This window comes from Methyloceanibacter sp., from assembly GCF_041573655.1.
Classification (GTDB): domain Bacteria; phylum Pseudomonadota; class Alphaproteobacteria; order Rhizobiales; family Methyloligellaceae; genus Methyloceanibacter.
On sequence record NZ_JBFFQD010000002.1, the window covers coordinates 54,989 to 102,700 of the forward strand.

General features: G+C 63.0%; 46 protein-coding genes (1 of these 46 running past the window's edge). 22 read left to right on the plus strand and 24 right to left on the minus strand.

Going from position 1 to position 47,712, the window contains the following annotated elements:
* Both ABY454_RS00960 and ABY454_RS00965 read right to left on the minus strand, forming a co-directional pair.
* A protein-coding gene (locus tag ABY454_RS00960) for a M15 family metallopeptidase (RefSeq protein WP_372928294.1) crosses the window boundary here: on the minus strand, positions 1–111 show its beginning. 591 nt of this gene lie to the left of the window's left edge; only the first 111 of its 702 coding nucleotides appear in the window; the start codon lies at positions 109–111; its stop codon lies beyond the left edge, outside the window.
* Positions 112–491: 380 nt separating this feature from the next.
* Entirely contained in the window at positions 492–854 is a 363-nt protein-coding gene (locus tag ABY454_RS00965) for a hypothetical protein (protein WP_372928295.1), read from the minus strand.
* 164 nt (positions 855–1,018) lie between these two features.
* Between ABY454_RS00965 and cckA the strand changes: the two genes are divergently transcribed.
* From cckA to ABY454_RS00980, 3 genes are all read left to right on the plus strand, one after another.
* Positions 1,019–3,565 (plus strand): cell cycle histidine kinase CckA, encoded by a 2,547-nt coding sequence (gene cckA / locus ABY454_RS00970; RefSeq protein WP_372928296.1) that lies wholly within the window; start codon positions 1,019–1,021, stop codon positions 3,563–3,565.
* Between the two features lie 101 nt (positions 3,566–3,666).
* A complete protein-coding gene (locus ABY454_RS00975; protein WP_372928297.1) occupies positions 3,667–4,920 on the plus strand; it encodes a sulfotransferase in 1,254 nt (417 codons plus the stop codon).
* A gap of 21 nt (positions 4,921–4,941) precedes the next feature.
* A complete protein-coding gene (locus ABY454_RS00980; protein ID WP_372928298.1) occupies positions 4,942–5,646 on the plus strand; it encodes a transporter substrate-binding domain-containing protein in 705 nt (234 codons plus the stop codon).
* 27 nt (positions 5,647–5,673) lie between these two features.
* Here ABY454_RS00980 and ABY454_RS00985 read toward each other — a convergent pair whose 3' ends face one another.
* Positions 5,674–6,753, minus strand: coding sequence for an AI-2E family transporter (locus ABY454_RS00985; protein WP_372928299.1), 1,080 nt, complete (start codon positions 6,751–6,753; stop codon positions 5,674–5,676).
* Positions 6,754–6,937: 184 nt separating this feature from the next.
* Between ABY454_RS00985 and ABY454_RS00990 the strand changes: the two genes are divergently transcribed.
* The 4 genes from ABY454_RS00990 to ABY454_RS01005 all read left to right on the plus strand — a co-directional run bounded on the left by ABY454_RS00990 (position 6,938) and on the right by ABY454_RS01005 (position 12,859).
* On the plus strand, positions 6,938–7,168 hold the full coding sequence (locus tag ABY454_RS00990) for a hypothetical protein (RefSeq protein ID WP_372928300.1): 231 nt from the start codon (positions 6,938–6,940) through the stop codon (positions 7,166–7,168).
* 237 nt (positions 7,169–7,405) lie between these two features.
* Positions 7,406–8,548 carry a recombinase RecA gene (gene recA / locus ABY454_RS00995; protein ID WP_372928301.1) on the plus strand — a complete coding sequence of 381 codons (1,143 nt, stop codon included), beginning with the start codon at positions 7,406–7,408 and terminating at the stop codon, positions 8,546–8,548.
* Between the two features lie 285 nt (positions 8,549–8,833).
* Entirely contained in the window at positions 8,834–11,632 is a 2,799-nt protein-coding gene (alaS, locus tag ABY454_RS01000) for an alanine--tRNA ligase (RefSeq protein ID WP_372928302.1), read from the plus strand.
* A gap of 3 nt (positions 11,633–11,635) precedes the next feature.
* Positions 11,636–12,859 carry a cyclic nucleotide-gated ion channel gene (locus ABY454_RS01005; protein ID WP_372928303.1) on the plus strand — a complete coding sequence of 408 codons (1,224 nt, stop codon included), beginning with the start codon at positions 11,636–11,638 and terminating at the stop codon, positions 12,857–12,859.
* A gap of 14 nt (positions 12,860–12,873) precedes the next feature.
* On the opposite strand, the gene ABY454_RS01010 is transcribed toward ABY454_RS01005, so the two are convergent.
* Complete coding sequence (locus ABY454_RS01010) at positions 12,874–14,103, minus strand: NADP-dependent isocitrate dehydrogenase (protein WP_372928304.1); 1,230 nt, start codon at positions 14,101–14,103, stop codon at positions 12,874–12,876.
* A gap of 101 nt (positions 14,104–14,204) precedes the next feature.
* Here ABY454_RS01010 and ABY454_RS01015 point away from each other — a divergent pair, with 101 nt between their 5' ends.
* The 3 genes from ABY454_RS01015 to rpsD all read left to right on the plus strand — a co-directional run bounded on the left by ABY454_RS01015 (position 14,205) and on the right by rpsD (position 16,595).
* The gene (locus ABY454_RS01015) at positions 14,205–15,029 is read left to right on the plus strand and encodes an RNA methyltransferase (protein WP_372928305.1); all 825 of its coding nucleotides are present in this window, start codon (positions 14,205–14,207) and stop codon (positions 15,027–15,029) included.
* Between the two features lie 189 nt (positions 15,030–15,218).
* Positions 15,219–15,758 (plus strand): hypothetical protein, encoded by a 540-nt coding sequence (locus ABY454_RS01020; RefSeq protein WP_372928306.1) that lies wholly within the window; start codon positions 15,219–15,221, stop codon positions 15,756–15,758.
* Between the two features lie 219 nt (positions 15,759–15,977).
* Positions 15,978–16,595 carry a 30S ribosomal protein S4 gene (gene rpsD / locus ABY454_RS01025; protein WP_372928307.1) on the plus strand — a complete coding sequence of 206 codons (618 nt, stop codon included), beginning with the start codon at positions 15,978–15,980 and terminating at the stop codon, positions 16,593–16,595.
* Between the two features lie 94 nt (positions 16,596–16,689).
* Here the strand turns inward: rpsD and grxD are convergent, their stop codons facing one another.
* The 6 genes from grxD to purC all read right to left on the minus strand — a co-directional run bounded on the left by grxD (position 16,690) and on the right by purC (position 21,383).
* Positions 16,690–17,049 (minus strand): Grx4 family monothiol glutaredoxin, encoded by a 360-nt coding sequence (gene grxD, locus ABY454_RS01030; RefSeq protein WP_372928308.1) that lies wholly within the window; start codon positions 17,047–17,049, stop codon positions 16,690–16,692.
* Between the two features lie 20 nt (positions 17,050–17,069).
* A complete protein-coding gene (locus ABY454_RS01035; RefSeq protein ID WP_372928309.1) occupies positions 17,070–17,303 on the minus strand; it encodes a BolA family protein in 234 nt (77 codons plus the stop codon).
* Between the two features lie 32 nt (positions 17,304–17,335).
* A complete protein-coding gene (gene purL, locus ABY454_RS01040; RefSeq protein ID WP_372928310.1) occupies positions 17,336–19,555 on the minus strand; it encodes a phosphoribosylformylglycinamidine synthase subunit PurL in 2,220 nt (739 codons plus the stop codon).
* Complete coding sequence (gene purQ, locus ABY454_RS01045) at positions 19,552–20,241, minus strand: phosphoribosylformylglycinamidine synthase subunit PurQ (protein WP_372928311.1); 690 nt, start codon at positions 20,239–20,241, stop codon at positions 19,552–19,554. The genes purL and purQ overlap by 4 nt, the downstream gene beginning before the upstream one ends.
* 108 nt (positions 20,242–20,349) lie before the next feature.
* Positions 20,350–20,595 (minus strand): phosphoribosylformylglycinamidine synthase subunit PurS, encoded by a 246-nt coding sequence (gene purS / locus ABY454_RS01050; protein WP_372928312.1) that lies wholly within the window; start codon positions 20,593–20,595, stop codon positions 20,350–20,352.
* A 17-nt stretch (positions 20,596–20,612) separates the two neighbouring features.
* On the minus strand, positions 20,613–21,383 hold the full coding sequence (gene purC / locus ABY454_RS01055; protein WP_372928313.1) for a phosphoribosylaminoimidazolesuccinocarboxamide synthase: 771 nt from the start codon (positions 21,381–21,383) through the stop codon (positions 20,613–20,615).
* 314 nt (positions 21,384–21,697) lie between these two features.
* On the opposite strand from purC, the gene ABY454_RS01060 reads away from it, so the two are divergent.
* From ABY454_RS01060 to ABY454_RS01075, 4 genes are all read left to right on the plus strand, one after another.
* Positions 21,698–22,027 (plus strand): DUF1476 domain-containing protein, encoded by a 330-nt coding sequence (locus ABY454_RS01060; RefSeq protein ID WP_372928314.1) that lies wholly within the window; start codon positions 21,698–21,700, stop codon positions 22,025–22,027.
* Between the two features lie 7 nt (positions 22,028–22,034).
* Positions 22,035–22,793, plus strand: a complete 759-nt coding sequence (locus ABY454_RS01065) for an HpcH/HpaI aldolase/citrate lyase family protein (RefSeq protein WP_372928315.1) — start codon at positions 22,035–22,037, stop codon at positions 22,791–22,793.
* Positions 22,794–22,949: 156 nt separating this feature from the next.
* A complete protein-coding gene (locus ABY454_RS01070; RefSeq protein WP_372928316.1) occupies positions 22,950–23,480 on the plus strand; it encodes an SH3 domain-containing protein in 531 nt (176 codons plus the stop codon).
* A 16-nt stretch (positions 23,481–23,496) separates the two neighbouring features.
* Entirely contained in the window at positions 23,497–23,961 is a 465-nt protein-coding gene (locus ABY454_RS01075; protein ID WP_372928317.1) for a hypothetical protein, read from the plus strand.
* A gap of 6 nt (positions 23,962–23,967) precedes the next feature.
* On the opposite strand, the gene purB is transcribed toward ABY454_RS01075, so the two are convergent.
* Together purB and ABY454_RS01085 are read right to left on the minus strand one after the other, a co-directional pair.
* A complete protein-coding gene (purB, locus tag ABY454_RS01080; RefSeq protein ID WP_372928318.1) occupies positions 23,968–25,260 on the minus strand; it encodes an adenylosuccinate lyase in 1,293 nt (430 codons plus the stop codon).
* A gap of 95 nt (positions 25,261–25,355) precedes the next feature.
* Positions 25,356–25,844 (minus strand): hypothetical protein, encoded by a 489-nt coding sequence (locus tag ABY454_RS01085; protein ID WP_372928319.1) that lies wholly within the window; start codon positions 25,842–25,844, stop codon positions 25,356–25,358.
* A gap of 145 nt (positions 25,845–25,989) precedes the next feature.
* On the opposite strand from ABY454_RS01085, the gene ABY454_RS01090 reads away from it, so the two are divergent.
* On the plus strand, positions 25,990–26,202 hold the full coding sequence (locus ABY454_RS01090; protein ID WP_372928320.1) for a hypothetical protein: 213 nt from the start codon (positions 25,990–25,992) through the stop codon (positions 26,200–26,202).
* A 5-nt stretch (positions 26,203–26,207) separates the two neighbouring features.
* Here ABY454_RS01090 and ABY454_RS01095 read toward each other — a convergent pair whose 3' ends face one another.
* The 7 genes from ABY454_RS01095 to ABY454_RS01125 all read right to left on the minus strand — a co-directional run bounded on the left by ABY454_RS01095 (position 26,208) and on the right by ABY454_RS01125 (position 32,163).
* Positions 26,208–27,341, minus strand: coding sequence for a branched-chain amino acid ABC transporter substrate-binding protein (locus ABY454_RS01095; protein WP_372928321.1), 1,134 nt, complete (start codon positions 27,339–27,341; stop codon positions 26,208–26,210).
* Between the two features lie 29 nt (positions 27,342–27,370).
* Complete coding sequence (locus ABY454_RS01100) at positions 27,371–27,748, minus strand: DUF6867 family protein (RefSeq protein WP_372928322.1); 378 nt, start codon at positions 27,746–27,748, stop codon at positions 27,371–27,373.
* Positions 27,745–28,494, minus strand: a complete 750-nt coding sequence (locus ABY454_RS01105) for an ABC transporter ATP-binding protein (RefSeq protein ID WP_372928323.1) — start codon at positions 28,492–28,494, stop codon at positions 27,745–27,747. Before ABY454_RS01105 ends, ABY454_RS01100 begins: the two co-directional genes overlap by 4 nt.
* A complete protein-coding gene (locus tag ABY454_RS01110; protein ID WP_372928324.1) occupies positions 28,491–29,342 on the minus strand; it encodes an ABC transporter ATP-binding protein in 852 nt (283 codons plus the stop codon). The genes ABY454_RS01105 and ABY454_RS01110 overlap by 4 nt, the downstream gene beginning before the upstream one ends.
* On the minus strand, positions 29,339–30,844 hold the full coding sequence (livM, locus tag ABY454_RS01115; RefSeq protein ID WP_372928338.1) for a high-affinity branched-chain amino acid ABC transporter permease LivM: 1,506 nt from the start codon (positions 30,842–30,844) through the stop codon (positions 29,339–29,341). The genes ABY454_RS01110 and livM overlap by 4 nt, the downstream gene beginning before the upstream one ends.
* 47 nt (positions 30,845–30,891) lie before the next feature.
* A complete protein-coding gene (locus ABY454_RS01120; protein ID WP_372928325.1) occupies positions 30,892–31,806 on the minus strand; it encodes a branched-chain amino acid ABC transporter permease LivH in 915 nt (304 codons plus the stop codon).
* Between the two features lie 114 nt (positions 31,807–31,920).
* Positions 31,921–32,163 (minus strand): CDGSH iron-sulfur domain-containing protein, encoded by a 243-nt coding sequence (locus ABY454_RS01125; RefSeq protein ID WP_372928326.1) that lies wholly within the window; start codon positions 32,161–32,163, stop codon positions 31,921–31,923.
* Positions 32,164–32,433: 270 nt separating this feature from the next.
* On the opposite strand from ABY454_RS01125, the gene ABY454_RS01130 reads away from it, so the two are divergent.
* The 4 genes from ABY454_RS01130 to ABY454_RS01145 all read left to right on the plus strand — a co-directional run bounded on the left by ABY454_RS01130 (position 32,434) and on the right by ABY454_RS01145 (position 39,567).
* Positions 32,434–34,920 carry an acyl-CoA dehydrogenase gene (locus tag ABY454_RS01130; RefSeq protein ID WP_372928327.1) on the plus strand — a complete coding sequence of 829 codons (2,487 nt, stop codon included), beginning with the start codon at positions 32,434–32,436 and terminating at the stop codon, positions 34,918–34,920.
* A gap of 9 nt (positions 34,921–34,929) precedes the next feature.
* Positions 34,930–36,930, plus strand: a complete 2,001-nt coding sequence (locus ABY454_RS01135) for a 3-hydroxyacyl-CoA dehydrogenase NAD-binding domain-containing protein (protein WP_372928328.1) — start codon at positions 34,930–34,932, stop codon at positions 36,928–36,930.
* A gap of 25 nt (positions 36,931–36,955) precedes the next feature.
* Positions 36,956–38,275 carry an acetyl-CoA C-acetyltransferase gene (locus tag ABY454_RS01140; RefSeq protein WP_372928339.1) on the plus strand — a complete coding sequence of 440 codons (1,320 nt, stop codon included), beginning with the start codon at positions 36,956–36,958 and terminating at the stop codon, positions 38,273–38,275.
* A 119-nt stretch (positions 38,276–38,394) separates the two neighbouring features.
* A complete protein-coding gene (locus ABY454_RS01145; protein ID WP_372928329.1) occupies positions 38,395–39,567 on the plus strand; it encodes a DUF2147 domain-containing protein in 1,173 nt (390 codons plus the stop codon).
* Between the two features lie 4 nt (positions 39,568–39,571).
* Here ABY454_RS01145 and ABY454_RS01150 read toward each other — a convergent pair whose 3' ends face one another.
* Positions 39,572–41,278, minus strand: coding sequence for a long-chain fatty acid--CoA ligase (locus tag ABY454_RS01150; RefSeq protein ID WP_372928330.1), 1,707 nt, complete (start codon positions 41,276–41,278; stop codon positions 39,572–39,574).
* Positions 41,279–41,632: 354 nt separating this feature from the next.
* On the opposite strand from ABY454_RS01150, the gene ABY454_RS01155 reads away from it, so the two are divergent.
* Both ABY454_RS01155 and ABY454_RS01160 read left to right on the plus strand, forming a co-directional pair.
* Entirely contained in the window at positions 41,633–41,902 is a 270-nt protein-coding gene (locus ABY454_RS01155; RefSeq protein WP_372928331.1) for an acyl carrier protein, read from the plus strand.
* A gap of 65 nt (positions 41,903–41,967) precedes the next feature.
* Complete coding sequence (locus ABY454_RS01160) at positions 41,968–43,206, plus strand: beta-ketoacyl synthase (protein WP_372928332.1); 1,239 nt, start codon at positions 41,968–41,970, stop codon at positions 43,204–43,206.
* Between the two features lie 38 nt (positions 43,207–43,244).
* Here ABY454_RS01160 and ABY454_RS01165 read toward each other — a convergent pair whose 3' ends face one another.
* The 4 genes from ABY454_RS01165 to sfsA are packed head-to-tail and all read right to left on the minus strand — an operon-like array spanning position 43,245 to position 46,956.
* A complete protein-coding gene (locus ABY454_RS01165; protein ID WP_372928333.1) occupies positions 43,245–44,741 on the minus strand; it encodes a DUF1254 domain-containing protein in 1,497 nt (498 codons plus the stop codon).
* Entirely contained in the window at positions 44,626–45,327 is a 702-nt protein-coding gene (locus tag ABY454_RS01170; RefSeq protein WP_372928334.1) for a RadC family protein, read from the minus strand. The genes ABY454_RS01165 and ABY454_RS01170 overlap by 116 nt, the downstream gene beginning before the upstream one ends.
* Positions 45,328–45,342: 15 nt before the next feature.
* Positions 45,343–46,164, minus strand: a complete 822-nt coding sequence (map, locus tag ABY454_RS01175; protein WP_372928335.1) for a type I methionyl aminopeptidase — start codon at positions 46,162–46,164, stop codon at positions 45,343–45,345.
* Positions 46,165–46,221: 57 nt separating this feature from the next.
* Entirely contained in the window at positions 46,222–46,956 is a 735-nt protein-coding gene (gene sfsA / locus ABY454_RS01180) for a DNA/RNA nuclease SfsA (protein ID WP_372928336.1), read from the minus strand.
* Positions 46,957–47,108: 152 nt separating this feature from the next.
* Between sfsA and ABY454_RS01185 the strand changes: the two genes are divergently transcribed.
* Positions 47,109–47,712, plus strand: a 604-nt coding sequence (locus ABY454_RS01185) for a competence/damage-inducible protein A (RefSeq protein WP_372928337.1), incomplete at its 3' end; no start/stop codon positions are given.

Consider the following 47,712-nt stretch of genomic DNA (forward strand, 5'->3'; position numbering starts at 1 on the left):
CACGGGCTGCCGCGTGAAGTTATTGGGGCCTGCATAGCGCATGTCCTGCTCGATCGAAGGGTCGACGTCGTAGAGATAGACGAAGCCCTTGGGCATGGAACCAGCGCTCATGGGTGACGTCCCCGCAACAAAGAGAGCTGCAACCAGCACGGCGCAGCCGATAGCTCGACAACCAGACATGGGGTGACTGTTTGCGATGGGGTTTGCGCCGTCAACGCATGGCGCAAAAAAACTCCCCGCTGGAGGGCGGGGAGTGGAAGTGTTTGGGGGACTGACATGACTGGCAGGGCCAGTCGGTGTCGGACCATTAGCAGGGAACTGCCGGCGCTCTTACGATAAGGACGGTTGGCTCTACCGGCGTCGCTCCAGCCGCCTGCCCATCAGGGCTACCGTAAGATCGTTCCTATTATTTACCGCAATCGACGCCCTATCTCAAGCAAAACCGCCTGTGACATTTCCGCAACAGTCAACCGGAATCGCACTAAATTCTTCTAGGACTTGGGATATTCCGGCCTGCCGGGGGTCTCGGTCTTGGCGATAATGACGTCGTCATGGGGCGGACCCAGAGGCTGGGGCTGCGGCTGCGGGCGCCATCTGATTCCCGTCTCCACCACGACATCCACCGGACCGCCGATCATGACGAGATGCTCGACGTCGTCGCGGCGTAAGAGATAGAGCGTACGCTTGGAGTCGACCTCGGCCGTCTCGACGACGGTGAGGCGCTTTTCAGGCGCCCGGCGTGTCGAACCGCCCGACTTGCCGAAGAATGTCTTGAACGCCCAAACAAGAAGGGCGATGAGCGCGACGGCAAAGAGAAGCGTTGCGACGCCGAGAATGAGGGTGTTGATCTCCATGATGGATGGTCCCTACCCAGGCAGAGCTTAACAGTTCTTTAGCCGAGAGGCTCCCCCCTTGAAACGAGGCCCCGGAAACGGGGCTGAACCCGGACTAACCTTGCGGTCATCCGTCCATGACAATCTCCGGCCAAGACAAGTCGAATCGGGTATTTTCCCAAGCCATGACGGATATTAACGCGCCAATGCGCTACGCCGAGCCCGTTGCTGACCAGACCGAGCGCGACGGGAGCATTAGCCTGGTCGTACTCCTCGCGGTCGCGCTTGCGGTAGCCGCCGTGGGGCTGGCCATGGTGAGCCGGGAGATGGCCGAGCCGTTCGTGCTGGCGATCCTCGCCGGCCTTGCGGTTGTCGGCGTGTTCTGCCTGTTCGCGGGCGCGGTCGGCATTTTGTATTTCGGCCAGCGCCACGCGCGGAACGACCTGACCAAGGCTTTCGTCGACAACCTGCCGCAAGGCGCGCTGATCGCCGACGCGACAGGGCGGGTGCTTTACGCCAACCGGGCCTATCGCGACCTTCTGGGGCTCGACGGCGAGGCAAGCGTCTTGGCGCCGGACCGAGCCTTCGGTGGCAACCCGCATTTGGCCGAGCCGATTTTCCGCCTGGCCCGTGCGGCTCAACAAGGACGCCGCCTGAAGGAAGAGTTCCGCCTGCCGCCGCCGGGCGAAGTTCAAGACGAGGGCGGTATCACCCCGCGCTGGTTCCGCATCTCGGTGCAGCCAATGCCGCCAGATCCGAAGGCAGGCCGCAAAGGGGCGCTCGTTGTCTGGCAGGTAGACGAGATCACCCAAGACCGCGCCCGCGAGGAAACCAGCTTCGCCAAAGTGCAAGCGGCCATCGACTATCTCGACAACGCCCCGGCCGGGTTCTTCATTGCCGACGCGGACGGCCATATCGACTATCTGAACGCCACCTTGTCGCAATGGCTCGGCCTTGATCTGTCCGAGGTTTCCAACCGCCAGATCAAGCTCACGCAGATCATGTCCGAGGACAGCGCCGCGCTGATCGCCGGCGCCAGCCGCGGCGACACGCAAGGCGGCACCCGCCATTTCGATATCGACCTGCTCAAAGCCAACGGCACATCGCTGCCGGTGCGCCTTCTCTTACGCCTGCCGCGCGGCAGCGAACTGGCGCATGTGCTGATCCTCAATCGCGGGCCCGGTGAAGTGGAGGAGGCCGGCGCCGGCGAGCTCAGATTTGCGCGGCTGTTCCATTCCTCGCCCATTGCGATTGCAACGGTGGATACGACAGGCACGGTGAGCGCGACAAACGCGGCCTTCGTGCGCATGTTTGGCGCCGAGACCGGCGATGGCGAGACGAGCCTGGAGAGCTTTCTCGATCCGTCCAACCACGCCGATCTTCGAAAAGCTCTTGAATCCGCAATTGCCGGCCAGGTTTTGACCGAGCCCATGGATGTGACACTCGCCGGGCCCGGCGAGCGGAGCGGCCAGCTCTTTCTCAGTCCGATCGAGCATGCCGAAGGCGAAAGCGATGCTGCCATTGCGTATGTCATCGACGCCACCGAGCAACGCGCGCTCGAGATGCAGATCGCTCAAAGCCAGAAGATGCAGGCCGTAGGGCAACTCGCCGGCGGCATCGCACACGACTTCAACAACATGCTGACGGCGATCATCGGCTTCTCCGATTTCTTGCTGCTGAACCACAGGCCAACCGACCCTGCCTTCCAAGACATCATGAACATCAAGCAGAACGCCAACCGGGCCGCCGGCTTGGTGCGTCAGCTGCTTGCGTTCTCACGGCAGCAGACCTTGCGTCCGCAAGTGCTGCAGCTCGGCGATACAATTCCCGACCTTTCCATTCTGCTCGGCCGGCTGCTCGGTGAAAACATCAAATTGACGCTCGATCAGGCGAGCGATCTGTGGCCCGTCAAGGTGGACGTTCATCAGTTCGAGCAGGTCATCATCAACCTCGCCGTGAACGCGCGCGACGCCATGCCGGACGGCGGCAAGCTGTCGATCCGCACCGCCAATGTGAGCGAGCCTCAATCTCGCGAGCTTAGCCTGAGCCACATGCCGCCCGGCGAGTACGTGATGATCGAGGTGCGCGACACCGGCACGGGGATGAGCGAGGAGGTCAAGCAGAAGATCTTCGAGCCCTTCTTCTCCACCAAGGAGATTGGCCGCGGAACGGGGCTCGGCCTCTCCACCGTCTACGGCATCATCAAGCAGACCGGCGGTTACATCTTTGCTGACAGCGAGGAAGGTGACGGCACCGCGATGCGGGTCTACCTGCCGCGCCATGTGAAAGGCGCCGCGGAGATCGACCAGGAGCCGGCCAAGCTCGACCACAAGCCCGAGCCCGAGAAGCCGAAGGATCTGACGGGCCGCGGCACGGTGCTGTTGGTCGAGGACGAGGACGCGGTGAGAAGTTTCGCCGCCCGGGCGCTGGGCACGCGCGGCTATCGCGTACTCGAGGCCTCAACCGGCGCGGAGGCGCTGGAGGTCTTCGAGGAGCATCACGGCGAGGTCGATCTGGTGGTGAGCGACGTGGTGATGCCCGAGATGGACGGTCCCACCTTGATGAAGGAGCTGCGGGAGCAGAACCGGGACCTCAAGATCATCTTCATCTCCGGATACGCGGAGGACGCTTTCCGGCGAAATCTGGACGAGAAAGAAGACTTTATGTTCCTGCAGAAGCCCTTCGATCTGAAGGAGCTCGCCGCCACGGTCAAGGCCGCGCTTCAGGACTAAACCTCCCATAGATGCCAAGGTTGCGTCTCTTTAGGGACTTCCCTTGCGTGCCGATCGCGTCTAAGCGAGACGCGAGATTTCCACCCACCGGAGACCCACGCGTGCCCGATTACGAGGTCATGGCGCCCGCCGAGGACGGCAACAAGCGCCGCAAACGGCATAAGAAGAAAAAGCTGGGGCTTACCGTCGAGCGCTATGGCGGCCGGCTGGTCTATGTCTGGTTCGGCATGCGCTTCATGACGCTGATGCGGCTGTTCTGGCGCGGCCGGTTTTCCTTCACGCTGAACTGCATCCCGGACACGGCGGCGCTGTTCCTGTGGGTTCCGTGGAACACACCGCTCTTGTGGATCTCCGAGGCGCTGTACAAGCGGAAGGCCGAAAGCCTACCGCTCGATCAGCCCCCGGTCTTCGTCGTCGGCCATTGGCGCAGCGGCACCACGCTGATGCACGACCTCTTCTCCGAGGACCCGAACCTCGCTTACCCGACGACCTATGAGTGCTTCTTCCCGCACCATTTTCTGCTGACGGAAGGTACCCTCGATCCGCTCTTCAGTGTGCTTCTGCCCAAGCATCGGCCGCAAGACGACGTGCCGGTGGGTTTCGACCGCCCGCAAGAAGAAGAGTTCGCCATGCTCATGTTGGGCCAGGGCTCGCCCCTGAAGACGATGGCCTGGCCGCGGCGCGGCCCCGTCGACACCGACTATGTCGATTTCAAGGGCTTGCCGGAGAAGGAGGTGAACCGCTGGGCCAAGGCTTATATGTGGTTCTACCGCCGGCTGATGCTGAAGCATAAAAAGCCTCTCGTGATGAAGACGCCGCCCAACGCCGCGCGTCTTAAAGTGCTGACCAAGCTGTTCCCGGATGCGCGCTGGGTGTTCATCGCGCGCAATCCGCTCAAAGTGTTTCCGTCCACGATCAAGCTGTGGCGCGCACTCTATTCGGCGCAAGGCCTGCACAATCCGCCTTACATCGATGGCTGGCTCGACGACTATGTGCTCGATGTCTACGAGCGTTTTACCACAGCCTATGAGCGCGACCGGCATCTGGTCCCGGAAGAGAACCTGGTCGAAATCCGCTACGAGGATTTCGTCAAGGACCCGCTCGAGTCGATGCGAGACCTCTACGCGCAGCTTCGCATCGGCGAGTTCGATGAAGCGGAAGGGCGCATGCGCGCCTTCCTCGACGACCGCTCCGACCACAAAGTGTCTTCTTATAAGATGCCGAAAGCGCTCACCAAGCGTATCGCGGACCGCCTGAAGCCGTTCATCGACCGTTTCGGCTATAGCGAGGCGGTGGATGCGGCGCTTGCCGAGCCCCATACGGACAAACGTGCTCCGCAGAAGGCGGCGTCTTAGCTCTCAACAAGGGAGCCGGTAATGAAAGATCATCAAGCGCACGAACGCCTCATTGCCGGCGTCGCCTTCGACATTCCCGGCATGGGATACAAGAACCTCAAGACCCACAAGATCGAAGGCTTCGAGCCGGGCGTCGCAAGAGCCATTGCCGATATCTTGCTCGGCGCGGATGGCACGCTCGACTTCACCCAAGTCACCAACGAAGAGCGGATTCCGGCGGTTCTGTTAGGGCGCGCCGACATGGTGTTGTCCCAGCTCACCATCACGCCCGACCGGCTGGAACAGGTTGACTTCTCTGTTCCCTATTACGTGACGCGCGAGGGCATTCTCGTTCGAAAAGACAGCCCCATCCGCAGCCTTGACGACCTGCGCGGCAAGCGCATCGCCGTGACGGAATCCTCCATCTCCATACGCCGCATGCGCGAGGCCTTTCCAGGTGCGCCGCTCGCGGTGACCAAGCTGAACGCCGGCACGCTGAACGCCGTGGAAGAGGGCAACGCGGACGCCGCCTCCAACGACCTCGTAAACTTAAAGCTAATGCGCAAACACGCCGCGCATCCGGACCAATTGGAGGTGATCGATATCGGCGGTCATTTTCCCGACAAGCTCTATGGCGTCGCGGTGAAGAAGGGCCGGCCGGACTTCCTCGCCGCGCTCAACGCGGCCATCGAGCGCCTGAAGAGCGACGGCGAGATCGACCGCCTGCTGCGCACGAATATCGGTTGAGAATTTCGGCAAGTTGTCCGACTTCGCCTAGTCGTCTTCTGCGTCTCGCGCGGCGGTCGTGCGCGCGGAGATATCCCACACGGCGAGGAACATCGCAGCGATCAGCGGGCCGACGACGAAGCCGTTGAGCCCGAAGATCGCGATGCCGCCGAGCGTCGAGATCAACACGACATAGTCGGGTAGCGCGGTGTCCTTGCCCACGAGGTAAGGCCTGAGGACGTTGTCCACGAGCCCGATGACGCCCGCGCCAAAGGCCATCAGCGCGATGCCTTTCAGCAGCGCGCCGGTCGCCAGCAGATAGACCGCTACGGGGAACCAGACGATCGAGGCGCCGACGGCCGGCAGCAAAGACAGAAAGGCCATGACCACGCCCCACAGGACGGGCGCGTGAATGCCAAGCACCCAAAAGATGAAGCCGCCGAGAAAGCCCTGCACGATGGCCACCAGGATCGTGCCCTTGATCATGGCGCGGACCACAACGGCGAACTTCTCGAACAGCGCGCTTTTGTGTTCCTCCGCCAAGGGCACGACGTCCATTATTTTTTGCGCCACCGCCCCGCCGTCGCGCAGCAGGAAGAACAGCAGATAGAGCATGATGGTGACGCTGAGCAGGACGTTGGCCGTGCCCTGGCCCACGAGCACGGCCTGGGTGGCGAAGAACTGACTGCCTTCTTTGAGAAGCGCGATCAGCCGCTGCTCGATATCGTTGACATCGCTGACGCCGAGCTGGGCGAGCATGTTCGACGCCCAGCCGGGCAACGCATCGAGAAAGCGCTGCAGGAAGCGGCCGAGATTGAGCTCTCCCGACTGAAGCCGGTCGTAGAGCGATGTCGCCTCGCTCACGATCGAGGCGCCGGTGAACGCCAAGGGGATCAGCACGATGCCAACGATGATCAGAAGCGTGAGCAGCGCCGCGAGGTTCCGGCGTCCCGGGAGTATCGCGCCCAGCCAGCGCTGCACCGGCGCGAACACGAGGGCCAGGATCACGGCCCACAGGATCGCCCCGTAGAACGGCAACAGAATCCAGCCGAACGCCAACGACACCGCGACGAGCAGAACCAGAAAGGCTTTGTCTTGGAACGCGCTGCCGCGCGTCGGCTCGCTCATATTGACCAGAATCGCTCCCTCAAGGCCCCGATCATAGCGGCGGCGTCTCGAACGTCGCCTTGAAAGTTTGGCCGGTGAGGAGAAACGCAGCAGGGGCCAGGGGCGCGGTTTTGCGCTATGTTTTCCCCTTGGCGTCCCCGCGTTCCAGGGGGAGGGCGGTAGGGCGCCTTTCAGGGAGGGAACAATGCGGAAAATTGCTGTTTTGCTGACGGCCGCCTTTGCCCTGCTGCTGGTGACCACGCTCGGTTTCCAGGCCGACGCCACGATCGGATCGGGTACGCAAGGGCTTCCCATCGCAGCCAAGACCTTCTCGCCGCTGGACCGGGTCTCCTGCCGGACCAGGGGGCCGATGTGTCCGCTGGGCTATACGCGGCTCTGCCGGCCCTGGCGCTGCTGGTGTACGCCCTGCCGCTAGGTTGAAAGGCTGGGTAGAAGGAATGCTGGCCGCCCCGTATCCGGGCGGCCTTTATTCTTTGCGCGAAACTGCGCTTGCGGCGATGAGAACATATTGCGAACAGAGAACAAAGCGTGTACACTGGTTAAATGCTCGACCGACCCAGTCGCCTGCGTCATTTGCGGTGTGGACGGGACCGGCGGGACCGAGGGCCACCATTTACGAGCCCCGTGGGGCTGTGAAATAAGGAGATGACCGATGTCGAACGCCGCGTTGCGCCTTGTCGAAGCAGGAGGGGACATGGACAAAGAGAAGGCGCTGGAGGCTGCGATCTCCCAGATCGAGCGCTCGTGCGGCAAGGGGTCGATCATGCGGCTCGGCCAGAACGAGACCGTCGTGGAGACCGAGGCCATCCCCACCGGTTCGCTCGGCCTGGATATCGCGCTTGGTATTGGCGGCCTGCCGCGCGGCCGCGTCGTCGAGATTTACGGGCCTGAATCATCGGGCAAGACGACGCTGGCGCTGCATGTGGTCGCCGAGGCCCAGAAGAAGGGCGGCGTGTGCGCCTTCGTCGATGCAGAGCATGCGCTCGACACCATCTATGCGCAAAAACTCGGCGTCGATCTGGAGAACGTACTGATCTCCCAGCCCGACACGGGCGAGCAGGCGTTGGAAATCGCCGACACGCTGGTGCGCTCCGGCGCCGTCGACGTGCTGGTGGTCGATTCGGTTGCGGCCCTCACGCCGAAGGCCGAGCTCGAAGGCGAGATGGGCGATTTTCAGATGGGCGCCCAGGCGCGGTTGATGAGCCAGGCGCTGCGTAAGCTCACCGGCTCCATCGCCAAGTCCAAGTGCATGGTCATCTTCATCAATCAGATCCGCATGAAGATCGGCGTGATGTTCGGCTCACCCGAAACCACCAGTGGCGGCAACGCCTTGAAATTCTACGCCTCCGTCCGTCTCGACATAAGGCGCATCGGCGCCATCAAGGAGCGCGACGAGGTGGTTGGCAATCAGACCCGCGTCAAAGTGGTGAAGAACAAGGTCGCGCCGCCCTTCAAGCAGGTCGAGTTCGACATCATGTATGGCGAGGGCGTGTCCAAGATGGGCGAACTGATCGATCTCGGGGTCAAAGCCGGCATCGTCGAGAAGTCCGGCTCCTGGTTCTCCTACGATAGCGAGCGTATTGGCCAGGGCCGCGAGAACTCCAAGACGTTTCTCAAGGAGCATCCGGAGATGGCCACGAAAATCGAGCAGGCCATCCGCCAGAGCGCGGGACTCATCGGCGATCAGATGCTCGACGGCGAGATTGAGGCCGAGGCGGGCGATGACACGGCCGCTATTGCCGAGGAGAGCACCGTGACCGCCATTGCCGCGGGCGGCCGGAAGAAGAAAGCGTAACACCCCCGCCAAAGGCCCCCCGCTGGGGGCCAGGCCGCTGTGGGCCGGACGAGGACAGGACAAGGGCAGGACGAAGGCAGGCGCCGCGACATCAGCGGCGCCTTTGCCATTCTTGCCGCCGGGCTGGCCTTACCGGCTGGGCAGGCTCTGCCTGCTGGACAGGCCAAACTCCAGACCGTATGTCTCACGGCGAATGTAGCCGCGCGATGAGGCGGCCGCCGAATCGGCTAGGGTAGCGGTGGCGAGCGCCGTTTCGCGCGAGAACGAAGGTCCCAGCTGAACCTCATGAGCGCCGCGAAATCCCCGGGCGGGAAGTCCAGAACCAGCGGAAAATCCAACGCGGGCGCCAAGCAGGGCAAGGCGCATATTGTGCCGACGCGCGCGAACGACATCCGAACCGGTTTTCTCGATTTCTTCGCCAAGAACGACCACCTCGTCTTGCCGTCCGCGCCGCTGGTGCCCCGGCACGATCCGACCTTGATGTTCACCAATGCCGGCATGGTGCCGTTCAAGAACGTGTTCACCGGCCAGGAGAAGGCGAAGAGCCCGCGCGCGGCCTCGTCGCAAAAATGCGTGCGTGCCGGTGGCAAGCACAACGATCTCGACAATGTGGGCTTCACCGCGCGGCATCACACTTTCTTCGAGATGCTCGGCAATTTCTCGTTTGGCGACTATTTCAAGGAGCGCGCCATCGCGCTCGCCTGGGAGCTTCTGACCAAGAAGTTTGAGCTGCCGGCCGACAAGCTGCTGATCACCGTCTATGTCGACGACGAAGACGCGGCCTCGCTGTGGAAGAAGATCTCGGGCTTCTCCGACAACAAGATCTTGCGTATCGCGGGGTCGGATAATTTCTGGTCCATGGGCGATACCGGCCCGTGCGGGCCGTGTTCGGAGATCTTCTATGACCACGGCGCACATTTACCCGGCGGTCCGCCCGGCAGTCCCGATCAAGACGGCGACCGTTTCGTGGAGATCTGGAATCTCGTCTTCATGCAATATGAGCAGCGCGAGGACGGCTCGCGCGTGGACCTGCCGCATCCGTCCATCGACACCGGTATGGGGCTGGAGCGCATCGCAGCGGTGATGCAGGGCACGCACGACAATTACGCCATTGATCTTTTCAAAACGCTGATCGCCGCTTCTGTTGAGTTGACGGGCGTCGCGGCGGAGGGCGGCAACGCCCCAAGTCACCGCATCATCGCCGATCACTTGCGTGCATCTTCATTTCTCATCGCCGACGGCGTGCTGCCGTCCAATGAAGGCCGGGGTTATGTGCTCCGTCGCATCATGCGCCGCGCCATGCGTCACGCGCATCTGCTGGGCGCCAAGGAGCCGCTGCTGCACCGTTTGGCGCCGACGCTGATCGGTGAGATGGGTCGCGCCTTTCCCGAGCTGTCACGCGGCGAGGACCTCATCGAGGAAACGCTGAAGCTTGAGGAGAGCCGCTTCCGCGAGACCCTCGAACGCGGCTTGCGCCTACTGGATGAGGCGGTCGAAAGCCTCAAGCCGGGCGACACGCTGCCGGGCGAGGTCGCCTTCAAGCTCTACGACACCTACGGTTTTCCTTACGATCTCACCGAAGACGCGCTAAAGGCCAAGAACATTGGCGTGGACGCCGAAGGCTTCGGCGTGGCCATGGAGCACCAGCGTGCCGAGGCGCGGAAGTCTTGGGCCGGCTCGGGCGAAGCGGCCACCGAACAAGTCTGGTTCGAACTGAAGGAGGAACTCGGCGCCACCGAGTTTCTCGGCTACGAGACCGAGACGGCCTCCGGCGAGATCGTGGCGTTGGTCAAAGACGGTGCGCGTGTCGACAAGCTTATCGAAGGCGACCGTGGCATCGTCATCGTTAACCAGACGCCGTTCTATGCCCAGTCCGGCGGTCAGGTCGGCGATCAAGGGACGCTGTCGATCGGCGAAGACGTCGTCTTCGACGTTGAGGACACGCAGAAGAAGCTTCATGGCCTGTTCGTGCATCAGGGCGCCCTTCAGAAGGGCACGCTGCTGCGTGGACAAACCGTGACGCTCGATGTCGATCATACGCGACGCACCACGACCCGCGCGCACCATTCGGCCACGCATCTTCTGCACGAGGCCTTGCGCCAAGTGCTGGGTCAGCACGTGGCGCAGAAGGGCTCGCTGGTGGAACCGGGGCGCTTGCGCTTCGATTTCTCTCATCCCAAGCCCATGACGGCGGATGAGGTCGCCGCGGTCGAAGACATGGCGAACGCCATGATCTTGCAGAACGCGCCCGTCGAAACACATCTGATGACGCCCGACGAGGCGATCGAACAGGGCGCGCTGGCGCTGTTCGGCGAGAAATACGGCGAGGAGGTCCGCGTGGTCTCCATGGGCGTTGCGCCCGGAAGCCCCAAAGCGGGGGAGGCCTATTCCATCGAGCTGTGCGGCGGCACCCATGTGGCGCGCACAGGCGATATCGGGCTTCTCAAGATCACGGGCGAGGGCGCCGTGGCGGCTGGCGTCCGCCGCGTCGAAGCGCTGACCGGTGAGGCGGCGCGGAGTTTCCTCGATGCGCAGGATGGCCGCGTGCGCGAAGCGGCGGAGCTGTTGAAAGTTTCTCCGGAAGAGATGCTTGAGCGTCTTGCCGCGGTCGTGGACGAGCGCCGCAAGCTGGAGCGGCAACTGGCCGATGCCAAGCGCGAGCTCGCGCTGCGGCCCGAAGGCGGCGACAGTGCGGCGGGTGCCGCCGTGCGCGAGCTCGGGTCCGTCAAGCTACTGGCGCGCACCGTGCACGGTGTTAGCCCAAAGGATTTGCGCGGGCTGGTGGACGAAGCCAAGCAGCAGCTGGGCTCAGGGATCGTTGCTGTGGTCGGCGTTAGCGACGAAGGCAAGGCCGGCCTCATTGTTGGCGTCACGAAAGACCTCACCGGCACATACAGCGCCGTAGACCTCGTGCGCGCTGGTGCCGAGGCGCTTGGCGGCAAGGGCGGCGGCGGGCGGCCCGACCTTGCCCAAGCCGGCGGCCCCGACGGCGCGCGCGCCGATGCGGCCCTTGAAGCAATCGCCGCGGCGATCTCCGGCGAGGCGCCTCCTGCCGCGCCGGCCAAACGCGCCGGGCAAGCCTAAGCGATGGCGACGCCGGCCGTCTGGCGCCGCTGGCGCAGGAAGGTCCACGACATCCTCGAGGTTGGCGGGGAGTCCCATCCGGCAGGCTATGTCGTCAACGGTTTCATCGTTACGCTGATCGTTCTGAACGCGATCGCCTTCGCGGCCGAGACCGTGGGCGATCTCGCCGCCGAGTACGGCTTCTGGTTCCGTGCGTTCAACATCTTCTCGGTGATCGTCTTCACGATCGAATATGTGCTTCGGGTGTGGAGCGCCGTCGAGATTCCCATGCTGTCGCGTTTGCCGCCCTGGCAGGCGCGGGCGCGCTTCGCCATGCGCCCGATCATGCTGATCGACCTGCTCGCCTTCGCGCCGTGGTACGTGCATTGGATCTACCCAATCGACCTGCGCGTGCTCAGGGTGTTTCGCCTGTTCCGTCTGCTCAAGCTGGTGCGCTACTCGCCGGCCTTGCAGACCTTGGGGCGCGTGCTGGTAGACGAATCCCGCGCGCTGCTCGGCGCATTGCTCATCATGATGGTTCTCCTGCTGTTCGCTTCCACGGGCATCTACTTCCTGGAGCGGGAGGCGCAGCCGGACACGTTCGGGTCCATTCCAGCCGCCGCTTGGTGGGCGCTCGCCACGCTGACGACGGTGGGATATGGCGACGTCGTGCCGGTCACGCCGCTGGGCAAGGTACTGGGCGGCGTGGTGATGCTGCTGGGGCTTGGCATGTTCGCACTGCCCGTTGCGATCATTGCCACCGGGTTCACTCAAGAATCGAACCGTCATCAGTTCGTGGTCACGTGGTCCATGGTGTCGCGCGTGCCGCTGTTCGCCACCATGAACGAGGCGGAGATCGCCGAGATCACCAAGCTGGTCTATACGCGCAGCTATCTGCCCGGCGTGCCCATCGTGCGAGCGGGCGATGCGGGCGAGAGCATGTTCCTCTTGGCCGGCGGCGAGGCCACGGTCGAGATGGGCCGCGGCCGGCGGACCACGCTGAAGGAGGGTGACTTCTTCGGCGAGATGGCGCTGCTTGAGCATCGGCGCCACAAACACGACGTGATCGCCAAGACCCGATGCCGCGTCTACGTTCTGGATAGCCAGGCCTTCGCGCGGCTTTCCCGCCGTCATCCGGAAATCATCCGCCGTATCCGCGAAGTCGCGGAGGAGCGGGCCAAAGCCGACCGAGCACGGCCCCCGCGCAAGGTTGCGCGGAAGACGAAGACGAAAGCTCGAAGAAGCTGAACGGTGGCTGTGGCTTAAGCGGCCGTCACGCGCTTGGTCATCGCCGCCCGCAGGTTCTCGCCGATCTTATCGATGAACCCTTCCGTAGTCAGCCAGGCTTGCTCTTCGCCGACAAGGAGCGCGAGGTCCTTTGTCATGGAGCCGCTCTCGATCGTATCGACAACCACCTTCTCCAGCGTTTCGGCGAAGTCGAGCAGCGCCTCGTTACCGTCGAGCTTGGCGCGGTGCTTCAGTGCGCCGCCCCAGGCGTAGATCGAAGCAGTCGAGTTCGTCGATGTCGCACGGCCCTCTTGGTGCTGCCGGTAGTGGCGCGTCACCGTGCCGTGCGCGGCCTCCGCCAGCACGGTCTCGCCGTCGGGCGTCATCAACACGCTCGTCATGAGTCCAAGCGAGCCGAAACCTTGCGCCACGGTGTCGGACTGCACATCGCCGTCATAGTTCTTGCAGGCCCAGATATACCCACCGGACCATTTGAGCGCCGCGGCGACCATGTCGTCGATCAGCCGATGCTCGTAAGTGAGCCCGCGTTCCTCGAACGTCTCCTTGAACTCGGCGTCGTAGATCTCCTGGAACAGATCCTTGAAGCGGCCGTCATAGGCCTTGAGGATCGTGTTCTTGGTGGACAGGTACACCGGCATGTCGCGGTTGAGGCCATAGTTCATGGAGGCGCGCGCGAAGTCCCGGATGGAACTGTCGAGATTGAACATGCCGAGCGCGATGCCGGAGCCTTCAAAGTCGTGGACCTCACGATGGATCGTCTCGCCGCCCTCGCCCTCGAAGGTAATGGTCAGCTTGCCCTTGCCGGGCACCAGGAAGTCTTGGGCCCGGTAGATGTCGCCATAGGCGTGACGCCCGATGACGATTGGCTTGGTCCAGCCAGGCACCAGCCGCGGCACGTTCTTGCAGATGATGGGCTCGCGGAAGATCACGCCGCCAAGGATGTTGCGGATCGTGCCATTGGGCGACCGCCACATCTTCTTGAGGCCGAACTCCTCCACGCGCGCCTCGTCCGGCGTGATCGTCGCGCATTTGACGCCGACGCCGTGCTTCTGGATGGCGTGGGCCGCGTCGATCGTGACCTGATCGTCGGTGGCGTCACGATGCTCGATGCCAAGATCGAAGGGGAGAAGCTCGATGTCGAGGTAGGGCTCGATGAGCTTTTCCTTGATCATGTCCCAGATGATCCGGGTCATTTCGTCGCCGTGAAGGTCGGCAATCGGGTTCTGCACTTTGATCTTGTCCACGCGCGCGTCTCCGCTGGAAGGAAAGGGTTGAGCCTTAGGAGGGCCGCTTAAGGCATTTCGCCCCCATTGCGGGAGCCCGCCCCCTATAGCATCGTGCGGCCATGATGGAAGCAAATGCGAAAACCGGCAAGCGCGTGGGCCAAGACGACGCGGCGTCCGCGGCGCCCGCCATCGTGCTGGTAAGGCCGCAACTCGGCGAGAATATCGGCTTTGCCGCTCGCGCCATGGGCAATTTCGGGCTTCGCGATCTGAGGCTCGTGGCCCCAAGGGATGGCTGGCCAAACGAGAAGGCGCGCGCAACCGCCGCCGTCGCCGGCGTCATCGTCGATGAGGCGAAGGTGTTCGACACCGTCGAAGATGCCGTCGCCGACCTCAACTACGTGATCGCCACCACCGCGCGGCCCCGCGAGATGGTGAAAGAGGTGCTGAGCCCGGAAACGGCGGCAGCTGCTTTGCGCGCCAAGCGACAAGCCTCTCAGCGGACCGGCGTGCTGTTCGGGGCCGAGCGCAGCGGGCTCGACAACGACTCCATCGTGCTGGCCGATGCGATCCTGACCGCGCCGGTCAGCGCAGCGTTTGCTTCCTTGAGCCTGCCCCAGGCCGTGCTGCTATTCGCCTATGAATGGCTGAAGAGCGAAAGCCCCTCCGATCTCGGCCGGACAACCACCTATGACGGGCCGGCGCGCGAAGGGATCTCCGCGCCGGACACACAGCCCGCGACCCGTGCGGAACTCTACAACCTGTTTGAGCATCTGGAAGGGGCATTGGACGACGCCGGATTCTTGCGGCCGCCGGAGAAGCGGCCGTCCATGGTGCGGTCGATCCGCAACATGTTTCATCGCATGGGCGCCACCGACCAGGACGTCCGCACCTGGCGGGGAATTGTGTCAGCCTTGACGAGGCCTCCAACAGAGCCAAGGCGATAAGGTGTCATAGTTCCGCCCGGTTTCTCCTATTGCGATGCCCGTCAACAATGCTAGCTTCCGGCTCGATAAGGAGAGGGGCGTTCAATGAGAGTTGCGTGGTTTCATCTGGGCGGGGCCACTTGTGCTGCGGTCTTTGCGTTTCTGACGAGTGCTCCGCTCCAAGCGGCCGATCAATCTGGTTTCACGGCCGTGGCAGCCGAAGAGCTCGACAAGCGGAGCAAGCAGCCGCAGAAGAAGGGGCTGAGCGATACGCGGGTGCGCGTCATGCTCACTTACGCCTTCTCGCTGATTCCGGGGGAGACGCCCGGACCTAACGGCAAGCCTGTCCCAGTCGACAAGTCCGACTTCAACACCTTCGTGATTCCAAGCGACGACGCACGCCAAGTCATTCGCGCGGCCACTCGTTCCGCCTATGCGGAGGTCTGCGGCTTGCCGCAGCTAGCGCAGGCGAATCTGAAGGCGCTCTTGGCGCAGGAATCCAAGAAGGACTGGACGCGCCAGCAGATGCTGATGGTCGAGGCGCTGCACCTCTTTGCGCTGTCCTACTTCACCGGTAACGCCAAGATCGAGGAGGGCCCTGAGACGACCGCGGCCAGCGGTACCGAGGAAACCGAGGGCGGAGAATCGGCTGTGACGCAGGCGCCGCCGGCGCCGAAATGCCCTCCGGAGCAGAAGCAGAAGGTCGAAAGTGCCATTAACGCCTATGTGGCCTCGGTCCCGGCAAACTAGGGCGGCCCGGGCCTGCCTGTGGCCCTAGGAAATCGCGGCAATTGACAGTTTCCGGCTATTCGGAGTAACAGAACGGTCAAACCGGAGCCCTGAAGGGCTTTTGGGGCCGCCGGACCCGCTCTGGCGATCCGGACCACTCAACATCCATGGATTTTTGCGGCAGACGCGGGAAAGCAGACCGCCCGCGAAAAGCCTAATTTGGCTTTGGAGTTTTTACGAATGACGAAACGCATTCACGCCAAGCACAAGATCGACCGTCGGCTCGGCGAGAATATTTGGGGCCGGCCCAAGAGCCCCCAGAACAAGCGCGAATACGGACCTGGCGAGCATGGCCAGCGCCGCCGCGGCAAGCTGTCCGATTACGGCCAGCAGCTCAGGGCCAAGCAGAAGCTCAAGGGCTATTACGGCAACATCACCGAGAAGCAGTTCAAGTCGATCTATCACGAGGCCTCGCGCATGAAGGGCGACACCTCGGAGCGGCTGATTGGCTTGCTCGAGCGGCGCCTCGATGCGCTGGTCTATCGCGCCAAGTTCGTGCCGACAGTGTTCGCCGCCCGCCAGCTCATTTCCCACGGCCACGTGAAGGTCAACGGCCGCCGCGTAACGATCCCGAGCTATCGTTGCAAGGAAGGGGATGTGATTGAGTTGCGCGACAAGTCCAAGGATCTTGGCATGGTGCTCGAGGCCGCGCAGAGCGGCGAGCGCGACGTGCCGGACTATGTCGACGTCGACCACGGCAAGATGGTCGCGACGTTCACGCGGACGCCGACCCTGTCCGATGTGCCCTATCCGGTCATGATGGAGCCGAACCTCGTCATCGAGTTCTACTCGCGCTAAGCACGCGACGTCAGACAAGACAACACAGCAATACGGCGGCGATTGGAACAATCGCCGCCGTTTGTGTATCCAGCAGAAATCCTAAGAAGCGCGGTTATGCCGTCGCGGTCTGCGCGTTATTGGCAATGCCCTTGGTCTTGAGCATTTCCTGGAGCTCGCCTGCCTGGAACATCTCGCGCACGATATCGCACCCGCCGACGAACTCGCCTTTCACGTAGAGCTGCGGAATGGTCGGCCAGTTGGAATAGGCCTTCACGCCTTCGCGCACGCTCATGTCGTCGAGCACGTTGATGTCTGCAAAGTCGACGCCGAGATGGCTCAGGATCTGCGCGACCTGCATGGAGAAGCCGCATTGCGGCATCGACTTGGTGCCTTTCATGAACAGCACCACGTCACGGCCGGCGATCTGCTTGCCGATCCAGTCCTGAACGGCCTGAACGTCTTGCTCACTCATCGTTCGATTCCTTTCTCACTCTATTGCGGCGCTGATGTCTTCAACGCCAGCGCGTGCAGTGCGCCGCCCATATTGCCCTGAAGTGCATCATAGACCATTTGGTGCTGCTGGACCCGCGACTTGCCGCGAAATGCCTCCGACACGATGCTGGCCGCGTAATGATCGCCGTCGCCAGCGAGATCTTCGATCTCCACGCGCGCATCGGGAAAGCGTTCCTTGACCAAGCGCTCAATCTCCTCCGCAGCCATTGCCATCGTCAATTGCTCCTTGTGCGCGCGGCTTCAGGTTATGCCATGAAGCGCGGCATCCACCCCTCATGGGCCGCCTTCAGTGCGGTGAGGGCCAGCGCGGTCTCGCCGGGAAGCGCAATGCTATCACCCTCGACCGTGCCGAGCACCCTTACGGGAACGCCCGCGGCAGACGCGGCCGCACCGACGGCATCCACATCGTCAGCCGGTACCGCGATCACATAGCGTGCCTGGTCCTCGCCGAACCAGGCTGCGTGCGCCGGCAAGCCCTCAGGCGGCGCTTCAAGTTGCACCCCACGGTTGCCGGCAAGCGCCATCTCGGCGATGGCGACAAGGAGCCCGCCGTCGGAGACGTCGTGCACCGCCGTCACGGCATCCGACGCGATAAGGCTGCGCACCAGATCCCCGGCGCATTTCTCGGCGGCGAGATCGACAGGGGGTGGCGCGCCTTCAAGACGATCTTCCATGACTTGCATATAGGTCGATTGGCCGAGATGACCAGTCTTCGTGCCAAGCAGGAGCAGCACATCGCCGTCTTGCCGCAAGCCCATGCCGGCCATATGCGCGATATCGGCGATAAGCCCGACGCCGCCGACGGCAGGCGTTGGTGGAATAGCCCCACCATTGGTCTCGTTGTAGAGCGACACGTTGCCCGACACGACCGGGAAGTCCAGCACGGTGCACGCCTCGCCCATGCCCTCTACGGCGCGGACGAACTCGCCCATGATTTCTGGCCGCTCGGGATTGCCGAAATTCAGGCAGTCTGTGATGCCCAACGGTTTGGCGCCCGTCGCAGTGATGTTGCGCCAGCATTCGGCCACAGCCTGCTTGGCGCCCTCGAACGGATCGGCGGCGCAATAACGCGGGGTAACGTCGCAAGAAACCGCAAGCCCCTTGTCGGTGCCGTGCACGCGCACCACGCCGGCATCGCCGCCGGGCCGCTGTACCGTGTCGGCCATGACCATGTGGTCGTATTGTTCGTAGATCCAGCGGCGCGACGACAGATGCGCCGATCCCATCAAGCATTCCAGCGCGCCAAGGATGCTCTCCGGCGCTTTCACGTCGTCCGGGGCAATCAGCGGCAGCGGATCGCGCGCGACCCAGGGGCGTTCGTAGAGCGGAGCGGCATGAGCCAGAGCGGGCAGGGGAATGTCGGCCTGCACCACGCCGTCATGACGCACGACGAAATTGCCGGTGTCGGTGGTCTCGCCGATCACTGCAAAATCGAGCTCCCACTTCGTAAAAATGCGTTTCGCAATGGGTTCGGCGCCAGGCTTCAACACCATGAGCATGCGTTCCTGGCTCTCCGACAGCAGCATCTCGTAAGCTGTCATCGCCTCTTCGCGGCATGGCACGCGGTCCAGGTTAAGGTCGATGCCGACGCCGCCCTTGTCGGCCATTTCGACGGAAGACGAGGTGAGGCCCGCGGCGCCCATGTCCTGAATGGCGACGATGGCGTCCTCGTTCATCAGCTCAAGACAAGCTTCCAGCAGCAGCTTTTCGGTGAAGGGGTCGCCAACCTGCACCGTCGGCCGCTTCTCTTCCGAGGCATCGTCGAACTCTGCCGACGCCATGGTGGCGCCGTGAATGCCGTCGCGGCCCGTCTTCGAGCCGACATAGACGACGGGAAGGCCGACGCCTTTGGCGGCGGACGTGAAGATGCGGTTCGCATCCACAAGGCCGACGCACATGGCGTTGACAAGAATGTTGTCGTTGTAGCGGGCGTCGAAATTCGTTTCGCCGCCGATCGTCGGCACGCCCATACAGTTGCCGTAGTCGCCGATCCCGGAGACGACGCCGGACAAAAGATGCCGCGTCTTGGGATGGTCGGGCGCGCCGAAGCGCAGCGCATTCATATTGGCAACGGGGCGCGCGCCCATGGTGAACACGTCGCGCATGATACCGCCCACGCCCGTCGCCGCGCCCTGATAGGGCTCAATATAGGAGGGGTGGTTATGGCTCTCCATCTTGAAGACCGCCGCTTGGTCGTCGCCGAGATCGACGACGCCGGCATTCTCGCCGGGCCCTTGGATGACTTGTGGCCCCGTCGTCGGCAATGTCTTCAGCCAGACGCGTGAGGATTTGTACGAGCAGTGCTCCGACCACATCACCGAAAACACGCCGAGCTCCGTCAATGTCGGTTCGCGGCCAAGCTCTTTCAGGAGCCGCGCGTACTCCTCGGCGTTTATGCCGTGCTCGGCGATCAGTGCATCGGAAAGCGTTTCCGCCTCGCGGGCCGCCCGCGCCGCGCCGCTCAATGGAGCCTCTCAACAAGCGAAGAGAACATTTTGGCGCCGTCCGTGCCGGAGAGCACAGGCTCGATGAGCCGTTCGGGGTGGGGCATCATGCCGAGCACCGTACCGGTCTCGTTGTAGATTCCTGCGATATTTCGGCACGAGCCATTGGGGTTCGCCGCTTCAGTCACCGCGCCCGATGCCTCGCAGTAGCGAAAGGCGACACGGTTCTCGCCTTCGAGCCGGTCAAGCGTGCCCTCGTCGGCGAAGTAGCAGCCGTCTTTATGCGCGACGGGAATGCGGATCACTTCGCCGGTCTCGTAGTGGGACGCAAAGCGCGTGTCGTTGCGTACCACTTTCAGCAGCATGTCCTTGCAGATGAAGCGCAAGGTCGCGTTGCGCATCAGAACGCCCGGCAGCAGGCCGGATTCCGTCAGCACCTGGAAGCCGTTGCAGATGCCGAGCACCGGTGTTCCCGCTTTAGCGCGCGCGACCACCTCGCGCATGACCGGCGAATGCGCCGCCATGGCGCCGGAGCGCAGATAATCGCCATAGGAGAAGCCGCCCGGCAGAACGATGAGATCGCTTTTGGGCAGCTCGGAGTCGCCATGCCAGACCATGGCAGGCGCCGCGCCCATCGCTGCCTGAAGCGCTACGGCCGCGTCGCGGTCGCAGTTCGATCCCGGAAAGACGATGACGCTGGCTTTCATGTTCGCACGAACCCAGACGTCATCCCGGCACAAGCCGGGATCCAGAAGCGGCAATTGTCCGAGTGTGTGGTTGGATTCCGGCTTTCGCCGGAATGACGGAGAATGCGCCTACGCTGCCTCGAGCTCATAAGCGTAATTCTCGATGATTGTGTTTGCGAGAAGTTGTTCACACATGCGCTCCACTTCGGCGCGCGCGCGGGCCGGATCGCTTTCGGCGACTTCGACCTCGATATACTTGCCCTGACGGACACCATCAACCGAGCCGAAGCCGAGCGCATGCAGCGCGCCCTGGATCGCCTTGCCTTGCGGATCGAGCACGCCGGGCTTCAGCGTGATGGTGATACGCGCCTTCATGCCGCTTTGCGCTCCCGTTAGGTCGACTGCACCAGAACCGGACCGCTGCGCGGCCGCCCCGGATTGTCGACATGCAGACCGAGCCGGCGCGCCACCTCTTGGTAGGCCTCCACGAGGCCGCCCATGTCGCGGCGGAACCGATCCTTGTCCAGCTTGTTCTGAGTCTCGATATCCCACAAGCGGCAGCAGTCGGGGGAGATCTCGTCGGCGAGCACGATGCGCATCTGATCGGCCTCCCACTGCCGGCCGAACTCGAGCTTGAAGTCCACGAGTCGGATGCCGACGCCAAGAAACAGTCCCGACAGAAAGTCGTTGATGCGCAGCGCCAGCGCCATCATGTCGTCGAGCTCCTGAGGCGTCGCCCAGCCGAAAGCGGTGATGTGCTCTTCGGAGACCATGGGGTCTCCGAGGTCGTCGGACTTGTAATAGAACTCGACGATGGAGCGCGGCAGCATCGTGCCTTCTTCGAGACCGAGCCGGGTTGCCAGTGAGCCCGCGGCGACGTTGCGGATCACCACTTCGAGCGGAACAATCTCGACCTCGCGGATCAGCTGCTCGCGCATGTTCAGCCGTTTGATGAAATGCGTCGGCACGCCGATCTCGTTGAGCCGCTCGAAGATGCACTCCGAAATGCGATTATTGAGTACGCCTTTGCCCTCGATGCGGTCGTGCTTCTTATTGTTGAAGGCGGTGGCGTCGTCCTTGAAGTGTTGGATGAGCGTGCCAGGTTCGGGTCCTTCGTAGAGGATCTTGGCCTTGCCTTCGTAGATGCGCCGGCGACGATTCATAATTTTGGTTCCTCACTGCCCTGTCTGGGGACTCAAGCGCCAAACGCGCGAAGACTGGGAAAGTCCCAAGCCGCGCGCGCTACACTGGAAATTGCCATCGCAGGAATCGGATTCAAGAAGTCTTATTCGACATTAGCTGAAGGGGAGGGGGCGTACAACGGCTCCGGGATGGGCCTTCCGGCCGCAGGGGACGGCCGGGGATTTGTTGATTTTCCGGCGCTTCGGCGCTATCACGCGGTCCAGAGAGGCGGGATTTTCCCCAACAATTCTATGGACGATGCCCTCGGTCGCCGAGGGTCCTGGAGGTGCCGGCAATGACCAGTTTTGACGATCGCGAGAAAAGTTTTGAGCGGAAATTCGCCCTCGACGAGGAGTTGAGTTTCAAGGCCAATGCCAGGCGGAACAAGCTCTTGGGCCTATGGGCCGCCGAGAAAATGGGCCTGTCCGGCGATGAGGCCCAGGCCTACGCCCGGGAGGTGGTCAAGGCCGACCTGGAGGAGCCGGGCGAGGAGGACGTCTTCCGCAAGATCAGGGGCGATTTCGACGCCAAAAGCGTCGATCAGTCCGACCACCAGATTCGCCGCGCCATGGCCGACCATCTGGCCGAGGCGGTGCGGCAGATCGAAGCCGAGGCCAAGGCGTAAGGACACCATGTCCCGGGACCTGTTCCGCCAAGCTGCCAAAGAGCGCCAGACGCTGTTCAACGCCTGGCTGATGTTGAACAACCCGCTTGCTCTCGAGCTGGCAGGCGAGGCCGGCTGGGACTGTGTCACCCTCGACCAGCAACATGGCGCAGGGGGCAACGAGACGTTGCTGGCCTGCCTGACCGCCGCCAAGGCAGCCGGGCTGCCCGCTATCGTGCGCGTGGCCAACAACGATCCCGGGCTCGTGGGCCGGGCGCTGGATGCGGGCGCGCAAGGCATTATGTGCCCGCTCATCAATAACGTGGAGGAGGCGGAGGCCTTCGTCCGGGCCGTGAAGTATCCGCCGCGGGGCTTGCGCAGCTGGGGGCCGTACCGGGCCAAGATCGGCTACAGCGGCGACTATTTCACGGAGGCGAATGATTTCACCATCGCTTGTCCGCAGGTCGAGACCAAAGGCGCCCTCGATCAACTCGACGAGATACTGTCGTTGGAGGGCGTGGACATGGTCTGCTTCGGGCCCAACGACCTCTCCGTGGCGCTCACCGGGCGCCTCGATATCTGGGCCAAAGAGGTTCAAGAGGCCATGACGGAGGTCCTGAAAAAGGCCCGCGAGAAATCCGTCATGACCCTGATTTTCTGCAATGACGCGGACTTCGCCAAGCCCCGGATCGAAGAGGGCTGGGACATCGTTGCCGTCGGCACCGATGCCGGCTGGCTGTCGTCCGCCGCTGAGGCGACCCGCGCGGCGGTTTCGCCGGGCTCTTAAGCTCGGCACCGCAACGCCTTCAAACGATTCGCGCATTTTAGAGCGTTGCATCCTTGCATCAGGTCGGGGCCCTTAGCCGACCGGGCCGCAAGGAGAGGCTGACGGTGCCGTGGTCCTATGCGACACTGGCCCTAAGGACTGAACTTTGGGGGCGGCATGGGATCCTTCATCCGGCTCGTCACGGGCGTCCTTCTAGGGCTCGTGATCGCGACGGCATCGGCGTCGGCGGACGACGCGCAGACGGCGGTCTCGCTGAACTTGCGCGACGGGCCGGGCGCCGGATATGCGCGCATCGCCGTCGTGCCCGCGGGCGCGCTGGTCGATGTTCGAGGCTGCCAGGGCGGCTGGTGCGGTCTGATCTGGAACGGCTATCGCGGCTATGCGGTTCAGCGCGGACTGCTGTTGGCCTCGGCCTACGTTCTGGAGCCGGAAGTCTGGCCGATCTTCCCGGCTTATCCGTATCGCGCGGGCCATTACCCCAAGGCCGACTGGTATTTCGACATGCCGCCCTACACGGCCATCTCGCCGTCCTTCTATCGCCGGCGCTTTTTCATGATGGCGCAGGAGCGCAACCGCTATCGCTATATGCCGCATATCTTTCGCGGCAGCGGCGCTTACTCTGATGGGGGCCCGATCGAGGACGTCAACCTCCAGGCTATCTCCTCGGGCGTCGATCTCGACGAATAGGGGTTACCCGCGGCTCATGCCCCAGGCCTTCGGTTTCAGGCTTTTGGTTTTCGTCGTTGCGGGCCTGATGCTGCCCGCCGCCGCCAACGCGGCAAACGCCGTGGCCAAGCGGCCGGCCAGCATCCATGCCGCGCCGAATAGCGGCGCCAAGGTTCTCGGCCTTATCGGCGTGTCGCAAGTCGTCGACGCCAAGACGTGCAAGAAGGGCTGGTGCCGGGTCGGAAAGGGCTACGTGCGGACCAGCTATCTGCGCTTCGTTCCCGTGCGCAAAGGTTACGAGAACGACTACGACTACAACGTGCCGCTGGCCTTGCCGCCTTATGGCTACACCCCGGGCTTTTGGGGCTATGGCGGGCGCCGCTATTACGACCGCAATGGCAATTACACGAAGTACGGCGTGCGCGGCTATGCGGGGACGGAAGACGATCGTCTCGGTGGGACAGTCGAGACGCGGCCGGGACGCCCCTTCGGCGTGCGCTAGCGTGCGTCAGCCGAACACGCGGGCGAAGAGGTCGTCCACGTGCTTGGTGTGATAGCCGAGATCGAATTGATCGCGGATCGCATCTTCCGAAAGTGCGCGGGTTACGTCCGCGTCGGCCAAAAGCTCTGAGAGAAAGTCCTTGTTCTCCTGCCAGACCTTCATGGCGTTGCGCTGGACGAGCCGGTAGGCGTCCTCGCGGGAGACCCCTGCATTGGTCAGCGCCAGTAGCACGCGCTGGGAATGGATGAGCCCGCCTAAGCGGTCCATGTTGGCGCGCATGCGTTCCGGATAGACCACGAGCCCCTTGATGAGGTCGGTGAGGCGGGCCAGCGCGAAGTCGAGCGTCACCGTGGCGTCGGGGCCGATCATGCGCTCCACGGAGGAGTGCGAAATATCTCGCTCGTGCCACAGCGCCACATTCTCCAGCGCCGGCAGTGCATAGCCGCGCACGATGCGGGCGAGGCCCGTTAGGTTTTCCGACAGCACGGGATTGCGCTTATGCGGCATGGCCGAGGAACCCTTCTGGCCTTCGGAGAAGAACTCCTCTGCCTCGAGCACCTCGGTCCGCTGCAAATGGCGGATCTCAGTGGCGAGCCGCTCCACGGAACTTGCGATCACCGCGAGCGTGGCGAAATAGGCGGCATGCCGGTCGCGTGGGATGACTTGGGTGGAGACCGGCTCCGGCCTCAAACCCAGTTTGTCGGCCACGTAAGCTTCAACCCGCGGGTCCACATGGGCGAACGTCCCCACCGCGCCCGAAATGGCGCAGGTCGCGACCTCCTCGCGGGCGCGCACCATGCGTTCGCGGTTGCGCGCGAACTCCGCATAGGCTTGCGCGAGCTTCAGCCCGAACGTCGTGGGCTCGGCGTGTATGCCGTGGCTGCGGCCCACGGTGATTGTGTCCTTGTGCTCATAGGCGCGCGTCTTCAGCGCGGCGAGCAGGTTGTCCAGATCGGCAATGAGAATGTCGGCGGCTTCGGTGAGCTGCACGTTGAAGCAGGTGTCGAGCACGTCGGAGGAAGTGAGGCCGGCGTGGAGGAAGCGTGCCTCTGGCCCGACATGCTCGGCGACCGAGGTGAGGAAGGCGATGACGTCGTGCTTCACCTCCGCCTCGATGGCGTCGATCCGCTCGATGTCGAACCCGCCGCGCGTCCGCGCCGCCTCCGCCGCCTCCTTCGGGATCAGGCCGAGCTCGGCCATGGCCTCGGCGGCGGTGACCTCAATCTCAAGCCAAATGCGGAATTTGTTCTCGGGCTCCCAGATGGCAGCCATCTGCGAGCGGCTATAGCGCGGGATCATGCGGGTCGGTCAACCTTTCCCGGACGTGCGCGTCCGGCGACAAGGAAGGTCTAGCAGAACGCGGGACAGGCTCAAATGCGAACGCGCCAAAAAGCTTAAATTTCAACAGTCTTCGGCGCGCGGGTCCCGAACAGGGAAACATAGATGGCCGCCGCCAGCGCAAGCCCCAGATAGCCCGGGCGGGGCGGGATCATCATGTCGAGCAGGAAGGTGTAGAAGTCGTTCAGCGAGGCCAGATACATGCCCCCAAGCGACCAATCCTGCTGGCTCGGATAGGTGGCGTGAATGTAGATGAAGCGGAGCAGGCCGCCGAAACTGCAGAACGCCACGATGAAGATAAAGAGTGCAAACAGCGTGCGGACGACGAACCCGCGCCGGGCGGTGTAGCGCTGGCACCACCAGGTGATGAGCGCGGCCAGCATCCCTGCGAAGCCGACAATGCGGACCGTGTGCTGAGTCTGCTGGTTCATGACCGTATTCATGAAGTCGCCGACCATCAGCGCCCACATGCAGACCCCGATAACGATGGCGAAGGCCGCGGCAAGCACGAAGCCGACCGCTTTGGTGAAAGTTACCCGTTCCATTTGCCGCTGTCCCTCCGACCCTCTCGTGAGGGAGGACTATGCAAGGGAAACGGCCGGACTGCAATCCACTCAGGCCGCAAGGCTTGCTGCGTTCCGTGGTTTATGGTCCGATCCGCCGCCCGGTCGAAAAGGAGGCAGTTGCATCATGGCATTTGACGATCTCAAGGCGGAACTCGCCCTTCTCATCAATCAGATGGAGAACCAACCCGAGGATCGGCACGAGCTTTACCTGCAGGTTCGCGAGAAGCTCAACGAGATGCGTGCCTTCGGCATGCCCCTGCCGGAAGACCTGGTGAAGTTCGAAGAAGAGCTCGAGGCCCAGTTCAAGGCCGAGGAAGCTAAGGCGAAGAAGAGCTAGCGCGGCTAGCCCGCGGGCGCCTTGTCGCCGATCTGCTCGTAGGCGCCGTTCGACCAGCGATAGACCGCGTATGGCGGCAGGTTGGGATCGCCCTTCGCGTCGAAGCGCAATTCGCCGATCACGGTGTCGAAGGCGTTGCCGTTGAGAGCCTTGACCACGGCCGCAGCGTCGGTAGTGCCGGCCTTCTTGGCGGCTTCCGCCCAGGCTTGGATCGCGGCATAGGTGTAAAGCACATAGCCCTCCGGCTCGACGCCCTTCTCCTCGAAGCGGGCGACGACCTCGGCCGCGGCGGGATTCTTCCGCGGGTCGGGGGAGAAGGTCATGAGCGTTCCTTCGCCCGCAGGTCCGGTGATGGACCAATATTCCTGCGTGACCAGTGCGTCGCCGCCCATCAGCACCGCGTCCATGCCCTGATCGCGCATCTGCCGCAGGATGAGGCCAGCCTCGGTGTGATAGCCGCCCACATACACCACGTCGACGCCCGCCTGCTTCAGCTTGGAGACCAGCGCCGAATAGTCTTTTTCGCCGGCGGTGTAGGACTCGTTCAGGACGTCCTGGGTGCCGGCCGCGTTGAGCGCCTTCTTGACCTCGTCGGCCAGGCCTTTGCCGTACGCCGTCTTGTCGTCGATGATGGCGATGTTCTTGTCGCCGAAATTCTTGGCGAGGTACGCACCGGCAATGCCGCCTTGCTGATCGTCGCGCCCGACCACGCGATAAATGTTCGGTCCAGCGCGGCTATCGGTCAGCGCGGGACTGGTCGAGGCCGGCGAGATCATGATCACCGCGCTGTCGCCGTAAACGTTCGAAGCGGGGATGGATGACCCCGAGCAAAAATGCCCGGCAATGAAGGGCACGCCGGCGCCAACCATCTGATTTGCCACGGCCACGGCCTGTTTCGGATCGCAGGCATCGTCGCCGATTTCGGCTTTGAGCGTTTTGCCGAGCACGCCGCCCGCCGCATTGATGTCGGCGATCGCGAGGTCCGCACCGTTGGTCATCTGCGTGCCGAAGGAGGCGTATTGCCCCGTGACCGGCCCTGCTACGCCGATCGTCGTGACGTTGGGGTCGTCCGGCTCGCCACAAGCGGCGAGCGTGAGGCTTGCACACAGAACGGCAATCAGCCCTGTCAGACGGGTCATTGGGAATCTCCTTCCAAGCCTCGGCTGCCCTAACTTAGTGGTGCGTTCCGCGCGCGCCAAGTGAGGGGGCTCGTCCGCTCGTAGAGCCAACGATATTGCGTCACCATCTGCGTCGTACGCATGACGCGGAAGCCGAGCAGGGCCGCCGCAAGCAGCACCGCATAGGTGACAAGATAGTAGTAGGGGGAGAGCAGCGCGCCATCGAACAGCGCGTAGTGGAAAAAGCGCACGGCGCATGCGAGCAGCGCCGTATAGAAGAAGACGCGCCACAGTGGTCGCCAGGTGCCGGCCAGGCCCCGTCCTGCGAGATAGGCCGCACCGCCGCCGAGAATCAGCGTGAGCACGAGGAAGACGCCAAGCCCGTCGTCCGAGAGCCACGGCGCGATGGATGGAGCGAGCGCACTCATGTCCCGTTCGTCTCCTTCAACTTGGCGGTATCGCCCTCCAGATACGCCGCGCGCACCTCCGGCCGCTCCAGAAGTGCCTGGCCGCTGCCGGACATCGTGATGCGCCCGTTGACCATTACATAGCCGCGGGTAGCGATCTTGAGCGTCTGATAGGCGTTCTGCTCGACCAGGAACACGGTGAGGCCTTGCGCGTTGAGCTCCGCAATAGCCTCGAAGATCTGCTTGACCACGAGCGGTGCCAAGCCGAGGGACGGCTCATCCAGAAGCAGAAGCCTGGGGCGGCCCATCAGCGCGCGGGCGATGGCCAACATTTGCTGCTCGCCGCCGGACAGTGTGCCGCCGCGCTGGTCGGCGCGCGTCTTCAGCACTGGAAAGAGCGCCTGCACCCGCTCCAGGTCGGCATCGAAGCCGCCTGGATCGTCGGCGATGATGGCGCCCATTTGCAGGTTCTCCATCACCGTCATGCGCGGAAAGATGCGGCGTCCTTCCGGCGACTGCGCGATGCGCAGCCGCGCGATGTCATGTGTCGGCAATTGGGTAATGTCTTTGCCGTCGAACACGATCCGGCCTTGGCTCGCGCGCGGCCGGCCGCAGATCGTCATCATGGTGGTAGTCTTGCCGGCTCCGTTGGCGCCGATCAGCGCGACGATCTCGCCAGGCTTGACGTCGAGACTCACGCCATGCAGCACCGGCAGCCGTCCGTAGCAGGCCGTCACGTCGTCGAGTTCAAGGAGGGATTCGCTCATGGGCGCGCCCCCGAACCCGCAACGTCCTCTTCCGGTACGCCAAGATAGGCGGCGATCACCTGCGGATCGTTACGCACTTGCCGAGGCGTGTCGTCGGCGATCTTCTTGCCGTAGTCGAGCACGATGATGTGGTCGGAAATGCGCATGACCACGCTCATGTCGTGCTCGATGAGGAAGATGGCGATCTTCTCCGTCTCGCGAATTTTGTAGAGCAGTTCGTTGAGGCCCTCGCTCTCTCGCGCGTTGAGGCCGGCGGCCGGCTCGTCGAGGCACAGGAGCAGCGGCTTCGTGCACATGGCGCGCGCGATCTCCAGCCGGCGCTGATCGCCGTAAGGAAGATCGCCCGCCGCTTCATCGGCGCGGGACAACAGCCCCACCCGGTCAAGCCAGTAACGTGACAAATCGACGGCTTGGCCTTCGGCACGGGCGAAGTTGCCGAGGCCGAGCAGCGCGCCGATGGTGAAATTCGAAGCGCGGCGTAGCTCGTTGTGCTGCGCCACCATCAGATTCTCCAGAACGGTCATGCCGGGAAACAGGCGAATGTTCTGGAAGGTGCGGGCGACGCGGGCATCGGCGCTGATGTCGTGGTCTGTCATCCGCTCCAGATAGAAGCGGTCTCCGTCCGGCGCGCTCAAGCTGATCATGCCTTCGGTCGGCTTGTAAAACCCGGTGATGCAGTTGAACACGGTTGTCTTGCCGGCGCCGTTCGGTCCGATCAGCGCGGTGATGTCATGCCGGCCGACCTTGAACGACACGTCGTCGATGGCCACAAGGCCGCCAAAGCGCATGGTCAGATGTTCCACGCTGAGCACGGGGTCTGTGTCCCAATCTTTATCCTTCGTGTTCATCTGCGGCCCTGCCTGACGAGATCGCCGGAAACGGCGTTTGCGTCATTCAGCGAAATGGTTGGCGACCGCGACGCAATGAGGCCGCGTGGCCGCCAAATCATGATGCCCACCATGGCGATGCCGAACAGCAGCATGCGGTAGAGCGCGGGATCGAACCCTGCGCCAAAGATGCTCTGTAGGCCGTCAGTGTGCCGCAAGGCTTCGAAGCCGCCCACCATGACGACGGCCGCAATGGCCACGCCAAGCTGGCTGCCCATCCCGCCGAGCACGACGATCGACAGGATGATGGCGGACTCGATAAAACTGAAACTCTCCGGGCTGATGAAGCCTTGCCGCGTGGCGAAGAAGCAGCCGGCGAGCCCGCCGAACAGCGCGCCGGTGGCGAAGGCGGTGAGCTTGGTGACAGTGGTGTTGATGCCGAGCGAGCGGCAGGCGATCTCGTCTTCGCGCATGGCTTCCCAGGCGCGCCCGATCGGCAGACGCCGCATCCGCAAGGTCACGAAGTTGGTGAGAAACGCGAGCACCAAGATCAAATAGTAGAGAAACATAATGCCGTGCAGCGCGTCGTATTTCAGGCCGAAGAAGCTGGCGAATGTTGTGCCCTCGGCAAACGGAGAGAAGGGGAGGCCGAAGAAGGTAGGCTTCGGGATGCCGGAAATTCCGTTCGGCCCGTTGGTCACTTCGGTCCAGTTGAGCAGCACGATGCGGATGATCTCGCCGAAGGCCAAAGTGACGATGGCGAGATAGTCGCCGCGCAAGCGCAGCACGGGAAAGCCGAGAATGACGCCCCATAGCGCGGCCGCGAGCCCGGCGATGGGCAGACAGATCCAGAAGCCGAGACCGAAATGCGTGGCAAGCAGCGCGAAGGTGTAAGCGCCGACGGCATAGAAGGCGACATAGCCGAGGTCCAAGAGCCCTGCGAGCCCCACCACGATGTTCAGCCCCCAGCCGAGCATCACATAGGTGAGCACAAGGATGGAAAGATCGAACCAGTAGCGCAAGGGCAGGCCGAGATTGAAGGCCCGATCGAGTGCATACGATGTCAGCGGGAAGAAGATGGCGAACAGAATGCCGCCGACGATGAAGATTTGCGCGTAAGGCAGGTCGGGGAAAACATGAACGATAAGCCGGCGCAGCAATCCAAGACCGACAAAGAGAAGCGCAGCCCAGGCGATAAGTCCGAGGGCCGGAACATTGAAAATCGCCGATATGACGAGCCCGGCCACGCCAAGCGCGGCCGTTGTGCTCAACACGGTAATGTCGCGTTTGTCGAACGCATCGCGCGTAAACAACTTCGCAAACGGCGTGGTGAGCGGGTACTCCGTCTGCCAGACGAACAGGTTCAGCAGAAATCGGCCGACAAACACGATGCCGACAGCAATCGCGAGCAGACCGGGGCGCGGCTGAAGCGTCAGGCCCGTGATGCCGTCCACGGTGCGTAACCCGAGCACCAGCGAGAACAGCGCAAAGGCAACGACGCCCGCGAGAAGAGAGTCGGTCAGGGCCGATTTGAGCCGCAAGCCAAGAGGTTTGCCGGGCTCCGCCAACCTTAGACCTTCTCGATCTCAGGGCGCCCAAGCAGGCCCGTGGGGAAGAAGATAAGCACGATGGCGAGCATGGAGAACGCCGCCACGTCCTTGTACTCGATGGTGAAGTAGGCGGACCAAAACGTCTCGATCAATCCGATCACGAGTCCTCCCAGCATGGCGCCGGGAATGGAGCCGATGCCGCCGAACACCGCGGCGGTGAACGCCTTGATACCGACGATGAAGCCGATGAAGAAATCGATCACGCCGTAATAGAGGAGGTAAAGGAGCCCGGCGACGGCAGCGAGCGCGGCGCCGATCACGAAGGTGATGGAGATGGTGCGGTCCACATTGACGCCCGACAGCGACGCCATGAGCCGGTCTTGCTCACAGGCGCGCTGAGCGCGCCCCAGCGCGGTGCGGTTGATGATCAGCCAGAAGATCGTCATCAGCGCCAGCGTCGTCACCACGATGAGGATCTGGATGTTGGAGACGATCACCGTGAAGTTGCCTTCGGTGAACAGCTCGTAGCCGCCGGTGACAACGGGCTGCAGCGGCTTGACCCTGGCGCCTTGCGCCACCTGGATGAAGTTCTGCAGCACGATCGACATGCCAATGGCCGTGATCAGCGGCGCCAGGCGGAAGGAGTCGCGCAACGGCCGATAGGCGACGCGCTCGACCGTCCAACCCCAGACCGCCGTCAGCACCATGGCAAGGATGAGCACGATGAGCAGGGCCAACGGGATCATGGTCACGCCAATAGCCATCAGCGCCAGAAAGGCGATCAGCGCGATGAACGCGCCCACCATGAAGACGTCACCATGGGCGAAGTTGATCATGCCGATGATGCCATAGACCATGGTGTAGCCGATGGCGATCAGGCCATAGATCGAGCCCAGGGCCAGTCCATTGACGAGCTGTTGTAGGAAATAGGCCATGACGACGCCTGCCTCGCCTTCCCCCACTCGGGCTTGCAGACACTAAGGAAAGCGGGCCACGCGGCCCACTTCGGCATTTCTAGCAAGAAGGGCTTCCCCTGTGCATGCCCAAATTCAGAGCAGCAGGTGGGAGCCGTCGCAATACGGAGGATCGCCCGTGTCCTTGCACCCGCACAAAAGCGCCGACTCGGTGCGTTCCGCCGTGAACATGAGAGGCTCGATCCCTGTGCCATCGTGCGAGCCATCGCAAAAGGGCTGCTTCTTGCTGCGTCCGCAGCGGCACCACGCGTAGCGCTTCCCCGCCTCCAGTTCGACCTGATAGGGGTTGAGCTGCGGGCGCTCCGGTTCTTCCGACATGATGTTTCCCAGCTTTATTTGGCCCAGTCCTTATCCAAAACGCTTAGCCAATTCGTCTGCCTGACACAAGAAAGCGAGAGGATTTCCTGTTGAACGGCTCCCCACGGCTTTGCCCTACAATAGAGGCGCTCTCGGATGATTCGGCCCCAGCCGGCCCGCCGCGCGCGATTGTGGCGGAAATAGCCAGAAGTCCCTTGAGTCCAAGGCCCATCGGCATCATAGAGGGCGAGGGGGGACGCAACAGGGTCGTGTCGATGTTGGAGGCCGCCCGTGGCTGAATTGATTTTTGCTGTCGTCGCCCTCGCGGGCTTCTTCGCGCTGGCGATGAACCGCGTCTCGCTCCGTACCTGGGCGATCGTGATCTTCGTCTTCACGCTCAGCCTGCAGATCGCCTTCGGCTTCCCGTTCTGGACCTTCGCCGGCTGGCTCATCGCGGGGCTGCTGTTCGCCGGCAGCATGCCCCACCTGAAGCGTCAATACATCACGCTGCCGGTCTATCGCGCGCTCAAAGGCGCCATGCCGGCGATCTCGGAGACCGAGCGCGAGGCGCTCGAAGCCGGCACCACGGGCTGGGACGCGGAGTTGTTTTCCGGAGCGCCGGACTTCAACAAGCTGCGCCGCGTGGCGCCGATCACACTCACGGATGAAGAACGCGCCTTCCTCGACGGCCCGACAAACGAATTGTGCAAGCGCCTCGACGATTGGCGCATCCGCCATGACCTTCACGACGTGCCGGATGACGTCTGGCAGTTCGTACGCGATCAGGGCTTTCTCGGCATGCTCATCTCCAAGGAGCATGGCGGTCTCGGTTTCTCCGCGCAGGCGCAATCGCTCGTGCTCGGCAAGATCGCCTCGCGCAGTGCCGACGCCGTCACCATCGTCATGGTGCCGAACTCGCTCGGCCCCGGCGAGCTGATCGAGAAATACGGCACCGACGCGCAGAAAGATCACTACCTACCGCGGCTGGCCAAGGGGGAGGAGATTCCCTGCTTTGCGCTCACCGGCCCGTTCTCCGGCTCCGACGCCGCCGCCATGCGCGATGTCGGCATCGTCACCAAAGCCATGCATGACGGCAAGGAGACGCTCGGCATCCGGCTCACTTGGGACAAGCGCTACATCACGCTCGCACCGAATGCGACACTGCTCGGGCTCGCCTTCCGTTTGTTTGATCCGGACAATCATTTGGGCCGCGGCGAGGACGTCGGCATCACCCTGGGGTTGATCCCCACGGATCTTGAGGGCGTGGAGATCGGCCGCCGCCATCTGCCCACGGGCGCTGCGTTCCCCAACGGCCCCACTAAGGGCAAGGACGTTTTCGTACCAATCGACCAGATCATCGGCGGCCCCGAAGGGGCCGGCCAGGGCTGGCGCATGCTGATGAGCTGTCTGGCGGCCGGCCGCTCGGTTTCGCTCCCCGCGACCAGTGCCGCCGCCACCAAGGCAATGGCCCGCCACAGCACGGCCTATGCGCGCATCCGCAAGCAGTTCGGCTTGCCCATCGGTTTTATGGAGGGCGTCGAGGAGCCGCTGGCCCGTCTGGTGGAGAACGCGTATGGCATGGAGGCCGCGCGCGCCGTCACCTCCTCGATGGTCTCGGCGGGCGAGAAGCCGGCCGTGATCTCCGCGCTGCTGAAATATGTTTCCACCGAACGTATGCGCCAATCGGTGAACGATGCGCTCGATATCCATGGCGGCCGCGGTGTTTGCGATGGCCCGGCCAATTACATCCAGGCGGCCTATCAGATGGCGCCCGTGGGCATCACGGTGGAAGGCGCGAACATTCTGACGCGCACGCTCATCACCTTTGCCCAAGGCGCATTACGCAGTCACCCCTTCCTCTTCGCCGAGATCGAGGCGCTCCAGGACAAGGACCGCGACCGCGGCATTGAGACCTTCGAGAAGACGTTCGATTCCCATCGCGCGTTTTTGTTCTCCAATGCGGCCGGCGCGCTGTTCCACAACGTCACTCTGGGCAGGTTCGCCACGCCGCCGTCGAATACGGGCGACGTAAGCTATTGGTGGCGTCAATTGGCGCGCGCCGCGCGTTCCTTCGCTTTCGTTGCCGATGTCACCGTGGCGCTTCTCGGCGGCAGCCTGAAGGTGAAGCAGAAGATCGCCGGCCGCATGGCGGACGCGCTGTCTGAGCTCTATCTGCTGTCTGCGATCCTCAAACGCTACGAAGACGACGGGCGCCAAGCGGCTGACCGCAAGGTGGTCGACTACTGCGCGCAGAATTGTCTGCACCGGTTCGATGTCGCTTTACGCGGCGTGATCGACAACTTCCCCGCGCGCTGGGCGGCTTGGGCAATGAAGCCGCTGGTGCTGACTTATGGGTCGCGTGCGCCAGCGAGCGACAAACACGGCAAGGACATCGTACGGCTCGCCCTGAAGCCCGGCGCCTTCCGTGACCGGTTGACCCGGGAGATCTACGCCCCCGACGATCCTGCCGATCCGATTGGGCTTCTTGAAGCGACGCTTGTCAAAGCGATCGCCTGCGAGGAGGCCGAGAAGAAGCTGGAACGCGCCATTCGAAAGGGTGAGGTGAGGCGCCTCTATAACACCGATTGGATCAAGGACGCCGAGGAGAAGGGTATCTTGAGCGCAGACGAAGCGCGCGACCTTGCCAGCTTGCGCGACATGACCGCCCGTGTCATTGCCGTCGACGATTTTGCCGCTGTCGATCTGAAGCACGAAGATAAGACCCTGCAAAGCGGCGACGCGGATCCGTCCGCCCGCGCGCATATCGCCGCCGAGTAAGACTGGATCATGCAGATTACGCTTCCCGACCTAAAAGACTGGACCTTTTCCGTCGACCTCGAAGGCATCGCTTGGGCGATCATCGATCGCCAAGGCGAAAGCATGAACTCACTTGGCCGTAGGGCCATCGAGGAACTCGGCGAGGTCGTCGAGGCGCTGGAGCAGGTGCAGGCCGGCGAGGTCCGGGGTCTCGTGCTCATGAGCGGCAAGGACTCAGGCTTTGTCGCCGGGGCCGACATCCGTGAGTTCGAGGGCTTCGATACCGAGGAGAAGGTCAGAGACGTCGTCAAGCAGACGATCGAGCTGTTCGACCGCATCGAAGCTTTGCCAATGCCCGTGGTCGTCGCGATTCATGGCTACTGCCTTGGCGGGGGGCTGGAGCTAGCCTTGGCCTGCGACTGGCGCATCGCCGACCGCGAGGAGGGGACCAGGCTCGGCTTCCCCGAAGTGAAGCTCGGCATCTTTCCAGGGCTCAACGGCACCGTCCGCTCCATTCGGGTGGCAGGTCCCATGGACGCGATGACCGCCATGCTGACGGGCAAGATGCTGCGGCCGGGCGCGGCACGGGCCATGGGCCTCGTCGATCAACTTGTAGCCACGCGCCACAATCTGCGCTGGGCCGCGCGCAAGGCCGTGTTGCAGAAGCGCCGGTCGAAGGGTGCGCCCTGGTGGAAGAAGCTCATGGCCAAGCAGCCGGTGCGCGGCATGCTGGCCAAACAGATGCGCGCCAAGACGGCGGAGAAGGTGCGCGAGGACCATTACCCGGCGCCCTTCCGCCTGATCGATCTCTTCGAGCGCCATGGCGATGATCTGGCCGCCATGAAGCGCGCCGAGACGGAGATGTTCGCGCCGCTGATGGCGAGCGAGACCTCGCGAAACTTGCGCCGCGTGTTCGGGCTGTCGGAGATGCTGAAGGATGCCGCCCCGAAGGACGGCTTCCGCCCGCGTAAAGTCCACGTCATCGGCGCCGGCACCATGGGCGCGGACATCGCCGCCTGGTGCGTCGTCTCCGGCATGCAGGCGAGCTTGCAGGACCTCGACCAAGGCCAAATCGAAAAGGGCATCCATCGCGCCAAGAAGCTCTTCAAGAAGCGCTTGCGCGGCAAGACGGCGTTCGACTCCGGCGTTGCGCGCCTGATCGCGGACCCGGGCGGCAAGCAGATCAAGCATGCCGATGTGATCATCGAAGCGATCATCGAAAAGCTCGACGTGAAGCAGAAACTCTTCGCCGACCTGGAAACCAAGGCAAAGCCCGGCGCGGTGCTGGCGACAAACACTTCATCGCTCAAGCTGGAGGACATTGCCAAGCCGCTGAAGGATCCGGGGCGCCTGGTCGGACTTCATTTTTTCAACCCCGTCGCGCAGCTGCCCTTGGTCGAGGTCGTGCACGGCGAAGGGACGCGCGAGGAGGAGGTCGGCAAGGCCTGCCGCTTCGTCACCGCGATCAACAAGCTGCCTTTAGTCGTGAAGAGCTGTTCGGGCTTTTTGGTCAACCGCGTGCTCGCGCCCTACATGATGGAGGCCGTGCGGCTCTATCAAGACGGACAGCCACGCGAGAAGATCGATCAAGCCGCGCTCAAGTTCGGCATGCCCATGGGTCCGATGGAGCTGATGGACATGGTCGGTCTCGACATCTGCAACAAGGTCGGCGAGGAGCTGAACCTTGCACCGAAGACGGACGGTGCGTCCGACAACGTGCTTGCCTCGCTGGTGAATCAGGGCAAGCTCGGCAAGAAGACGGGCGAGGGCTTCTATGTGTGGGAAGACGGCAAGCCGAAGCGCGACGCGGAGGCAACCTTTGACGACGCCGAATTGGCGCGGCTCGGCCGCGAGCTCGTCCAGCCTCTGCTCGACGAAGCCGCGCGCGCCGAGGCGGACGGAATCGTCAAGGACGCCGACCACGTCGATGCGGGTGTGATCTTCGGCACGGGTTTCGCGCCGTTCCGCGGCGGTCCGCTGCACTACCGGAAGAGCCAAGACGCGAACGCTGCCGGCAAGGCCGCAGCATGAGGCTGGAAAGGACGTCATGACGCAAATGCCGATGCGGCGTGTCGCGGTGCTGGGTGGGATGCGAATCCCCTTCTGCCGCTCGCACACCGCTTACGCCGAGCTTTCCAACCTCGACATGCTGACGGCGGCGCTATGCGGGCTCGCCGATCGCTTCGGCTTGGCTGGCGCACATATCGACGAGGTGGTCGGCGGTGCGGTGATTACCCATGCCAAGGACTGGAACTTGGCCCGCGAGGCGGTGATTGGCAGCTCGTTGGCGCGCACCACGCCGGGCATCACCATGATGCAGGCCTGCGGCACGAGCCTTCAGGCGGCGCTGGGACTTGCCGCCAAGATCGCCACGGGCCAGATCGAGTCCGGCATCGCCATGGGCTCGGATACGACGAGCGATGCGCCCATCGTTTTCCAGAAGAAGTTCGCCAAGCGCCTGGTCAAGGCCTCGCGCGCCAAAAGCCTGGGCCAGCGTGTCGGGGCGTTTAAGGGCATGGCGCCCGGCGAGCTCGCGCCGCTGCCGCCGGATACCCGCGAGCCGCGCACAGGCCTCGGCATGGGCGAACACTGCGAGCTGATGGCCAAGGAATGGGGCATCTCCCGCCAGGATCAGGACATCCTCGCCTTCGAAAGCCACTGCAAGGCCGCCGCGGCCTACGACGAAGGCTTCATGGACGACCTCGTCGTCCCTAACGCCGGGCTCTTCCGTGACAACAATATCCGGGAGGATGCTTCCCTGGAGAAGCTGGCCGAACTGAAGCCCGTTTTCGACAAATCAGGGGGCACGATTACCGCCGGCAACTCGACCCCGTTAACGGATGGGGCCGCCACGGTGCTGCTGGCGAGCGAAAAATGGGCGAAATCCAAGGAAATTCCGATTCAGGCTTATTTAATTTTGGGTCGCACTTCTGCCGTAGACTATGTGGAAGGTGAAGGTCTCTTGATGGCGCCGACCGTGGCTGTCAGCGAACTGCTCGATCAGGCCGGACTTGCGCTTCAAGAGTTTGATTATTATGAGATTCACGAGGCATTCGCTGCTCAAGTGTTGGCTACTTTGAAGGCATGGGAATCAGAAGCCTATTGTCGGGACCGTCTGGGGCGGAACGCGCCCTTGGGCACGATCGACCAGGCCAAGATGAACGTCAAAGGCTCCTCGATCGCCTTTGGCCATCCCTTTGCCGCCACGGGTGCGCGAATCTTGTCAGTTTTGGCTAAACTCCTACATAGTGGGTGCGGCCAGAGAGGTTTGATCTCGGTGTGTACCGCTGGCGGTATGGGCGTTGCGGCGATCCTGGAAGGGGTCGAGGCGCAAGGCACAGGCGGTTCGGAAGCTAAGGAAATGGGCGCAGCATAAGTGCTCTATCGCCGGATCAGGAATTGGGTCCAACGAGACCCGTCAGGGACAGGGGGCAGAAGCCATTTTCGCCGAGGTGCACGGTGCGCCGGCGGCCCGACCATGACGGAGGTGCGCTAATGCGGCATCATTCTCTTACTGCGGCGATCGGCATCGTTCTTGCCGCCGCTCTTCTTCCCTTGAGTGCAACCAGCGCCATGGCCGCTGATCCCACTGGCTATTGGCGAAAAGCCGAGCAGCGCAGCAAGTGGCCCGGCAAGATGCTGATCCACGGCTGCGGCTCCGGGAAGCGCTATCTCTGCGTCAAGATCGCCTGGGTGAAGAATCCCGTACACGAGGGCAAGCCGCTCCGCGACGTTCTCAACAAGAACACGTCGTTGCGCAGCCGTGAGATCGTCGGGCTGCAGATCGCCAGAGGTCTTGCGAAGGTCGCCGGCAATCAGTGGAAGGGCAACATCTACAACCCGGAGGACGGCCGCACCTACTCCGCGACGCTGACGCAAGTCTCGCGCAGCAAGATCATTCTCAAGGGCTGTATGGGGTTTATGTTTTGCGGTGAGCGCGTCTGGGTGAGGACCTCGCCGCCGCCGAAGGAGCCCGAGCCCGAGGCCAAGCCTGAGGAGCAGATCGAGGCTAAAGCCGAGCCCGAAGCCACGCCAGAGGCTGCGTCTGTAGCCGCGGCGGAGCCAGCGGCATCGCCCGAGGCGGCAACGAACGTCATCACGCCAGCGGCGGCTGCATCGAACTCAATGGGTACAGCGGAGATGGCCACGCCCGCCGCGCATCAGAGCACGGAGCCCGGCTATCACTTCTTGAATAGCGCCGCTGCCGCGCCGGAATCCGCCAACTTCACGGGTAACGACCTGCCGAGCATGTTCCATATGACGACGCCGCTCGATCAGAACGCCGTTGCCGCGACTGAAGGCGCACCGACGCCCGTGACGCAGCCCCAGCCGCAGGCGCGGACGATTGAGGCGAATGCGGCACCTGCGCCGGCACCGCAACCGAATCCGGCGCCGCCACAAGCGAAGCCCGCAGCGGCGCCCAAGCCTGTCGCCGCGCCCAAGCCCATTGCGGCGCCTACGCCCGCAGCTGCCCCGGCGCCCGCAGTGTCTCCTGAGCCGGCCCCGGCCGACGTCAGCGGCTCGACCGAGACCGCCGATGCCACCGACGCCACTGCCCCTGTCGCCGCGCCATCACGGCCGCTGACCTGGCGCGAGCGGCGCAGGCTGCGGCGTCAGCAGAGACTGCGGCAGCAGACCGAAGGGGTGCTTCCCTGGGCCGGTCAGTGACGCTCTAGGTCTGCGCGCGTAGCTCTTTTTTGGAGAGTTTGCCGATCATCGTCTTCGGCAACTCGTCGCGGAACTCTATGGCCGCCGGCAGCTCGAGCTTGGATAGCTTCGGGCGCAAGAACGTCATGAGATCCGGAGCAGTCGCTTCGTGCCCTTCCTTTAGGCGCACATAGGCCTTGGGTGCTTCGCCCCGGTACTCATCCGGAATCCCCACCACGCAGCACTCCGCGACCGCAGGATGTTCGTAGAGCGCATCCTCGATTCGCCGCGGATAGACCTTGAATCCCGCGGCGTTGATCATGTCCTTGATACGGTCGACGATAAAGATGAAGCCTTCGTCGTCCATGTAGCCCACGTCGCCGCTGCGGAAGTAGCGCCCAACGAAGGCGGACTCCGTTTCGTCCGGCTTCCTCCAATACCCCGTCATCACTTGCGGTCCGGCAATGCAGATCTCGCCCGGGTCGCCGCGCGTGACCTCCTTGGTCGGATCCTCAAGCGAGCGGATGCTGATCTCGGTGCCCGGAAGCGGCAAGCCGATGGAGCCTTCTTTTGTCTTGTCGAGCGGATTGCAGGTGGCGACCGGTGCGGTTTCGCTCAAACCGTAACCTTCGACTAAGTTGCTGCCGGTCAGCGCCTCGAAGCCCCGCTTCACCTCGATCGGAAGCGCCGCGCCGCCGGAGATGCAGAAATCAAGCGAGGTCAGATCGAATTTCTTGATCGCGTGATGATGCAGGATGGCGTTGAACAAAGTCGGGACGCCAGGCATCACCGTTGGCTTCTGCGTGCTGATCAGCCTCAAAGCGTCGATCAGCTCGAATTTCGGCATGAGAATCATTTCTATACCGCTGGCGACGCCGAAGTTCATCACCGTGGTCATGGCAAAGACGTGGAATAACGGCAGCACGCCGAGCACGCGATCGATCGCGTCCTGCGGCCTGTTTCCCCATAGCTTCACCTGCGCCACGTTGATTGAGATGTTGGCGTGGGTCAGCATTGCGCCCTTAGGCGTGCCCGTGGTGCCGCCGGTGTATTGCAGGACGGCGACCGAATCGGGCGTGACAACCGGTGTGTCATAGCGGCCGTCATTGGCTAGCAAGTCCTTCTCGCGCACGATCTGGCGGCGGAAGCGCGAGGCGCCGACCCTGGCGATCTTCGTCCGCCGCGTGAGCTTGAGGCCGGCCGCCTTCAGCGGCGGCAGCAGTGAGGTGAACTTCGCCACCACGGCCTTCTCCAGCGCGCCGCGCTCAAGCATGGCCTCGACCTTTTCGAACAGAAGCGCCAGGTCGAGCGTCACCATGATCTTGGTGTCGCTGTCGCGGATCTGAAACTCGATCTCGTCCAGGCTGTAGAGCGGATTGAAGTTGACAACCGTGCCGCCGGCCTTGAGCACTGCGAAATAGAAGATCACGAAGGTGGGCGTATTGGGCAGCAGCAGCCCCACCTTCACCCCTTCGCCGACGCCGAGCGCCCGCAAGCCCTTGGCGGCGCGGTCGGAGAGCGCGCCGATCTCCGCGTAGCTCAGGCGTTTCCCCAAGAAATAGGTGCACGGCCGGTCGCCGTATGCGCCCACCGCCTCATCGAGCAGGGTGTGGACGAGGGTGGGGGCAAAGTCCTGATCCCAGGAGAGGCCGGTCGGATAGGCGGACAGCCAAGGGCGACTTCCAGCCTCTTGAGGACCGTCCGTGGATGCCCGATTCGCCTTACTAGCCATAGATCTTCGGTTTTTTGCCCTGTTTGCCGCTGGTTAACGGGTGAAAGGCCGTCTGACGGAGGCAATTGGCCGCAAGCCCGTTCCTCTAGTATAATTGTAGCACGGGGTTGATATTCAGGCCCGAAACAGGGCACACCCCTTGCGGAATATGCGGAAACCAAGGCGCGGCCAGGCGCAAAAACGCCAAGTTTGTTAGCGATTAGAACCTATAGTAATGGCGAATCCAGTGAGTTGGGCACGGGTAGACTCGGCTAGTTTTTAAGTCTATTCCAAAGCCTGACTTGCCCTAGGACTAGCTAGGTTTTAGCCAGGGACCATTAGATACGGACCCCTTAACGGGGCAGGGAGAGTGATATGGACGAGGTGGCCACCAAGATCATCGAGATTCTGCGCAAGAACATGAAGGATCCGTCCAAGCCCGTTACGCTCGAAACCCCGCTTAGCGAGCTTGAGATCGAATCCCTCGATCTGGCGGTGATCGTATTCGATATTGAGGATACCTTTGGTATTGAGATCCCTTATAATGCGAACGAAGAAGTGGAAGCGTTCGCGACGGTCGGCTCTGTGGTCGATCGCGTGAAGGGCATTATCGCAGAATCGAAGGCCTCGGGCGCAGCAGCTTAAACCGGCCAGTCCGCTCGGGTCCTTCCCGGGACGTCGACTAGGCTTGGAGTACGGCTTAACACTACATGACACACTCTAACGGACGCCGCCGCGTCGTGGTCACTGGCCAGGGCGTGGTTACGCCTTTGGGTACGGGCGTGGACAAGTTCTGGGCTGCAATCAAGAGCAGCGCTTGCGGTGTTCGCGAGGTCCAGAGCTTCGATACCGAAGACCTGTACATCACGATTGCCGGCGAGGTGCCTGACTTCGAGCCGCGGGAGCGCTTGAAGAGCAAGCAGCTGCTGCTGGCCGACAAGTATTCCCAATATGCGGGCTGTGCCGCGTCAGAAGCCGTGGCCCAGTCGAAGCTGGAGCTGCCGCTGAGCGACACCGACAGCTATCGCTCGGCCTGCATTATCGGCTCCGGCGTCGGTGGCCTCACCACGCTCGAGTTCTCCTACAAGATGCTCTTCAAGGAGAACAAGCGCGCGACCCATCCCCTGACGCTCCTGAAGGCCATCGGCTCGTCCGCCTCGGCTCATGTGAGCATCGAATACGGCATCAAGGGTCCGACCTTCGGCGTGGTCAGCGCCTGCTCGACGGCCACGCACTCCATCGGCCTCGTCTACCAGATGATCCGGAACGGCCTGGTCGATATGGGTATCGGCGGTGCCGCGGAAGCCTCGCTGAACTGGGGCGCCACGCGCGCCTGGCAGGCCATGCGTGTGCTGAGCCCCGATGGGCTGTTTCCCTTCTCGAAGGACCGCAACGGCACGGTCCTAGCCGAGGGCTCCGGTATTCTGGTGCTGGAGGACTATGAGCGCGCCAAAGAGCGCGGCGCGCCGATCCTGGCAGAGGTCATGGGCTATGGCATGACGGCGGATGCCGCAGACATGGTCAACCCATCCATTGACGGCGCCTCCACGGCCATGCAGATGGCGCTGGACGACAGCGGGCTTAGCCCGTCCGACATCGACTACGTGAACGCCCATGGCACGGCGACGGCGGTGAACGACATCAACGAGACCCGCGCCATTAGACGCGTATTCGGCGATGTCGCCGACGATCTGTCCATCTCCTCGACGAAGTCGATGCACGGCCATTGCCTCGGCGCCGGTGGTGGCATCGAAGCGGTCGCCGCGATCAAGGCGATCGAGGAGAACTACGTGCCGCCGACCGTGGGGCTCAACGAGCCGGATCCGGAATGCGATCTAGACTACACGCCGAACAAGGGCAAAGAGCGCGACATCAACTACGCGATGTCGAACAGCTTCGCCTTTGGCGGCCTCAACGCCGTGCTTATATTCGGCCCGCCGCCGGCGTAAATCGCACTCGGCCTGATCGCCTAGCCCTTCGCTCTTCCCTACTCGACGATCTCGATCTCGCCTGGTCGCCAGGTCTTGTCGAACCATGCCTCGGTTGGACTGTAGAGGCGTAACAGGCAAAACCACCCTTTGTTGGGGACGGTTTGAATCCAGTTCGCTTCCTTTCCTTCAGGCGCTTCCGGCCCGAAGTAGATGTCGATCGAACCGTCATCGTTGATCAGCATCTTGTCGCGCTTGTTGTTCTTGTTCGGGTAGGGCTGACCGGTCTGCAACATGGAGCGGGTCTGCGAATCGTAGACCACGATGGACATGAACTTCTCCGCGGGCGCATCCCCTGGAAGGTTCAGCTTGTATGACTTACCGCCGTCCAGATAATCGCCATTTTCGTCCAGGTAGCCCCACGCATATTGGGAGCCCTTTCCGATCAACTTCCAGACCATGGCCGGCGAATTGAACGTCGCCATGTAGAAATATTGCGCTCTTGCATCGATATCGCGGCCTCCCAGTCCCTGGTCCTTCAGGTACTCATGGGAATTGCCGATCATGCCGCGCTTCCAATAGCTGTCCTTGTAGAGGAACTCGTCCTGATTGCGTTCGTACCAAAACAGGGCGCGTGTCGTTGCATTGCCCAGTTTCGCGGCCTGCGTCAGAAGTTTCTTCATCCTTTCGTCTGGCGCGAACGGTTCACCCTTCTGGATGCCAATGGTCGAGAAGAGACCACGAAGCTCAGGGTCCAGAAATTCAAGCGGCTCGCGATCGATCACGGCATGAAGTTCTTCGAAGAACTCGTAGTTCGCAGAGTGAACGGTATTGAATTCGGTTCCGGTTCCCTTGATGAAGTCCATCGCCGGTGGATTGGCAGCTGCGCTGAGTGGATAGATCTTGACGCCCTTTCTGAACAACTCGCTGGAGTAATCCGGCTTGCCGTCCTTCAGGAACCCGCGCAGCAGCACCCAGACCGCATAGCTGCGTGATTCTGCGATCGTGTAGACGCCCTGCGGAATGAGCCCGTCGAAATCGGCCTTTTCATAACCGGGGGGAAGGATCAGAAACTTTCCGCCCTTCCCGTGGTGGGGTCCTGGAGGCCCCATGTCGACAACGTTTCGGGAAAATGAGTCAATCATGATCCCGGGCCCCGTTCCGCCAGGTATCTCGACCACCGTTGGGCCATCGCGCTCCAGATTGAGAAAAGAGGTGAGATAGACAGTGCCCGCATTGCCGGTGAGGAACAGGGAACTGCTGTCCATCAGCCCATCGAAGATGATGGCCTGATTGGCTTCCTTTTGCCCGAGTGCCATATGACCGCGACGGCCCGCCTCGAAATTAGCGGCCGGCATGCCGTTCAATATTGCTTGCAGCCCGCGATTGAGATCCAGGTTCGCAAAAAGGGCCTTGGCAGCCTCAGCGTCGGGTATGCCGTCAAAGAATTTCAGCGTGCCGATTCTCGTGTCGACAGTGTCTGGCGTCAGAACTGATTCTGGAATTTTGGTGTTGAAGCCTGGGGTGGCGTCTTGGGCGACCGCTATTCCCGTCATCGCCGAGCAGTTCACCAATACCGCCAGCACTAAAGGCCTGATGTAAGGTGGAGTCATTTCGTCCTCCCGCTGCAAACATATGTACCGATCTGCACCTGGAGCCTAGGACATAGACCGGTGTGTGGTCCACAGTGCCTCCCTGTTGGACCTCGTCGGCAATCATCTTGTTGCGCTTGTCGAGGAACAGGATGCGGAATTGCTCCTTGGCTTCGAAGCCCATGGCGGCCCGGCAATAGTCCAGCACCTGTTTCCACGAGCCAAGCAGCGGGCGTTCCAGCACCTCGCCGCGCATCAGCCGTAGCGCCGCGGTGCGCACCAGCTTGATTTCGGTGATGGCCGCATCGCCTAGCCCCGGAATCTCCAAAAGCAGGTCTTCCGGCGCGTTCACGGCCTTGGCGAACGTGCCGAAGCGCGCCAGGATGGCCTTGGCGATCGGCTTGGTATCCCGGCGGGGCATGGCGCGGAACAGCACGATCTCCAGCAGCTCATAGTCCGGGACGGCATCGGCGCCCGCCTCGCGAAAGCGCGTCCTAAGGCGTTCGCGATGACCGAGATATTGTGGTTTGCCGGCGTCTTTGAACCCCATGACGCATCACTCGCGTCAAGTGCCCGCCGGCGGACGATCTAGGCCCTTAGGCGACAGCGTGAACACCTCGTAGCCAGTCTCCGTGACGCCGACGGTATGCTCGAACTGTGCCGACAGCGAGCGGTCGCGCGTCACCGCCGTCCACCCGTCGGACAGGATCTTCACGTGCGGTTTGCCGATATTGATCATCGGCTCGATGGTGAACAGCATGCCCGGCTTCAGCGGCAAACCTTCGCCGGGCTCTCCGTAATGAAGAATGTTGGGCCGGTCGTGGAACACACGCCCAAGCCCGTGGCCGCAGAAATCGCGCACCACGCTACAGCGCTCGCCTTCCGCATAGGTCTGGATGGCGTGCCCGATATCGCCGGTCGTCGCGCCGGGCTTCACCACGGCCACGCCGCGCATCAGCGCGTTATGGGTGACGTCGAGCAGGCGTTCGGCAGCGCGGGAGATCTTGCCCACCGGATACATGCGGCTGGAATCGCCGTGCCAGCCACCGACAATGAAGGTCACGTCGATATTGAGAATGTCGCCCTCGCGTAGCCCCCGCGGGCCCGGGATGCCGTGGCACACCACATGGTTCAGCGAGGTGCAGATGGCCTTCGGGAAGCCGCGATAGTTCAGCGGCGCCGGAATGGCCTCATGATCCATGGCGAAGTCATAGGCGATGGCGTCGAGCGCATCGGTCGTCACCCCAGGCTTCACATGATCGACGAGAAGGTCGAGCATCTCCGCCACGAGACGGCCGGCCTTGGCCATGCCGGCGAAGGCGTTGGCGTCGTGCAGCTTGATCTTGGTGTCGCGCACTTGCGCGCGGGCGAATTCGAGATTGGACATGGGCAGGGATTATAGGGACTTCCCGCTAGAGGTAAGAGGAAATCTGCGTCGGTTCAATCAGGCCTCGTCCACGCCGGGTGGCGGCCGAAGGGGAATGGCGCGCGGCAGCGCCAGACCTTCGAGCGTCACCTCCGAGGAGACGGCCAGCGCTTCCACCCCGGCGGCGCTGGCTTCGGTGAAGGCCCTGGCGTAGGTGGGGTCGATATCGTGGGCGAGGGTGAAGCGGTCGGCGTCGCCCCGCTGGACGAAGTAGACCATGACGGCCCGGGCGCCTGCCGCCACCATGCTGCAGAGCGCTTTGAGGTGCTTGGTGCCGCGCGCGGTGACGGAATCGGGGAACTCGGCAAGCCCGGCCTGCCGCATCAGGTGGACGTTCTTGATCTCCACGTAGCAGGGCGGGCGCTTGGGGTCCTCCAGGAGAATGTCGATGCGCGAATTCTCCGCGTAGCGGACTTCCCGTCGCAGCGTGGCGTAGCCGGTGAGGGCAGGGATCAGCCCCGCTTCGATCGCCGCCGCCACCGCCGCATTGGGGCTCCCCGTATTGATGCCGACCAGCGTGGGCCCAACGCCCAAGTCCACCTCGATCAGCTCCCAGGAATAGGGGAGCTTGCGTTTCGGATTGGCCGAGCGCGACAGCCACACACGCGAGCCGGGCGCATTAAGCCCCAGCATGGACCCCGGATTGGCGCAATGCGCGGTGACCGTCTCGCCGGAGAGAAGCTCAACATCGGCGAGGAAGCGCTTATAGCGTTTCAGGAGCCGCCCTTCGGCCAGGCCAGAGGAAAACCGCATCAGCATGAGGCCACGGTACGCGAGGTGACGCGCGACCAACAAGGTTTGCGCGATGTTCCCCCACAGGGCATCAAATACCGGCCAAGGACGGGACAAGCCGGCGAAGCCGGTCAATAATGGCGTCTTTCGCCCGCAAACTGGCTTCAAGGATCATGACTTCGGAGACTTCAGATACCGTCACCGCCGCGCTGCTCGTGATCGGCGAGGAGATCCTCTCCGGCCGTACCAGGGACGAGAATGTCGGCTACATCGCCGCCTATCTCACCCGGATCGGCATCGCGCTGCGTGAGGTCCGGGTGGTCGCGGATGTGGAGGCGGACATCGTCGAGGCGGTCAACGCGCTGCGTGAGCGCTACACCTATGTCTTCACCACCGGCGGCATCGGGCCCACCCACGACGACGTCACCACTGATGCGATTGCCAAGGCCTTCGGCGTCGGCGCAAACGTTAACGCCGATGCCGTGGCCGCCATGCGCCAGCACTATAAGAGCGGTGAGCTCTCGCCCGCGCGGCTCCGCATGGCCCGCATTCCAGAGGGCGCCGAGCTGATCCACAACGCGATCTCCCGCGCGCCGGGCTACAAGCTCCAAAACGTCATCGTTATGGCCGGCATCCCCCGCGTCATGCAGGTGATGCTGGACGAGGTCGTCCCGAGGCTTGCCAAGGGGCGCCCCATCATCTCGCGCAGCGTTCGGATCGATGCACCCGAGGGCGATATCGCCCCTCCGCTGGGCGCCCTCCAGGCGGCACATCCGG

Excerpts from the sequence above, each read along its gene's own strand:
- ABY454_RS00965 (WP_372928295.1), bottom strand. The coding sequence starts at position 854 with ATGGAGATCAACACCCTCATTCTCGGCGTCGCAACGCTTCTCTTTGCC.
- cckA (WP_372928296.1), top strand. The coding sequence starts at position 1,019 with ATGACGGATATTAACGCGCCAATGCGCTACGCCGAGCCCGTTGCTGAC.
- ABY454_RS00980 (WP_372928298.1), top strand. The coding sequence starts at position 4,942 with ATGAAAGATCATCAAGCGCACGAACGCCTCATTGCCGGCGTCGCCTTC.
- ABY454_RS00985 (WP_372928299.1), bottom strand. The coding sequence starts at position 6,753 with ATGAGCGAGCCGACGCGCGGCAGCGCGTTCCAAGACAAAGCCTTTCTG.
- ABY454_RS00990 (WP_372928300.1), top strand. The coding sequence starts at position 6,938 with ATGCGGAAAATTGCTGTTTTGCTGACGGCCGCCTTTGCCCTGCTGCTG.
- recA (WP_372928301.1), top strand. The coding sequence starts at position 7,406 with ATGTCGAACGCCGCGTTGCGCCTTGTCGAAGCAGGAGGGGACATGGAC.
- alaS (WP_372928302.1), top strand. The coding sequence starts at position 8,834 with ATGAGCGCCGCGAAATCCCCGGGCGGGAAGTCCAGAACCAGCGGAAAA.
- ABY454_RS01005 (WP_372928303.1), top strand. The coding sequence starts at position 11,636 with ATGGCGACGCCGGCCGTCTGGCGCCGCTGGCGCAGGAAGGTCCACGAC.
- ABY454_RS01015 (WP_372928305.1), top strand. The coding sequence starts at position 14,205 with ATGATGGAAGCAAATGCGAAAACCGGCAAGCGCGTGGGCCAAGACGAC.
- rpsD (WP_372928307.1), top strand. The coding sequence starts at position 15,978 with ATGACGAAACGCATTCACGCCAAGCACAAGATCGACCGTCGGCTCGGC.
- grxD (WP_372928308.1), bottom strand. The coding sequence starts at position 17,049 with ATGAGTGAGCAAGACGTTCAGGCCGTTCAGGACTGGATCGGCAAGCAG.
- ABY454_RS01035 (WP_372928309.1), bottom strand. The coding sequence starts at position 17,303 with ATGGCAATGGCTGCGGAGGAGATTGAGCGCTTGGTCAAGGAACGCTTT.
- purQ (WP_372928311.1), bottom strand. The coding sequence starts at position 20,241 with ATGAAAGCCAGCGTCATCGTCTTTCCGGGATCGAACTGCGACCGCGAC.
- purS (WP_372928312.1), bottom strand. The coding sequence starts at position 20,595 with ATGAAGGCGCGTATCACCATCACGCTGAAGCCCGGCGTGCTCGATCCG.
- purC (WP_372928313.1), bottom strand. The coding sequence starts at position 21,383 with ATGAATCGTCGCCGGCGCATCTACGAAGGCAAGGCCAAGATCCTCTAC.
- ABY454_RS01060 (WP_372928314.1), top strand. The coding sequence starts at position 21,698 with ATGACCAGTTTTGACGATCGCGAGAAAAGTTTTGAGCGGAAATTCGCC.
- ABY454_RS01065 (WP_372928315.1), top strand. The coding sequence starts at position 22,035 with ATGTCCCGGGACCTGTTCCGCCAAGCTGCCAAAGAGCGCCAGACGCTG.
- ABY454_RS01070 (WP_372928316.1), top strand. The coding sequence starts at position 22,950 with ATGGGATCCTTCATCCGGCTCGTCACGGGCGTCCTTCTAGGGCTCGTG.
- ABY454_RS01075 (WP_372928317.1), top strand. The coding sequence starts at position 23,497 with ATGCCCCAGGCCTTCGGTTTCAGGCTTTTGGTTTTCGTCGTTGCGGGC.
- purB (WP_372928318.1), bottom strand. The coding sequence starts at position 25,260 with ATGATCCCGCGCTATAGCCGCTCGCAGATGGCTGCCATCTGGGAGCCC.
- ABY454_RS01085 (WP_372928319.1), bottom strand. The coding sequence starts at position 25,844 with ATGGAACGGGTAACTTTCACCAAAGCGGTCGGCTTCGTGCTTGCCGCG.
- ABY454_RS01090 (WP_372928320.1), top strand. The coding sequence starts at position 25,990 with ATGGCATTTGACGATCTCAAGGCGGAACTCGCCCTTCTCATCAATCAG.
- ABY454_RS01095 (WP_372928321.1), bottom strand. The coding sequence starts at position 27,341 with ATGACCCGTCTGACAGGGCTGATTGCCGTTCTGTGTGCAAGCCTCACG.
- ABY454_RS01100 (WP_372928322.1), bottom strand. The coding sequence starts at position 27,748 with ATGAGTGCGCTCGCTCCATCCATCGCGCCGTGGCTCTCGGACGACGGG.
- ABY454_RS01105 (WP_372928323.1), bottom strand. The coding sequence starts at position 28,494 with ATGAGCGAATCCCTCCTTGAACTCGACGACGTGACGGCCTGCTACGGA.
- ABY454_RS01110 (WP_372928324.1), bottom strand. The coding sequence starts at position 29,342 with ATGAACACGAAGGATAAAGATTGGGACACAGACCCCGTGCTCAGCGTG.
- ABY454_RS01120 (WP_372928325.1), bottom strand. The coding sequence starts at position 31,806 with ATGGCCTATTTCCTACAACAGCTCGTCAATGGACTGGCCCTGGGCTCG.
- ABY454_RS01125 (WP_372928326.1), bottom strand. The coding sequence starts at position 32,163 with ATGTCGGAAGAACCGGAGCGCCCGCAGCTCAACCCCTATCAGGTCGAA.
- ABY454_RS01135 (WP_372928328.1), top strand. The coding sequence starts at position 34,930 with ATGCAGATTACGCTTCCCGACCTAAAAGACTGGACCTTTTCCGTCGAC.
- ABY454_RS01140 (WP_372928339.1), top strand. The coding sequence starts at position 36,956 with ATGCCGATGCGGCGTGTCGCGGTGCTGGGTGGGATGCGAATCCCCTTC.
- ABY454_RS01145 (WP_372928329.1), top strand. The coding sequence starts at position 38,395 with ATGCGGCATCATTCTCTTACTGCGGCGATCGGCATCGTTCTTGCCGCC.
- ABY454_RS01150 (WP_372928330.1), bottom strand. The coding sequence starts at position 41,278 with ATGGCTAGTAAGGCGAATCGGGCATCCACGGACGGTCCTCAAGAGGCT.
- ABY454_RS01155 (WP_372928331.1), top strand. The coding sequence starts at position 41,633 with ATGGACGAGGTGGCCACCAAGATCATCGAGATTCTGCGCAAGAACATG.
- ABY454_RS01160 (WP_372928332.1), top strand. The coding sequence starts at position 41,968 with ATGACACACTCTAACGGACGCCGCCGCGTCGTGGTCACTGGCCAGGGC.
- ABY454_RS01165 (WP_372928333.1), bottom strand. The coding sequence starts at position 44,741 with ATGACGGGAATAGCGGTCGCCCAAGACGCCACCCCAGGCTTCAACACC.
- ABY454_RS01170 (WP_372928334.1), bottom strand. The coding sequence starts at position 45,327 with ATGGGGTTCAAAGACGCCGGCAAACCACAATATCTCGGTCATCGCGAA.
- map (WP_372928335.1), bottom strand. The coding sequence starts at position 46,164 with ATGTCCAATCTCGAATTCGCCCGCGCGCAAGTGCGCGACACCAAGATC.
- sfsA (WP_372928336.1), bottom strand. The coding sequence starts at position 46,956 with ATGCGGTTTTCCTCTGGCCTGGCCGAAGGGCGGCTCCTGAAACGCTAT.